At 66.0% G+C, this 57144-nt stretch carries 52 protein-coding genes (1 of these 52 only partly in view); 41 read left to right on the top strand and 11 right to left on the bottom strand.

What is annotated here, in order from left to right; genetic code table 11:
• On the bottom strand, positions 1-2658 hold the 5' portion of the coding sequence (locus QX108_RS12765; protein WP_315785306.1) for a helicase. The gene continues 2295 nt to the left of window position 1, outside the view; 2658 of the gene's 4953 nt are visible here — the first part of the coding sequence; its start codon is at positions 2656-2658; its stop codon lies off the left edge, out of view.
• A 908-nt stretch (positions 2659-3566) separates the two neighbouring features.
• Between QX108_RS12765 and QX108_RS12760 the strand changes: the two genes are divergently transcribed.
• The 13 genes from QX108_RS12760 to QX108_RS12700 all read left to right on the top strand — a co-directional run bounded on the left by QX108_RS12760 (position 3567) and on the right by QX108_RS12700 (position 16750).
• The gene (locus QX108_RS12760; protein WP_409998511.1) at positions 3567-5405 is read left to right on the top strand and encodes a hypothetical protein; all 1839 of its coding nucleotides are present in this window, start codon (positions 3567-3569) and stop codon (positions 5403-5405) included.
• A gap of 122 nt (positions 5406-5527) precedes the next feature.
• Positions 5528-7885 carry a type II secretion system secretin GspD gene (gene gspD, locus QX108_RS12755; protein ID WP_315785303.1) on the top strand — a complete coding sequence of 786 codons (2358 nt, stop codon included), beginning with the start codon at positions 5528-5530 and terminating at the stop codon, positions 7883-7885.
• Positions 7882-8406 (top strand): tetratricopeptide repeat protein, encoded by a 525-nt coding sequence (locus QX108_RS12750; RefSeq protein WP_315785300.1) that lies wholly within the window; start codon positions 7882-7884, stop codon positions 8404-8406. The genes gspD and QX108_RS12750 overlap by 4 nt, the downstream gene beginning before the upstream one ends.
• 221 nt (positions 8407-8627) lie before the next feature.
• Positions 8628-10196, top strand: coding sequence for a GspE/PulE family protein (locus QX108_RS12745; protein ID WP_315785297.1), 1569 nt, complete (start codon positions 8628-8630; stop codon positions 10194-10196).
• 4 nt (positions 10197-10200) lie between these two features.
• Positions 10201-11415: a type II secretion system F family protein gene (locus QX108_RS12740; RefSeq protein WP_315785294.1), complete on the top strand. Its 1215-nt coding sequence runs from the start codon at positions 10201-10203 to the stop codon at positions 11413-11415.
• A gap of 18 nt (positions 11416-11433) precedes the next feature.
• Complete coding sequence (gspG, locus tag QX108_RS12735; protein ID WP_315785291.1) at positions 11434-11913, top strand: type II secretion system major pseudopilin GspG; 480 nt, start codon at positions 11434-11436, stop codon at positions 11911-11913.
• A 2-nt stretch (positions 11914-11915) separates the two neighbouring features.
• Complete coding sequence (locus QX108_RS12730; RefSeq protein ID WP_315718715.1) at positions 11916-12389, top strand: prepilin-type N-terminal cleavage/methylation domain-containing protein; 474 nt, start codon at positions 11916-11918, stop codon at positions 12387-12389.
• Positions 12358-12771, top strand: a complete 414-nt coding sequence (locus QX108_RS12725; protein ID WP_315718716.1) for a type II secretion system protein — start codon at positions 12358-12360, stop codon at positions 12769-12771. Before QX108_RS12730 ends, QX108_RS12725 begins: the two co-directional genes overlap by 32 nt.
• A complete protein-coding gene (locus QX108_RS12720; RefSeq protein ID WP_315785287.1) occupies positions 12771-13469 on the top strand; it encodes a prepilin-type N-terminal cleavage/methylation domain-containing protein in 699 nt (232 codons plus the stop codon). The genes QX108_RS12725 and QX108_RS12720 overlap by 1 nt, the downstream gene beginning before the upstream one ends.
• 5 nt (positions 13470-13474) lie before the next feature.
• On the top strand, positions 13475-14413 hold the full coding sequence (locus QX108_RS12715; RefSeq protein ID WP_315785284.1) for a type II secretion system protein GspK: 939 nt from the start codon (positions 13475-13477) through the stop codon (positions 14411-14413).
• Positions 14410-15513 (top strand): PilN domain-containing protein, encoded by a 1104-nt coding sequence (locus tag QX108_RS12710; protein WP_315785282.1) that lies wholly within the window; start codon positions 14410-14412, stop codon positions 15511-15513. The genes QX108_RS12715 and QX108_RS12710 overlap by 4 nt, the downstream gene beginning before the upstream one ends.
• A complete protein-coding gene (gene gspM / locus QX108_RS12705; protein ID WP_315785279.1) occupies positions 15510-16067 on the top strand; it encodes a type II secretion system protein GspM in 558 nt (185 codons plus the stop codon). The genes QX108_RS12710 and gspM overlap by 4 nt, the downstream gene beginning before the upstream one ends.
• On the top strand, positions 16064-16750 hold the full coding sequence (locus tag QX108_RS12700; protein WP_315785276.1) for a hypothetical protein: 687 nt from the start codon (positions 16064-16066) through the stop codon (positions 16748-16750). The genes gspM and QX108_RS12700 overlap by 4 nt, the downstream gene beginning before the upstream one ends.
• 98 nt (positions 16751-16848) lie before the next feature.
• Here QX108_RS12700 and QX108_RS12695 read toward each other — a convergent pair whose 3' ends face one another.
• Positions 16849-17151: a hypothetical protein gene (locus QX108_RS12695; RefSeq protein WP_315718722.1), complete on the bottom strand. Its 303-nt coding sequence runs from the start codon at positions 17149-17151 to the stop codon at positions 16849-16851.
• Positions 17152-17725: 574 nt separating this feature from the next.
• Between QX108_RS12695 and QX108_RS12690 the strand changes: the two genes are divergently transcribed.
• From QX108_RS12690 to QX108_RS12675, 4 genes are all read left to right on the top strand, one after another.
• Positions 17726-19720, top strand: a complete 1995-nt coding sequence (locus tag QX108_RS12690; RefSeq protein ID WP_315785617.1) for a multicopper oxidase domain-containing protein — start codon at positions 17726-17728, stop codon at positions 19718-19720.
• Positions 19721-20354: 634 nt separating this feature from the next.
• The gene (locus tag QX108_RS12685; RefSeq protein WP_315785273.1) at positions 20355-20813 is read left to right on the top strand and encodes an FMN-binding protein; all 459 of its coding nucleotides are present in this window, start codon (positions 20355-20357) and stop codon (positions 20811-20813) included.
• Entirely contained in the window at positions 20794-21684 is an 891-nt protein-coding gene (locus QX108_RS12680; RefSeq protein WP_315785270.1) for an FAD:protein FMN transferase, read from the top strand. Before QX108_RS12685 ends, QX108_RS12680 begins: the two co-directional genes overlap by 20 nt.
• Positions 21674-22204, top strand: coding sequence for a hypothetical protein (locus tag QX108_RS12675; protein ID WP_315718725.1), 531 nt, complete (start codon positions 21674-21676; stop codon positions 22202-22204). Before QX108_RS12680 ends, QX108_RS12675 begins: the two co-directional genes overlap by 11 nt.
• 381 nt (positions 22205-22585) lie before the next feature.
• Here QX108_RS12675 and QX108_RS12665 read toward each other — a convergent pair whose 3' ends face one another.
• Entirely contained in the window at positions 22586-23488 is a 903-nt protein-coding gene (locus QX108_RS12665; RefSeq protein WP_315785267.1) for a LysR substrate-binding domain-containing protein, read from the bottom strand.
• Positions 23489-23704: 216 nt separating this feature from the next.
• On the opposite strand from QX108_RS12665, the gene QX108_RS12660 reads away from it, so the two are divergent.
• The 11 genes from QX108_RS12660 (at position 23705) to QX108_RS12610 (ending at position 34050) form a co-directional block, all read left to right on the top strand.
• The gene (locus tag QX108_RS12660; RefSeq protein ID WP_315785264.1) at positions 23705-24736 is read left to right on the top strand and encodes an ABC transporter substrate-binding protein; all 1032 of its coding nucleotides are present in this window, start codon (positions 23705-23707) and stop codon (positions 24734-24736) included.
• 274 nt (positions 24737-25010) lie between these two features.
• A complete protein-coding gene (locus QX108_RS12655; RefSeq protein WP_315785261.1) occupies positions 25011-26054 on the top strand; it encodes an ABC transporter ATP-binding protein in 1044 nt (347 codons plus the stop codon).
• Positions 26051-26932 carry an ABC transporter permease gene (locus QX108_RS12650; RefSeq protein WP_315785257.1) on the top strand — a complete coding sequence of 294 codons (882 nt, stop codon included), beginning with the start codon at positions 26051-26053 and terminating at the stop codon, positions 26930-26932. Before QX108_RS12655 ends, QX108_RS12650 begins: the two co-directional genes overlap by 4 nt.
• Positions 26929-27738, top strand: a complete 810-nt coding sequence (locus tag QX108_RS12645; protein WP_172131781.1) for an ABC transporter permease — start codon at positions 26929-26931, stop codon at positions 27736-27738. Before QX108_RS12650 ends, QX108_RS12645 begins: the two co-directional genes overlap by 4 nt.
• An 8-nt stretch (positions 27739-27746) precedes the next feature.
• Complete coding sequence (locus QX108_RS12640) at positions 27747-28886, top strand: FAD-dependent oxidoreductase (protein ID WP_315718730.1); 1140 nt, start codon at positions 27747-27749, stop codon at positions 28884-28886.
• A gap of 31 nt (positions 28887-28917) precedes the next feature.
• Complete coding sequence (locus QX108_RS12635; protein WP_172110898.1) at positions 28918-29214, top strand: (2Fe-2S)-binding protein; 297 nt, start codon at positions 28918-28920, stop codon at positions 29212-29214.
• Positions 29211-30614, top strand: coding sequence for an NAD(P)/FAD-dependent oxidoreductase (locus QX108_RS12630; protein WP_315785252.1), 1404 nt, complete (start codon positions 29211-29213; stop codon positions 30612-30614). The genes QX108_RS12635 and QX108_RS12630 overlap by 4 nt, the downstream gene beginning before the upstream one ends.
• Positions 30611-31744 (top strand): FAD-dependent oxidoreductase, encoded by a 1134-nt coding sequence (locus tag QX108_RS12625; protein WP_315785249.1) that lies wholly within the window; start codon positions 30611-30613, stop codon positions 31742-31744. The genes QX108_RS12630 and QX108_RS12625 overlap by 4 nt, the downstream gene beginning before the upstream one ends.
• 7 nt (positions 31745-31751) lie before the next feature.
• On the top strand, positions 31752-32099 hold the full coding sequence (locus QX108_RS12620; RefSeq protein ID WP_315725999.1) for a RidA family protein: 348 nt from the start codon (positions 31752-31754) through the stop codon (positions 32097-32099).
• Between the two features lie 128 nt (positions 32100-32227).
• Positions 32228-33619 (top strand): M20/M25/M40 family metallo-hydrolase, encoded by a 1392-nt coding sequence (locus QX108_RS12615; RefSeq protein WP_315785246.1) that lies wholly within the window; start codon positions 32228-32230, stop codon positions 33617-33619.
• Positions 33620-33915: 296 nt separating this feature from the next.
• Complete coding sequence (locus QX108_RS12610) at positions 33916-34050, top strand: hypothetical protein (RefSeq protein ID WP_315785243.1); 135 nt, start codon at positions 33916-33918, stop codon at positions 34048-34050.
• Positions 34051-34465: 415 nt separating this feature from the next.
• Here the strand turns inward: QX108_RS12610 and leuD are convergent, their stop codons facing one another.
• From leuD to QX108_RS12595, 3 genes are read right to left on the bottom strand one after another with little or no spacing between them, the layout of a single operon-like run.
• Positions 34466-35086: a 3-isopropylmalate dehydratase small subunit gene (gene leuD, locus QX108_RS12605; protein ID WP_315785240.1), complete on the bottom strand. Its 621-nt coding sequence runs from the start codon at positions 35084-35086 to the stop codon at positions 34466-34468.
• The gene (leuC, locus tag QX108_RS12600) at positions 35083-36504 is read right to left on the bottom strand and encodes a 3-isopropylmalate dehydratase large subunit (RefSeq protein WP_315785237.1); all 1422 of its coding nucleotides are present in this window, start codon (positions 36502-36504) and stop codon (positions 35083-35085) included. Before leuC ends, leuD begins: the two co-directional genes overlap by 4 nt.
• A 36-nt stretch (positions 36505-36540) precedes the next feature.
• Positions 36541-38673 (bottom strand): FAD-dependent oxidoreductase, encoded by a 2133-nt coding sequence (locus QX108_RS12595; RefSeq protein WP_315799408.1) that lies wholly within the window; start codon positions 38671-38673, stop codon positions 36541-36543.
• Positions 38674-38689: 16 nt separating this feature from the next.
• Between QX108_RS12595 and QX108_RS12590 the strand changes: the two genes are divergently transcribed.
• The 11 genes from QX108_RS12590 (at position 38690) to QX108_RS12540 (ending at position 50997) form a co-directional block, all read left to right on the top strand.
• Positions 38690-39514 carry a GntR family transcriptional regulator gene (locus tag QX108_RS12590; RefSeq protein WP_315785232.1) on the top strand — a complete coding sequence of 275 codons (825 nt, stop codon included), beginning with the start codon at positions 38690-38692 and terminating at the stop codon, positions 39512-39514.
• Entirely contained in the window at positions 39511-40734 is a 1224-nt protein-coding gene (locus tag QX108_RS12585) for an ABC transporter substrate-binding protein (protein ID WP_315785229.1), read from the top strand. Before QX108_RS12590 ends, QX108_RS12585 begins: the two co-directional genes overlap by 4 nt.
• Positions 40735-41030: 296 nt before the next feature.
• On the top strand, positions 41031-41903 hold the full coding sequence (locus tag QX108_RS12580) for a branched-chain amino acid ABC transporter permease (protein WP_315718741.1): 873 nt from the start codon (positions 41031-41033) through the stop codon (positions 41901-41903).
• Positions 41900-42868, top strand: a complete 969-nt coding sequence (locus QX108_RS12575; RefSeq protein WP_315785226.1) for a branched-chain amino acid ABC transporter permease — start codon at positions 41900-41902, stop codon at positions 42866-42868. Before QX108_RS12580 ends, QX108_RS12575 begins: the two co-directional genes overlap by 4 nt.
• Positions 42868-43611, top strand: coding sequence for an ABC transporter ATP-binding protein (locus QX108_RS12570; RefSeq protein WP_315785223.1), 744 nt, complete (start codon positions 42868-42870; stop codon positions 43609-43611). The genes QX108_RS12575 and QX108_RS12570 overlap by 1 nt, the downstream gene beginning before the upstream one ends.
• The gene (locus QX108_RS12565) at positions 43604-44305 is read left to right on the top strand and encodes an ABC transporter ATP-binding protein (protein WP_315785219.1); all 702 of its coding nucleotides are present in this window, start codon (positions 43604-43606) and stop codon (positions 44303-44305) included. The genes QX108_RS12570 and QX108_RS12565 overlap by 8 nt, the downstream gene beginning before the upstream one ends.
• Positions 44306-44347: 42 nt before the next feature.
• Positions 44348-45226 (top strand): isocitrate lyase/PEP mutase family protein, encoded by an 879-nt coding sequence (locus QX108_RS12560; protein ID WP_315785217.1) that lies wholly within the window; start codon positions 44348-44350, stop codon positions 45224-45226.
• Entirely contained in the window at positions 45223-46956 is a 1734-nt protein-coding gene (locus QX108_RS12555; RefSeq protein ID WP_315785214.1) for a hydantoinase B/oxoprolinase family protein, read from the top strand. The genes QX108_RS12560 and QX108_RS12555 overlap by 4 nt, the downstream gene beginning before the upstream one ends.
• Positions 46953-49010: a hydantoinase/oxoprolinase family protein gene (locus QX108_RS12550; protein WP_315785211.1), complete on the top strand. Its 2058-nt coding sequence runs from the start codon at positions 46953-46955 to the stop codon at positions 49008-49010. Before QX108_RS12555 ends, QX108_RS12550 begins: the two co-directional genes overlap by 4 nt.
• Positions 49007-49621: a cysteine hydrolase gene (locus QX108_RS12545; protein WP_315785208.1), complete on the top strand. Its 615-nt coding sequence runs from the start codon at positions 49007-49009 to the stop codon at positions 49619-49621. Before QX108_RS12550 ends, QX108_RS12545 begins: the two co-directional genes overlap by 4 nt.
• On the top strand, positions 49618-50997 hold the full coding sequence (locus QX108_RS12540; RefSeq protein WP_315785205.1) for an FAD-dependent oxidoreductase: 1380 nt from the start codon (positions 49618-49620) through the stop codon (positions 50995-50997). Before QX108_RS12545 ends, QX108_RS12540 begins: the two co-directional genes overlap by 4 nt.
• A 1-nt stretch (position 50998) precedes the next feature.
• On the opposite strand, the gene QX108_RS12535 is transcribed toward QX108_RS12540, so the two are convergent.
• The 5 genes from QX108_RS12535 to QX108_RS12515 are packed head-to-tail and all read right to left on the bottom strand — an operon-like array spanning position 50999 to position 54965.
• A complete protein-coding gene (locus tag QX108_RS12535) occupies positions 50999-51766 on the bottom strand; it encodes an ABC transporter permease (protein ID WP_315785202.1) in 768 nt (255 codons plus the stop codon).
• Positions 51763-52530, bottom strand: a complete 768-nt coding sequence (locus QX108_RS12530; protein WP_315785199.1) for an ABC transporter permease — start codon at positions 52528-52530, stop codon at positions 51763-51765. Before QX108_RS12530 ends, QX108_RS12535 begins: the two co-directional genes overlap by 4 nt.
• Positions 52527-53330 carry an ABC transporter ATP-binding protein gene (locus QX108_RS12525; RefSeq protein ID WP_315718752.1) on the bottom strand — a complete coding sequence of 268 codons (804 nt, stop codon included), beginning with the start codon at positions 53328-53330 and terminating at the stop codon, positions 52527-52529. Before QX108_RS12525 ends, QX108_RS12530 begins: the two co-directional genes overlap by 4 nt.
• Position 53331: 1 nt before the next feature.
• Positions 53332-54030: a GntR family transcriptional regulator gene (locus tag QX108_RS12520; protein WP_315785195.1), complete on the bottom strand. Its 699-nt coding sequence runs from the start codon at positions 54028-54030 to the stop codon at positions 53332-53334.
• Positions 54030-54965 (bottom strand): ABC transporter substrate-binding protein, encoded by a 936-nt coding sequence (locus QX108_RS12515; RefSeq protein WP_315785192.1) that lies wholly within the window; start codon positions 54963-54965, stop codon positions 54030-54032. Before QX108_RS12515 ends, QX108_RS12520 begins: the two co-directional genes overlap by 1 nt.
• A 98-nt stretch (positions 54966-55063) precedes the next feature.
• Between QX108_RS12515 and QX108_RS12510 the strand changes: the two genes are divergently transcribed.
• A complete protein-coding gene (locus tag QX108_RS12510; RefSeq protein WP_315785189.1) occupies positions 55064-56053 on the top strand; it encodes a fumarylacetoacetate hydrolase family protein in 990 nt (329 codons plus the stop codon).
• A gap of 50 nt (positions 56054-56103) precedes the next feature.
• Positions 56104-56880 (top strand): cyclase family protein, encoded by a 777-nt coding sequence (locus tag QX108_RS12505; protein ID WP_315785186.1) that lies wholly within the window; start codon positions 56104-56106, stop codon positions 56878-56880.
• Positions 56881-57144: the final 264 nt, after the last annotated feature.

Here is a 57144-nt window from a genome sequence, read left to right as displayed (position 1 = left end):
CCTCACCGCAGCTGCCAGCGCAGAAAGTCGTCGGCCGTCAGCGAGCAATCCGGCGATCGCCTCGTCCGGCATCGACAGCTTCGGTGCGGCGGCGAGAACATTGCGCTTCGCCAGCGCCGCCAGCACGATCGCGGCCTCGACGCTTTTGACGACGCGCTCGTGACCGTGGAACGTGTGAGAGGAGTCCGGCTCGGCCGCAGGCGCACCGATTTCGGCCGCCAGCGATCGCCATCTGGCGTCGAGCGAATGCAGGTGACGACGCCAGGTCAGATAGTCGCGAACATGGCCCCAGTCGGCCGCGCCTTTCGGCGCGAAGCCCGCCACCCTGATCGCCTCCACGGTCTGCTTCAACGCGCGGCCGGACAAGGTGAATGTCGCGAACGGCCTTGCCCCGGCCGACAGTCGCTCGACAACCGTGAGCAGTTCCTGGCTGGCGAAGGCGTCCGCCGGCGTCTCCACCGGCCGAACCAGGAAGCCGGCGCGTTGCGATAGCAGGGACGATGCATCGCGGGCAAAATCGACGAGGATACCGCCGTCAACCGACGTTGCATCGGCCTTGCGGCCGACCGGAGACAGTGCTGCGAGCCAAGGCTCGTCAGCAATGACCCGGTGGGCCGCCGCGAGCGCGTCGAGGTCGTCGGCGAGCAAGTCCGCTCCGTCCGGCCCCAGCTCCGCAACGATCTGCACGGCCAGACGGCCGTCATGGCTTTCGCCATCGATCCGCGCCGGCTGCAGGTCTTGGTGCAGACGCCTCACCGTTGCGGCGTCCGGCAGGGTCGCGATCTCCGGAAGCGCGTCGTCGACATATGCGAGATCGGCACCCAGCCGAACACGCGCCTCACGGGCCTGCTCGACCGCCGCAACCAGAAGATCGCTCTCGCTCACGAACCGTGACGGTTCATCGGTAAACCAGGCATAGGCGTCGCGGTCGGCGATCAGCGTCGTCAACGCATCGAACGGCAGGTCGGGGACACCGGATAACTGCAGCATGCTGCGGCGGGCGACATCTGCGAACGCGTCATCGATACGCGATATCTCGACGCTGGTCGCGATGATGTCACGCTCCAGCCGATTGACCTGTTCAGCCTGCTCGCGCGGGTTCATCGTCTCGAGGATCGACAGCAGCCGGCTGACGACCGTCTCAGCATGCTTCAAGACGTCCTTGTCGGAGCCGGTCAGATCGATCGTCAGATCACGGACAGCGCGCGGCAGCTTCTCGGACAACAGCCCGAGTGCAGCCTCGTTGCGAGATATGACGAGAATGCGCAGGCCCAGCGCGAGATGATGGCAAACCAGATTGAGGAGAGCGGAGGTGCGCTCGGACCCGCGCGCGACTTGCACGACAAGTCCGTCCGATCGCCGGAGCTGTCGCACCATCTCCATCTGGTCGGCGTTCGTCGGCAGCGGAAAGAACAGGTCGCCGTGATCCGCCGCGATCTGCGCATCCGGCCCGTTGTCGATCGGGCCACCGATCACGCCGGACAGCCGCCGGCGTGCGCCCTCATGGGTTTCGTGGTCTGGCGCGCCAAGCAGGAGGTGAGACAGTGCGGCCAGGCAGCATGCGCCGCCTGGCGCGTATTCGATCGCTCGCTTCAGCCGCTCGATGTCGCGCAGCAGCAGCGCGTCCGAGCGAGGCCGCGCAAAGATCACCCAGCGATCGGAGACGACCAGTTGCTCGCCCTCCTCTGGAGGCAGTAACGTCGAGTCGGGCATGGTGGGACAGTAGATGCCATGTGGGTCGAGCTGCGAGCCGATGGCGCTGAGAACTGGTTCGAAGCTGGCTGGCTGGAATGGCGAAAGCTCGTCGCCGCGCTCTATCGTCTCGAGCAACTGTTCGGTCGTTCGACGCGACGATCCGGTCGCTGATGTCAACAGTTCGAATGTCTTGAGATTGACCGTCGAACCGGCCAAGCGGGGGCGGATTCTGATTTCGGCATCTGAGCCGTCGAGGACCTCGATCTCGACCAAGCGCTCGAGCAGCGGCAGATCCAACTCGCGGCCTTGTCGCCGCCAGCGCGAGACGCCAACGCCCCACACGATCTCGCAGCTGCCGTCGCTGCCTCGGGCCCCGGCCACAAGAGCCATCTCGCGCAATCGCTGGTGAACCGCCATGGTCCTTCGACGTGGCCGTTCGGCGCCGGCCCACGTGGCCCACGAGCCGGCGAGATAGCGGTCCAGACGCTCGACGATGTCGGGGCGTTGCTCCAGGTGCAATCGCACGCTCCAGAGCCCCGTGGCCACCTCGGGCTCGTTCGTCGGCGAGCAGTGCTCGGCGCGTGCGTGGCCCGCTGCGACCAGCCGGTCCTTTTCCGCCGCGCTCACAGTGATCGTCACGCGCTGTCGAACCAGCGGGCGACGGTCCGGATCGGCGGACACGTCGATCCACATCGCCAGGTCGTATTCGACGGCGGGAGGATCGATGGCGACCAGGCGTTCGATGGACAGCCACACGGGGCCATCGGCGTCGAAAGTGTCGTAGGTGATGCCGGGCAGCTTCTCCAGTTCATGCTGATGAAGCACGAAGCATCGTCCGTCCGCAAGCCGATGGTCAGCCAGGCGCTCGACCACGCGTGCGTCGCGCATGATCATCTCGGTGAGATATCCGAGAACATTCTGCAACGGTCCGGCGGCCGGCTCCAACCGAGGGACAGCGTTCATAGTGCCTCTCCAATGATAGCGGCGACCAAGTGAAGCAATCGGTTCACTCTCAACTCCCGTCCCGACGTTCGTCCCGCTTTGCGGCAAGCTCTGCCACGAGCAACAAGGCCAAGAAGGACGCGTCTGAATATTCACGATCCTGTTGTGGCTAAGCGACGTCTTTCATCTGCGGCATTCGCGGGAATACTAAAACAAACGTCAGATAGACCACACTAACTGGCGAATAGTTGCACTACGCAATGCGGCGTAATGATGGGAGCGGTGCCGGACTTTCTTATGGTCGAAGAAGTGCACCAACTGATTTGTTATCATTCCGAGAAACGTTGCCGCCAGTTTTCGTAATCCGTTTAGAATCTCTTTAAATAGGCGGGCGTCTTTCCGGTTTGACTGCCTTGATCAGAAGCGGCTGGTATTCGCGTGCCGCCGCTGTGAGTAAGCCATGCGGCGCCTCGCCGCAATCTCAGCCGTGCTCGCTTCCGGTTTGCCGTTGGATTCCATTGCTTCATCCGAACGGCGCCATCGCATGAACGTAATTTATTTCGGAGTGAGGCCGTCGTTGACGAAGTGTGGCGTCGCTTATTACTTCGCGATGAAACGCGTGAATGCAGCTCTACGCTGTGCTGCTCGACGCTCGGCACGCCGGATACGCATCCGGCAGCAATGATCAATGACTGAAAGTACTTAGCCAGATCCCGGCAGGTGTCGGCGCGATTGGTCTGCCCAGGCGTATCTCTGTCGCGCAATGAGCCCCGCCCAAGTGCTGACACGCGAGCATCCCCGACGAGCCCAAGTATCGACATCGCGGGCTTCTAGCGCGAATGGCTCGCAGTCGCGCACGAGTTCTGTGCCTACGGCGGCGCGGGCGAAGGGGATGCACGTCCGCGTATCATCATGGGGAGGTCTGACTGATGGTTTTGATTGACCGCAGCGGAAGACGCGCAAGTTTCTCCGCGTCTTCACACGACGGTGCTTTGAGTATTGGGAAGGGCGGTCGCTCGCTTCGTGGCTACGGCGGACTCCCGTCAACCTTACTCGCCGCCGTATCGATATTGGCGTTGAGCGCCGCGGCAGCCCAGGCGGCCGACGGCGCTGCGTCGCGGCCCGTAGACGGGGCGGCCGTCAAGGCGCTGATGGCGAAGATCGAGTCCATGGAGCAGCGCATCAACACCCTTCAGGTCGAGCTCAAGGACGCCAAGACGAAGAAGCCGACCGGCGTCGGGCAGTCTGCGTCGCTCGCATCTCGCCGTCCGGCCGATCCGGTGTCTCTGACCGGCACCAAGGACGCCCGTGCCGGCGCGGCCAAGGCATCCGACAACACGCAGGCTGCGTCGAAACAGCAGGTCGCCAATGCCATGGCGCTCGCCGACCCCAAAGACATCAAGGCCGGTGGGTCGAAGACGGCCGATGGCGAGCCGTCGTCATCCCCGGCATCGCGAATGGCGGCTGCATTCGCCGATTCGGATCCCAAGCCGCGATTCCAGCACGCAGCGGATCTGAAGGCGCCCGCGCCGCAGCCCGGCAGAGAGCTGTTCGGCGTCGCGCCGTCGCCGGTCCCCGGAATGAAGATCGGCATGTATGGCGAGATCAAGCTCGGCTCGGCGCAAAATCCCGCGGCCAACGGTCAGTGGCAGAACGGCTTCGACATGGCCCGCTTGGTCCTGCTGCCGACCTATCAGGTCAACGACTCCATCACCTTCAATGCCGAGCTGGAGTGGGAGCATGGCGGCGCCGCGTTCGACGCCGACGACAAGCTGCACGGCGCGATCGAGGTCGAGCAAGCCTACTTCGACGTGAAGTTCAACGACCACTTCACCTTGCGCTCGCCGGGCGTCGACCTGATCCCGATCTCCTTCATCAATCTCTATCATGAGCCGACGCTGTTCTACAGCGTGCAGCGGCCCGAACTCTCGAGGGGCCTGGTCCCGTCGACCTGGTATGCCCCATCCGCAGGCTTTTACGGCAAGATCGTCGACGGCTTGAACTATCAGTTCCAGGCCAGTCAGAGCGCGGAGGATTTCGGCGACGACTTCGATCACCGGGGCGACAACGGTCGCATCAATCCGGGAGGTTATGCTGGCGGCATCAGCAGCGGGGAGGCGCTCAAACTCGCACGCGCACCGATCGGCGACTTCAAGCAGCTGAGTAACCAGCTCGCCTATACGCTGCGGCTGAGCTACAGCCCGTCGTTCCTTCCGGGCTTCGCCGGAAGCTCGGCGATCTACTATTCGCCGGACGTCACGCCGCGCGGTGCCTATGCCACGCTGCCCGACGGCAGCGAGGCGCCGCTCGGCAAGAATGCGATGACGATCTTCAATACCGAGGCTCGCTACCGCGTTCCGAACACCGGGCTCGAGCTGCGGGGCGAGTATGTCCACGTGAATTTCTCGAATCCCGAGAACCTCCGTGCCAACAACGATCTCGACGACACCAACAATGTCGGCAAGAACATGTGGGGCTATTCGGGCGAGATCGCCTACCACTTCAGGGCGCCCAACGACTACGACATCGTGCCGTTCTATCGGTATACCCGGCAGAATTTCCAAACGTCGGGCATGCTCGGCTCCGATCTCACCAACGGGTTGAACAACCCCACGGGCAGCGGCGACATGACGTTCCACGACGTTGGCCTCGCCGTGTTTCCCAATCCGAGCCTGGTCTACAAGCTGAACTACACCAAGGTGATCGATCACAGCGCGGCGGGGGCCATGTCCGACCGGGTTCTCGCCGGTGTCGGCTGGCTCTGGTAGCGGACCGACGGGAGCAGGGGCTGCGGCCTGACGGCCGCAGCGTCTCCTCGCAACATCCTGGGCGGGAAGCAGCCGCTCTCCGCCCGGGAATGCTTCAAACGAGAGTGTAAGCGGCAGATCGGGTGGGCGGGCGCGTGGTTGAGATTGCTGAGTTGAGCCCAGGTTGGCTGCGATGTCGCACGCTCGCAACGCTGGTCACGATGTCGATCGCATTGGCGGGCTGCAACCCGGCGACGCTCGGGAGCGATAGCCGCGGCGATGACGTGCTCGACAGGGTCGGCCGGCTCGACCTGTCGCCGCGCTATCCCAGGCAGGTCATGCCGGAGCAGTCGCCGGCCGCGCGGCGTGCCCGCGCCGAAATCTATGGCGGCAACGACGACGCAAGAGGCGCGAGAGACGCGCGCGCAGAAGCGCCGGCTGCGGGCTCGCTTCCGATCCAGGAGGTGGCGGCCCATTCGCAGCCGGTCGGCAACGGGTTCGAGCTGAATTTCGAGAACACGCCGATTGCGACCGTCGCCAAGGTCGTGCTTGGTGACGTCCTTGGTGTCGGCTACACGATCGACCCGAGAATCCAGGGAACGGTCAGCCTGTCTTCGGTGCGCCCGGTCCCCAGATCCGACGTTGCCTATGTGCTCGAGAACGCGCTCCGGCTCGCCGGGACGGCGCTCGTCCGCGACAATTCCGGTTACCGGCTGATTCCGCTCGGCGACGCGGTGGGTGCGGGCAACGTCGATCGCGGCGGAGGTTCGGCAGAACCCGGCTACGGGATCTCCGTGCTGCCGCTGCAATATGTCTCCGCCCCGACACTGCTGAAGCTGCTCGACAGCTTTGCGCTCAAGCCCGGCACGGTGCGCGCCGATCCCGGTCGCAACGTGCTGCTGATCCAGGGGACGGGAGCCGAGCGCCGCACTGCGATCGATGCCGCGCTGAGTTTCGATGCCGACTGGATGCGCGGGCAGTCGGTCGGGATCTTTCCGATCGTCAACGGCAATCCCGAGCCGATCGTGGCCGAGCTCGAGAAGATCATGGACAGCGGCGACAGCGGGCTCGGCCAGAACATGGTCAAGTTCCAGACCGTCAGCCGGATGAATGCGGTCATGGTCATCAGCCGCAAGCCGGCCTTGCTGCGGACCGCGGAGACCTGGATCAAGCGACTCGATGCCGGCAACACGCTTCGTAACAGCGTCCATGTCTATCGCGTCAAGTATGGCGAGGCCCGGCAGATGGCGCGGGTGCTGAACGAGATGTTCACCGGCAACGCGGGCGGTGCGGCCGAGGCGTCGTCCACGGATCTCGCTCCCGGCTCGGCAGCATCGTCGAGCTCGAGCAGCGAGCGTCTGTCGGCCGCCGGCACGACGGCCCAGTCGGGCGGCTTCTCGGGCCAGCAGCAGGGCAACAACGGTCTGGTCGCCAACCGCGGTTTCGGCGGAGCACCACCGCCGACCCAGGCCGGCCTCGATACGGGATCGGACGCGCGCGCATCGGGCCCCGGCGGCAAGCCGCTGATGGAGGGCGTGCGGATCACGCCGGACGTCGTGAACAACACGCTTCTGATCTATGCCGACAGGGAAAACTACCGGTTGATCGAAGCCACCCTGCGCCAGTGCGATCGTCCCCAGCTGCAGGTCGCGATCGACGCCACCATCGCCGAAGTCACGCTCAACGATTCGCTGAACTACGGCGTGCAGGCCTATCTCACCAGCAAGAACCTCGGCCTGAGACCCGATCAGGGGTCGATGCTCAACACGACCTCGACGTCGGCGCCGGCATCGGTCGCTTCGGCCGCGGGGACGATCACCAACGCCTTCCTCAATCGCGCCTTCCCAGGGTTCAATTTCCTGATCGGGTCGGAGTCCCAGCCGAGCGCGATCCTGAGCGCGCTGCATACGGTCACCGATGTCAAGGTTCTCTCCAACCCATCGCTGGTGGTGATCGACAACCAGGCGGCTACATTGCAGGTCGGCGATCAGGTGCCGGTCTCGACCGGCAGCGCCACGGTGCTGACGACCAACAACACGGTCGTCAACACGATCGACTACCGCAACACCGGAATCATCCTGCGGGTCGCTCCGCGGGTCAACGAGAACGGCAATGTACGTCTGGAGATCGAGCAGGAAATCAGCAACGTCTCGCCGCAGACCGCCAACAGCCTCACGCCGACGGTCGCCCAGCGCAAGGTGAAGAGCTCGGTGGCAGTCGCCAGCGGCCAGACCGTGCTGCTGGCGGGTCTCATCAGTGAAACTCATCAGGGCACCCGCAATGGCGTGCCGGGAATCGACCAGATCCCGGTCCTTGGCGACCTCTTCAGCAACAACGATCGCAGCCGCGGACGGACCGAGCTGATCATCTTCATTCGACCCCAGATCATCCGTGACGGCACCGACGCCCACTACGTCGCCGAAGAGCTGCGCTCCAAGCTGCGCGGCACGATCGGGACGGTCTCGACGAGTGCTCTCCAGACGTCGCGGGCCAATCGATGATGCGGCATGCGACGGCCTTCGCTGTTCTGGCGCTCGCCTTCGGCATCGCGACGGCCGACGCCAGGCCGCGCGGAGACGGATGGGCCGCGCTGGCGCGCGGCGATTATGTCCGGGCGGCCGCAGCGTTGGCGCCGATGGCCAGGAGTGGACATCCGCGCGCCATGACCTCGCTCGGCTACATGTATGAAAACGGATACGGCGTCCCGCAGTCCTACGACGCCGCGGTCGAGCTCTATATCGGAGCCGCCGAGCGCGGCGACCCGACGGCGCAGCATCTCCTGGGCCTGAGCTACGACAAGGGGCACGGCGTCTACCAGGACCACGTGCTGGCCTACAAATGGCTCAGTCTCGCGGCGGGCGCAGCGCCCAATCGCCTGCGCGAGCCATACCAGCGAATTCGCGATGCCGTCGCGTTCAAGATGTCGCCCGATCAGGTCGCCGACGGCCAGCGGCTCGCGCTCGAATGGCGGTCGACGCTGCCGGGCAAAGTTCGCGCGACGGCATCGGCCTCGGGCTTGTAGTTGTTCTAATCAGCTGACCGCAGAAGGGTCATCTTTGGCGTCGAGAATGAACAGTTCAACGATCCGGACCTCCGCAATGAGGTGATCGACAACGATCCGTCACGGGACGTGCAATGAGTTCGCCTCCTCCTCTACGTTTGGCCGACGACCTCGGGGATAGCCGAGGGGTGGTCCGGCTCGCCGCTGGACGGGTCGACGCTGCTGCGCAGGACAGCGCGGGGATGGGATCATCGACGGCGCCCCATCTCGCGGGTCTTGACTCCGCCGACGAGATCGCGCGGCAGCTCGGCTTGCCGCGGATCGCACTGTCCGATCTGCTGGCGTCCAAGCCGCTGACGGACCAATTTTCCCGGCGCTTCCTGCGGGAGACGATGGTCTTCCCGTTCCAGTCTGCCGGGCGCGGACCATGCCTCGCAGTAGCGGATCCCCGCGACACCGCGGCGGCACGCGCCGCAGAGCTGGTGTTCGGCAGCGCGGTCGAGCTGGCCGTTGCCTCCGCCGAGGACATTGCCACCGCGCTGAACCGGCTCTCCGGCGAGGATGAGGCGCCGGCACGCAACGAAGCGGCTGAGCCGCAGCTGCGCGACGACGACATCGAAAGCCTGCGCGACCTCGCCACCGGAGCGCCGGTGGTACGCGCGGTCAACGATCTGTTCGAGCTGGCGGTGGAGTTGCGCGCCAGCGACATTCACGTCGAGGCAATGCGGAGCGGGCTGTCGGTCCGGATGCGCGTCGACGGCCTGCTGAAGCCGGTCGCCGAGCCGTCCGGCGTGCTGCCCCAGGCCGTCATCTCGCGCATCAAGATCGTCGCCGGGCTGAACATCGCGGAACGGCGCCTGCCACAGGACGGCGCCGCGCGGCTCCGCATCGGCCGCATCGAGCTCGACGTACGCGTTGCCGTGATGCCGACGCAGTATGGCGAGTCGGCGGTGATCCGGCTGCTGCCGAAGGACCGGGGTCTGCTCGCGATCGAGAAGCTCGGCTTTTCTCCCCACGACGATCGATCGCTCCGCCGCCTGCTGGCGCTGCCGCACGGCATGATCGTGATCTGCGGGCCGACCGGCAGCGGCAAGACCACGACGCTGGCGACTGCGCTGTCGATCCTCAACGAGCCGACGCGCAAGATCCTCACGATCGAGGACCCGGTCGAGTACGAGATTCCAGGCATCAACCAGTCGCAGGTCAAGCCCTCGATCGGGCTGACCTTCGCCTCCGCCCTGCGGTCCTTCGTGCGGCAGGATCCGGATGTCATCATGGTCGGCGAGGTGCGCGACGGCGAAACCGCCCATGTCGCCGTTCATGCGGCGCTGACAGGCCATCTCGTGCTGACCACGCTGCACACCGAAAACGCAGCGGCTGCCGTGCCGCGTCTGCTCGATCTCGGCGTCGAGGACTTTCTGTTGCGCTCGACGCTCCGCGCGGTGATCGCGCAGCGGCTGGTGCGCCGGTTGTGCGAGCGCTGCAGGTCGAAGCGGATGCTGAGCGCCGACGATTTCTGCGCGGACCCGCGCTACGCCGCGGTGGGCTTCGCCGTCGGCGAGACGGTCTTCGAGCCGGCGGGCTGTGAGCGCTGCGGCGGCACCGGCTATCGGGGCCGGCTCGGCATCTTCGAGGTTCTGGAGCTCAATCCGGAGATCCGGTCGCTGATCCAGGGCACGACCGATGCGACCGTGATCGACCGCAGCGCCATTCTGAACGGCATGACCACGATGCTCGACGATGGCGTCGCAAAGTGCCGGGCCGGCGCCACGTCGATCGCGGAAATCCTGCGCGTCACAACGTTAAGGTGAGCCGGTGAGCAAATTCCGCTATCGTGCACTGACCGAGAACGGCGATGTCGTGCATGGCACGATCTCGGCTGCGACGGCCAAGGAGGTGATCGACCGGATCGAGTATCTGCGGCTGCTGCCGATCGAGACGGTGGAGGAAAAGGCCGCAAGCGTCCTTGCCCGCGATGCGCTGGTGCTGTTCGGCGGTCCGACGCCCGGCGATGTCACGACGTTCACGCGTGATCTGGCGCTGTTGTTGAAGGCCGGAGCCCGGCTTGAGGATTCGCTCGAGCTTCTCGCTGGCGATGCCGATATCGGGCGGCTGCGTCCGATCGTCAGCCGGTTGCGATCCAGCGTTCTGGCCGGAGAGAGTTTCGCTGAAGCGCTGGCACATCATGCCGTGCAGTTTCCCGCGATGTATGTCGCGCTGGTGCGGGTCGGGGAGGTCTCGGGCACCCTCGATCACGTGCTCGACGTGCTCGGCACTGAGCGGGCGCGCGCGGAAGCCATGCGTCGCAAGCTCAGCGATGCGATGCAGTACCCGCTGTTCGTCCTGATCGCCGCGTTTCTGGTGATGCTGTTCTTCTTCATCGTCGTACTGCCGCAGTTCTCGGCGGTGCTGCGCGATTTCGGCGCCAGGTCCGACGCGACCATCAACACGTTTCTCGACATCTCCGATTTCGTCCGCGGCAATGGCGCTGCGATCGCGCTGTCGGCGAGTGCGCTGATCGCCGCCGCTCTGCTTCTCCTCGGCCGCGCAAGCGTGCGCGCTGCCGTGATCGCGCGGGTCTGCCGGCTCCCGGGCCTCGCGACGGTGTTCCGGTCGTATCGCACGAGCGTATTCTGCCGCAATCTCGCGATCCTGCTCGGCAGCGGGCTGACCTTGACGGCGACGCTGCGCATCCTGGTCGACATCATGGCGGCCACCGGCAGCGCTGCGGCGTGGAACGCCGCGGCCGACCGCGTTCGTCACGGCGGCAAACTGTCGGAAGCGCTGGCCGCGACCAACATTCTGCCGGCCATGGCCACGCGGATGATCCGGATCGGCGAGGAGACCGGACAGCTGCCGGTTCTCGCCGGCCGCATCGCCGAGTTCTACGAGGCGAAGCTGCAGCGCGGCCTAGATCGCATCGTCGGCATCGTCGGTCCCGCCGCGATCATTCTCATCAGCACCGTCGTCGGCGGCCTCATCGTCTCGGTGATGACCGCACTCCTGTCGGTGACGCAACTCGTTGGGTAGCACAAGATGGACCATCGCATGACACAGGCTGGGATCAGCGGCACCGCGCGGCGGATGAAGATTGCGCGCGATAACCCTCAGAGCGGCTTCACGCTGGTCGAGATGCTGGTCGTCATCGCCATCATCGGAATGATCATGGGTCTGATCGGACCGCGTGTCCTGACCTCCTTGAACGAATCCCGGGTCAAGACCGCCCGGATTCAAATTCAGAGTTTTTCGAGCGCGCTCGATCTCTTCTATCTCGACACCGGGCGCTATCCGACCTCGTCGGAAGGTCTGACCGCGCTGGTCCGGCCCGCCTCGACCATCGCGGGCTGGGCGGGCCCGTATCTCAAGGGTGGAAACGTCCCGAGCGATCCCTGGAGTCACGCCTACGTCTACCGGTCGCCCGGACAGCATGTGCCCTATGAAATCATGTCGTACGGATCGGACGGCCAGGAAGGCGGCGTCGATCTCGCCGCCGACATCTCGTCGTCGCTCACGATCGGAGCCAAATAGCGATGGATGGCCGTGACGGCTGCGAGGCCGGCTTCACTCTGATCGAGGTGGTCTGTGTGCTGGCGATCGTCGCGCTGCTCGCGTCCGTCGCGGTCCCCGCCGTCTCGCGGCAGACCTCGCGGCCGCAGCTCGAAGCCTATGCGCTCGAGGCTGCTGCTCTGTTGAAGGCCGATCGCAACGCTGCGATCAGGCGAGGCCTCGAGGTCGCGACGCGCATCGACGCGCAGGCGCGCTCGTTCAGTTCGGGTGCGAACGGGCAGGTCGTTCGCTTGCCGACGGACGTGCGGGTCGAGACGTTGCTGCCGCGTCGCTGCGACGACCGGCCTTCATTCCAGACCATCAGCTTCTTCGGATCGGGCATGTCGTGCGGCGGCGTCATCAAGCTCGCCCATCTCGATGCAGGCTACCAAATTCGCGTCAACTGGCTGACAGGAGGGATCGAGATTGTCCCGGGCACTGGTCTGCCGAGCCGATAAGGCGACGGCAGGATTTACCCTGATCGAGACGTTGGTCGCGCTTGCGATCATGGCGGTGTCGCTCGTCGCCATCGGCGCGCTGATGGGGTCCTCGGCGCGCGGCAGCAGGAAGCTCGAGCAGCACGTCGCTCTGGTGCAGGTAGCCTACAACGCAATGTGGCTGGCCTTTCCGTCCCGCCTGCCGCCGGCATCGCCGTCGCAGTCCGGAGAGTCGACGGCTCATCTCTGGCGCGCGCAGGCGGAGCCTTTCGCCATCGATGCCGGCGCGCAGGACAGCACGTCGGCCTGGATTCCTAAGAAGATCATGCTCCAGGTGCGATCACCATCGGGCGCGACCATGGAGCTGGAAACCGTCAGGCTGTTTCGGAGGCGGGCCAAGTGATGGCGACGCGGGACAACGATGCGCAAGCCGGTTTTTCCCTCGTGGAAGCACTCGTCGCGATGGTGTTGATGGGGCTGATCGTCTCCGGGCTGCTCGCGATCACGTCGCAATGGCTGCCGAACTGGAATCGTGGTTTGCATCGCATCCAGCGCAGCGAATCCGTGAGCGTGGCGCTCGACCGCATCGGCGCCGATATCGCGGCCTCCGAATTCATCAGGCCCGATGGGCAGACCAAGTCCGTTCTGTTCGACGGGTCGGAGACGTCGATCACGCTCGTCCGATCGGCGCTCGGACCGCATCGGGGCCGGGGACTGGACGTGGTCCGCATCGCCGAAGGCGGCGGCGACGGCGCGGCCCTCACCCGCAGCCGCGCCGCATTCGCGCCCGGCCATGCGTCCGCTCGGGATTTCGGTGATCCGGTGGTGCTGCTGACGGCGCAGTACCGGGTGTCGTTCGCCTATGCGGGAACAGACCGGATCTGGAGTCCCTCGTGGCAGAATGCAGAACGGTTGCCGGCGGCCGTGCGGGTGACGGTGCACGACGGAAGCCGCGCGAGTGCACCATCGCTGTCACGGATCGCCGTCATTCGTGTTTCAGCGCCGCCCGACAGCGTCTGCCGGCCTGCGGATCCTACCTGCGACAGACATGCGCTCTCGGCCGATGCCACGGTCGGGCGAGCCTCCACGGCATCGAAGTAATGCTGATGTGGCGACAGAAGCACCCGCGAGATTCGGATCTCGATGATCGGGAAGGTGGCTTCGTGCTCGTCGCGGTGCTGTGGCTCCTGATCTCGCTGGCAGCGCTGGCAGGAGCCCTGTCCGTCTATCTCGTCAGCACCTCTCAACGCCTGTCGCTCGATGATGCTCGCCTGCGATCAGCGGCGCTAGCTTCTGCAGGCCTGGAGCTTGCAGCCTACAGATTGTCTGCGTCGCCGAAGCCGCAGCGCCCTGCCGCAGGCGCTTTTTCATTCCGGCTCGATCATGCGCAGGTTTCGGTCACGTTCCGGTCGGAAGCCGCCCGAATCGATCTCAATCAGGCGTCCAGGCAGATGCTGGCCAATCTGTTCGAGGTTCTCGGCGCGCGCACTGACAAGGCCGGCGAGTATGCCGAGCGGATCGTCGGCTGGAGGACACTGCCGGCCGACAATCCGGACGCAGAGCGCGATCTCTACCGCACGGCCGGCGCGGACTACATGCCTCGCACCGCGCCATTCGCGAACGTCGAGGAGCTTCGGCTGGTGCTCAACGTGCCGCCGGCACTCGCCGACAAAGCAATGTCCTTCGTCACCGTCTTCAGCGGCCGGCGCGAGATCGACGCGCTGGAGGCTGCCCCTGAGGTGGTGGCAGCGCTTCCCGGGATGACCCAGGATCAGCTCAAGAGCTTCCTCGATCAGCGGGGTGGCCTGCACCGCGACGTCAGGTCGCTCAACGCGGCGCTGGGGCCGGCGCGCGCCGGAGCGACCTTGGAGGTCGCCGATGCCGTGCGCGTGTGGGTCACGATCGGCTTTGACGGCGGTCGCAGGGCGGCAACGGAAGCGGTCATCCTGCTGGGCGATGGTGAGGATCCCTATCAGGTCCTGGCGTGGCGTGATGATCTCGATGCTGCGGGGATACGCAGGCAAACAGGAAAGGCGCCGAGATGACAATGTCGACGCGCGTGCGCCGCGAACTGACGGCCTGGATCGGCTCCGTCGCCGAAGCCGTCGTTGCCACGATGGGCCGGCTCAGGATCAAGCCGCCAGTCCGACTGATCGAGACGGAACGAAACGTCTTCATCATGCGGATGATCGCCCGACCCGGGCGATCCGTCCCGCCCGATTGTCGTATCCTCCTGCCGGACGGCGACGCAAGTCTGCCTGCGGCTCCGGAGAGCTGGAAGGCGGCCCTTCACGGCAGCCGGATCGAAGTCGTGCTGAGGCCGGACCGCTTTCTCTGGCGGCCGCTGGATCTGCCAAAGCGCGCTGTCGAATTTCTCGATGCGATGGTCGGCTCGCAGCTCGATCGCCTGACGCCGTGGTCGGCACATGAGGCCGTGTTTGGCAGCACTGCGCCGGTCGAGATATCGAGTGAACGTATCCAGACAACGGTGATCGCCACGCCAAGGCCGAAGCTGGAGTCTCTCATTCGCCTCGCCGAGTCCTGGCGGGCTGGATCGATCGTCCTGCTTGCTGCGCCCGAAGCAGCACCGATGCCGGTAAACGATCCGCTCATCGAAGCCAGCGCAACGACGCTGACCGAGCAGCGGCTGGGCGGATCGCTCGACGTTGGCCGCGTCAGTCGCGTCCTGGCCGCTCTCCTGATCGTCGCCGCAATCTCCGCGGCGCTGTCTATCGCGGCGGCGAGCCTGATGGGCGAGAAGCTGGACGCGCAGCAGCGTCAGCTCACCCAGAGGATCTCGGAGCGGCGAGCGGCGCTGCGCCTCGATCTGCAAGGTGCCGACAATGCCGCGCTGCGCGGCCTGATGCGACGCAAGCAGGAGAGCCCCGCGGCGGTCTTGCTGATGGAGGCGCTGTCCCGGATCCTGCCCGACACCACCTATGTGACCGAGCTGCGGATCGAGAAGGACAGAATGCAGATCGTCGGAATGACCCAGGATGCGCCGGCGCTCGTCAAGTTGATCGAGCAGTCGGCGCATTTCACGCGCGCGACCTTCTTCGCGCCGACCACGCGTTCGGCTGACGATCCCGGCGAACGATTCCATATCGAAGCGGGCATCAAGCCGCATTTCGGACCTGGCACATGAGCGTCGCAAAACTCGTCACGGGCAATCCCGCATCGCCCTCGGTCGCCGCGGCCGCCTATGCGGGACTGCTGATCGTGCTGATCTCAGTCACGGCGCTGTCGATCAAGAGCATGATCGATCAGCGCAGCGAGGTGACCTCGCTCGCCGATACACTGCATTTGCTGGACGCCCACAGCATGGCGGCCGCGCGTCAGGAGGGCAACGGCGATGCCGGCATGACGGGATCGGCCTTTCTCGAAGGACCGACGGTGACGGTGGCAGGAGCAGCGCTGCTGCAGCGCCTTGGCGACGTGGTGACGCGTCATGGCGGCAGCGTGTCGTCGTCGCAACTCGATGTACAGGGCCCCCGCGCCAAGGACGGTCATATCAGCGGGAGCGCGAGCTTCGAGGCCGGTCAGTCCGACCTTCAGCCGATCCTCTACGATCTGGAGGCCGGCTTGCCCTGTCTGTTCGTCGACGAGCTGGTCGTCGAGGGGAATGCCCCCGCAGCGGCGTCCGGCGGAAAGCTACGCGTGCTGATGACGGTCTCCGGACAGTGGCAGGGCCCGCAATGAGTAGTCTCGCCAGGCTTTGCATGATCGGCTGCTGCTGCGTTGTGACGGTGGTGTCGGCGTTCGGCATCGCGCATTCGGCCGGTCTCGATATCTCGGTTGCGGTCTCCGCCGAACCGCCGAGTGGACTGGTGCAGAGCTCATCCATCGCACCGCGACCGCCATCGCGCACCGGCAACCCATTGTGGGGCATTCCGCTCGAGCAGCTGTCGGCGACGCGCGAGCGCCCGCTGTTCTCGCCGTCGCGCCGCCCTCCGCCGACGGAGCCCCCGCCGCCAGCCGCCGTGGCTGCTCCGGTGGTGCAGGAGCCGCCCGCACCGGAACGGCCGCAGCTCGCACTTGTGGGCACCGTCGTGAACGGGGATCGCGGCCTCGCGGTGTTGGTCGATCTGAGCAGCAAGACGCCGCTGCGCATCAGAACCGGCGCGGACTATCAGGGCTGGACGCTGCGTCATGTCGAGGCGAGATCGGTCACATTGCAGCGGGGCGAGGACGTCACCGTTCTCACGCTGCTGCCGGCGCCGGCGCCGGCCCAGCCGGCGAATACGGCCAACGACAGCTTTGCACAGATGCCATTGACCCCCACCGCGCCTCCGCTGGCTCAAGCTGGGCCGCCTTTTCTGTCGCCCGAGTCGAGGCTGCTCCGGATGCATCAACGCCAGCGTTCGGGGCGCCGTCAATTTTAAGGACGGCTCCGATCCGGAGCACGAGCGCGCCAATGGGCGCCAGAAGGTCGCACCGACAGGCTCCGATCGAAGCCGATGCGGCTGTCAGTCGGTGGCGCTCAGCGCTTGCACAAGCCGCTCGTCAGCACCCACCCCTTGTCGGTCAGAGCCGCGGAGACGATGTCGAAATACAGGCGCTTGTCCGGATCGTCCTCCGACACGAACGAGACCTGGCACAGGAAACGGCCGCCCTCGTTCCCCTTGTCGCAGGTCGCCTCGACGATCTTGAGGCCCTTGTCGTGGCGGACGCCGGATGACGGCGCCTCCTGCTCATAGGCCTTCTGGATGATCTCGGTGGTCGGTGCTCCACAGGCCATGCCGGTCACGTTGCAGGCCCATGCGAGAACAACAGCAAGCAGCATCGTTCAGTCTCCTCGGAGCGGGTCACTCACAAACATGTCCGACCTTGTTCGCGTCCGACACGATCTCATGAGCTTCATGGCGAGCTACGAGAGCTGGTTGTCGTTTTTGTGTCGCTGCTGTCCGCCACGCGCACAACGCAGGCGGCTGGACGTGTAGTTAGATCGATTCTTAAACGCGGGTCGGCAATTCTCACAAAGCGAAAGAAAACGTCACAAAGGAGCCACCCGACATAGCGACGAAGGCCGAGGGGACGATGCGGCAGCTCGGCTGATGAGTTCGGACTGCTCATGCGATGTCCGCGTCCTGGGGACGGCGATCGTTCCTACCGGTGTATCTCGAGCCAGATGGGGATCAGGCATGTTAGTCGGGCGTGTGCGCAAGCCAACTCTGCGATTACTGACATCGGCGGCCGCGATGTTGGCCGGTTTGACCGTTGCGGGTCCTGCGGCGCAGGCCCATGATCTGGCCGAGCCGACGGTGTTCAGGAGCTGGCACGGCGTGCTCGACCTGCTGATGATCGCACGCGCCAAGCCGATCTCGACGATCACCTATGAGCCCCCTGGTGGCTCGCCGATGAACCCGACCGGCTGGGTCTACGAGATCTGTCGGCGGCCCGCCTCCGGCGACAAATGCCCGGCCGGCGCCGCGGTAGCGGACTACGGCGGCGTGCGACTGGCCGTGCAGAAGGGCGATACGCTGAAGATCAGGCTGGTGAACCAGCTGCCGCAGCTCGACCCGGCCAAGGTGAATCACAACACCGATCCCGGCCAGGCCAATCTGTTTCGCAACCCGACCAACCTGCATACCCATGGGCTGATCGTCGAGCCGCGCGCGCCGACGCTGACCGACCAGACCTTCGGGGACTACGTCTTCGTCCAGATTTTCAACTCGGCCAACGGCATGCCGGTGCCGCAGACCACCCACCAGCACGGCTCCAACAAGATGGACTCCGCGGATTTCCGCATCGAGATTCCGCGCAACCACCCGTCGGGCCAGTTCTGGTTTCACCCGCACATCCATGGCATCTCGCTCAATCAGGTCTCGCAGGGTCTGGCGGGCATCATCTCGGTCGGCGAGGTCTCGGACTACGCGCATGGCGATGCCAGGCATTCGCCGTTTCCGGACGCGAGCGTGCGCCATCTGATTCTGAAGGACCTTCAGGTCGCACCCGGCGGCCCGGTGCAGTTCGACAGCGGTCCGGTCGATGTTCAGCCGGGCGAGGTCATCAACCAGCAGGATCCGGGCTTCTGCGCGCAGTTTCCGGCAGACAGCTCCGAAGTACGTGAGGGGTCGTGCCCGGGCGTCGATCTGTCGGCCGACGGCGGCTCGAATTTCTCCGGCGGCAAATGGTTCTTCACGGTCAACGGCCGGACGTTCCCGAAGATCAAGGTCACGGACCCCGATGGCGAGGTCTGGCGGCTCACCAATGCGTCCGGCAGCCTGTCCTACAATCTTCAGCTGACCGACGACGAGACGCAGAAGCCGATGGTCATGCAGCTGATCTCGGTCGACGGCGTGAGCGTGAACCTGCCGCAGGATACGACGATGGACACCATGGTTCGTCTCGGCGGCGCCCGTTTCAGGGTCGTCCCCTGTCCGCCCTCGCCGACGTCGGGCTTCCATTCGAAACCGGTCTGCGTCACCCAGATGGTCATGATGCCGAGCTCGCGGACCGAGGTGTTCGTCACCTATCGCGATCCCCAGACGGGCGCGATCGCCAGCCTCGGGCGGTCCGCTTCCGCGACATTCAAGATGGCCGGACTGACGATGGGCAGCGGCGATGAATGGCCGGCGGTCGATCTCGCCAAGGTGCACTTCCACCAGCGCGGATGGCGCAACCACATCGCCTACGCCATGGACATCAGGGGAGACGCCCTGGCGACCATGCAGCCCTCGGGCATCCTCGATGGCAAGGTGCCCTACGCGAACGCCGCGCCGCTGCGTGCCGGCTGCCGTCCGCTGCCGGCGGGACATCGCCGCCGGATCTTCTTCGGCATCGCCGACCTGACCGACGACGGCACCTTCGGTCTCGGCTATGAGGAGGTCGATCAGAACGGCAACCCGGTGCCGGGCACCCAGCTCCCGGTGAGCCAGTTCGATCCGTCGCAGAACATCGTCTGCCTGCCGCTCGCGCCGGGACAGCGCCCCGTCCACGAGACCTGGGAGCTGGTGCAGCTCTCGACGGAAAATCACAATTTCCACATCCACCAGACGCGCTTCCGGACCGTCAACAGCAAGGCCGGGGAGAACACGCCGCTGGCGATGTCGCTGAACAAGAGCATCGGTGGCGGCATGCTGCAGGACAACGTCCCGCTCGGCGTCGCGACCCCGAACGTCCCGGAGGTGATGGACGCCCAGAGCGGGGTTTGCAGCATCGAGCAGTGGCGAAACGGGCAGTGCACGTCGACGCCCGTCGTGGTCGATATCCCGTTCTCGCAGGTCGGGGAGTTCGTCTATCACTGCCATATTCTCGAACATGAGGACGGGGGCATGATGGCGAAGATCAAGGTGGTGCCCTCGCCCTATGGCGGCAATCCGTCGGAGGCCATGAACCAGATGCCCTGGTAGTCGCGGCGGCGGTCTTCTGCCATGTCGTTCGCGAGGTCGGCGCCGCATCTGCGGCGCCGACCTTCGTTTGTGCGCAGCGCTGCTGTGGCGCAGCCGCCTTGCCGCCGCGAAGCACGATCGCCTGCCCGCCGTGGCGCGCCGTCGGCGTGTCGTTCGAAGGAGGAACCGCGTTTCTTGGGTCGATCTAAACTGCGGTAGGCATCTCTGCATACCGTTGAAATGACGAGCTTGCTTGCCGCAGGCCGCAACAGCGGGGGGCGTTCGATGACGCAGTCTGCGGCAACATTGTTATTCCCCAGCCGCTCCGGCAAATCGCCAACATCGACGCGGCAATCCGCCGCAATCGAAACACTACTATCTCGCCTGTGACATTCGGAGCCATTTGCAAAACGTTTGGTTGCGAACGTCGGAAGGACGGCAGCGGATACTGGTCGCTCGCACCGGGCGACCGACGAGAACGTCATCGATTGCTCGGGCTCATCGTCGAGCTGGAGTGAATGGTCCGGAGTACGGCTGCCGCCGATTTGATGGCTTCGCAGGGAGGCGCTGACGGCGCGCGGTATCCTGAGTAACCAAACAACATGATCGGCAAGGGAGGACGTGACATGGCAACAGGCTCGAGGTGGACGACGAGATGAGCGATTGGTTGAAATGGACGGCGCCCGCTGCGGCCATCATGTCGATCGCCTCACCGGCTCACGCCATCCAGTACATGAGCGTCGAAGAAGCGCAGAAGGCCGCCTTTCCGGGCGCGAGCTTCGCCGAGGTGCAGGCGGGACGGGTCTGGAAGGCGAGCAATGGCGGATACTTCTATTACGACCACGTCGTCGGCAAGCACCTGCTGATCGACTACACCGTCGCCGTCGGCCCCGACGGGCGGGTGCGCCGCGTCGACATTCTGAACTATCGTGAATCCTATGGCGGCGAGGTCCATGATCCGAACTGGCTCGGTCAGTTCGTCGGCAAGAGCAGCAAGAACGAGCTTCGCATCAACTCCGATATCCGCAACATCTCGGGCGCCACCCTGTCTTCGACCCATTTGACCGAGGGCGTGAAGAAGGTGCTGTCGTATCATGCCAGCCACTTCCGCTAGCCTTCGACGAGCACGGGCCCTGCTCGGGACATTCGTCGAGATCGACGTCACGGATGCACACCGCTGCGATGCGGAGAATGCCGTTGAAGCCGCGTTTTCAGCGGTGACCGAAGTGCATCGGCTGATGAGTTTCCACGATCCCGACAGCGACGTGTCGCGGCTGAACCGCGCGGCATCGAGTGGCGTCGTGAAGGTGCATTCCTGGACCTACGCTGTGCTGAAGATGGCACTCGATGTGACCTATCACTCCGACGGCGCATTCGACGTCGCCGTCGCCGGCGCGGGACGGCCGTCGGTGGGCTCGACGGCGCAAGCGGACGTCCCGCAGTCGACTGCGATCGAGTTGCTCGCCGACGACCGCGTCCGTTTCCGCGATTCCGCCGTCAAGATCGATCTCGGCGGCATCGCCAAGGGGTTCGCCGTGGACCGCGCGATCGCGGCGTTGCAGAGGCGCGGCGTGCGCTCCGCAATGGTCAATGCAGGTGGGGATCTTGCCGCCTTCGGGCCGGATGCCCGCATCGTCCACATTCGGGACCCGCGTTTCCCGGACAGGCTTTTGTGCCAGGTCGAAGTAAGCAATGGGGCGCTCGCGTCGTCGGCGCGCCGCTTCGACCCGTTTCGATCGACGGAAACAATGGATACAGCGGTCGTCACGCCTTCGACCCGGCTGCCCACAGGGGCGGCCCACGGCGCCACCGTGAGCGCGCCGACCTGCATGATTGCCGACGCCCTCACCAAGGTCGTGATGGTGGCTGGCCAGCAGGCTGCGGCGCCACTGGCGCGCTTCCAGGCGAGCGCGATGTTGATTGCGGCGAACGGCGACATTCATACGACACCGGACTGGCAAGGAGTTCACCAGCATGCGGCTTAAAGGCTTGTTTCGGTTCGCCCTCTACGGAATTTTCGGACTCTTGTTCGCCAGCGGGGCGCTGTGGATCTATGCCGATCAGATGAAGACCCGCACGGAGCTGGACAGCGAGATGTGGCAGCAGGCCGCCGCATATCTGCTGAGCATGCATGGCGGAACTGCAATGGTGACGCTGATGCTGCTTGGGGCGCTCGGTCCCCTGCACGTCCAGCGCGCGTGGCGTGCCGGGAAGAATCGAGCGACCGGTATCGTCAGCCTCGCGATGTATGGTCTGCTCATCGCGACGGCGTTCGGGCTCTACTACGTCGGATCCGAAGCGCTTAGGCCCTGGATCAGCACGGTCCACATTGCGTTCGGGCTCGGCGTTCCGGCTGTCATCACCGCCCACATCATCGTCGGCCGCTCGAGCGTTGTCGCCACGGCTCAGTCCGTACGGCCACAACGTGCGGCCTCTCCGACTCTGGTTCCTGCCGACGCGCCTGCCAACGCCGATCTGGTCAACGTCATGAGCAAGGTAGGTTGACCGCATCCGGCGTTGGGCTAGCCGAAGCTATTTGCGACGCCGCAACTTCCGGGCAACTGCCGTCGGCATGATCTGGCATTCTTTACGCTCAGGTACACGAAAACCCGTCGAATATGGACGGTCAGCGTTTAAATTCGCGGGTGTCAACGCTTTTCGCGGCTGTTAGATGGAAACCGTGTCCCATGGAATTGGCGTGGCTGACGACCCGTCGGCCTGGCTCGTGACCGAGCCAATCTGCCAAAGGCCCTCCTTCTGCAAGCGACCTACCGATAGCGGAAAAGACCACCGTGCTAGTTGCCTGCTGCTGGCTTCGCAGATGACCTTCAAGTGACTTATGTCTAGTGACGTAGCCCGCGTTCACTCCTGGGATTGAATGATTCATCAGGATTTGTTGAGCTCGTCGAGCGCGCGACGCACGGTTTCGACCAGATCGAGCGCCACCGGCGAGGGGCTGCGCTGCGGCGGGAACACCGCGGCGAATTCGAAATCGATGCGCGGCGTGAACGGCCGCATCACCACGCCGCGGCCGTCGAACTCGCGCGCCGTGAACGGATCGCAGATCGAGACGCCCAGTCCCGACGACACCATCCCGCACATGATCTCCGACAGCGTCGTCTCGACCCGCAGCACGCGCCTGACGTCCTCGCGATGAAAGATCTGGTCGATCAGGTGCCGGCTGGTGGAGCCGGCCGAGAGCGAGATGAAGGTCTCGTCGGTGAAGTCGCGCGGCGTCAGACAGGCCTTGTCTGCGAGCCGGTGGCCTGCCGGGAGCACGGCGACCCGCGGCAACGCCGGCAGCTTGATGCTCGGCAGCCCGGCATGGGCGATCGGCACCTCGGCAAAGCCGACGTCGCATTGCGCGTTCAACACCCAGTCGATCACGATCGGCGAGATCACGCCGAAGAACGCCAGATTGAGGTTCGGCCGCTCCTGCAGGAAGCGGCCGGCCAGCCGCGGCAGATAGCCGTTCGACAGCGCGGGCAGGGCGGCGATGCGCAGCGTGCCGGTGCGCCGGCCGCGAATTTCTTCGGCGGCCGCGGTGATGCGATCGAGCCCGACGAAGGAGCGCTCGACCTCCATGTAGAGCGCGGTCGCCGCCGCCGTCGGCACCAGGCCGGTGCCGCGGCGCTCGAACAGCTCCATCTTCAGCAGCGCCTGGAAGTCGCGCAGCAGCCGGCTGACGGCCGGCTGCGTCACCGCCATCAGCTTCGCCGCCTCGGTGACGCTGCCGGTCAGCATCATCGCCCGGAAGGCTTCGACCTGCCGCGAGTTGATCCGCGCCATCACGTCGTCCCATAACATTTCAGCATGAAGATGGTGCCATTATTCATTGGACGATCAAAGCCCTGACTGCGATCTTTTTTGGCAGGGTGAGGGACGGCTCGTTTTTTAGGCTGTTTGGGCGTCCGCTTTTCGGACAGCCCAATGGCTCGACCGGTCGATCTCCCTGGCGGTTTCAAAATACCGTCTCGCATCCAGGCAAACGGGAGATCGGGTCCAATGAAGCATCTTCACTTTGTGACGGCGGTCAGCATGGCCGTGCTGGTCACCACCGCGCATGTCCAGGCTCAGCAGAAGACGCTCTACGTCGCCGGCTATGGTGGCTCGTTCGAGAAAACCGTCCGCGAGGAGGTGATCCCGCAATTCGAGCAGGCCAACGGGGTCAAGGTCGAATACGTCGCCGGCAACTCCACCGACACGCTCGCCAAGCTGCAGGCGCAGAAGGGCAACCAGCAGATCGACGTCGCCATCGTCGACGACGGCCCGATGTATCAGGCGATCCAACTCGGCTTCTGCGACAAGGTGAGCGGCCTGCCCGGCGATCTGCTCGAGGTCGCGCGCTTCAAGGACGACAAGGCGGTTGCCATCGGCCTCGTCGCGACGGGCCTGATGTACAACAAGAAGGTGTTCGCCGAGAAGGGTTGGGCGGCGCCGACATCGTGGAACGATCTCAAGGATCCGAAATACAAGCAGCTGCTCGTCATCCCGCCGATCAATAACACCTACGGCCTCAACGTGCTCCTGATGATGGCGAAGATGAACGGCGGCAGCGAGAGCAATGTCGATGCCGGTTTCAAGATATTCAAGTCCGACATCAATCCGAACGTGCTCGCCTATGAGCCGTCGCCGGGCAAGATGACCGAGCTGTTTCAATCGGGCCAGGCCGTCATCGCGGTGTGGGGCAGTGGCCGCGTGCAGAGCTTCGCCAACACCGGCTTCCCGGTCGATTTCGTCTACCCGAAGGAAGGCGCCGTCAGCCTTTTGACGACGGCATGCCCGATCGCCAAGGCCTCGGTCTCGCCGCTGGCCTCGAGCTTCATCAAGCTGCTGCTCGACCCGAAGATTCAGCTGACGATGCTGAAGGAATATGGCTATGGGCCGGTGGTCAAGTCCGTCGTCGTCCCCGAGGGCGTCGGCGCCATGGCTCCCATCGGCGAGCGGGCCGCCAAGGTCTACGCGCCGGATTGGACCGTGGTGAACGAGAAGCGCGAGGAATGGACCAAGCGCTGGAATCGCGAGGTCGAGCGCTGATGAGTTGCCACGCTTATTGATTCAGACGGCAGTGAGCTCCCTCTCCCCCGTTCTTCACGGGGAGAGGGCAGGGGTGAGGGGCAGCCGCACGGGTGGTGCAGTCGTTAGACCTGTACCCCCTCACCCGGATTGCAGCTGTCGATGCAATCCGACCTCTCCCTGCAAGCGGGGGCGAGGTGCACCTAGCGCGTTGGTAGACCGAGATGATGTCTACCGGTGCTAACCATCGTCTTGTCCAGCTCATCCAAGTCCTGAGTTAGTTCGGAACCTCTTCATGTCCTTCCTCGAGCTCGATCGCGTCGGAAAGTCCTTCGGCCCCAATACGGCCGTCGAAGAGTTCAGTCTCGCCGTCAGCAAGGGCGAGTTCGTCTCGTTCCTCGGCCCGTCCGGCTGCGGCAAGACCACGACCTTGCAGATGATCGCTGGCTTCCTCGATCCCTCGCACGGCGCGATCCGGCTGGAAGGCAAGGATCTCGTCGCGGTGCCGCCGGCCAGGCGCGGGCTCGGCATCGTCTTCCAGAGCTACGCGCTGTTTCCGCACATGACGGCGGCCGAGAACGTCGCCTTTGGTCTCGAAATGCGCAAAGTCTCACGTCGCGAGCGCGAGGAGCGGGTGCGTTCGGCCCTCGCGCTCGTCGGTCTCGCCGGCTATGAGGACCGTCATCCGCGCCGCATGTCCGGCGGCCAGCAGCAGCGCGTGGCGCTGGCGCGCGCGCTTGTGATCCGTCCCAGCGTGCTGCTGCTCGACGAGCCGCTGTCGAATCTCGACGCGCGGCTGCGCGAGGACATGCAGATCGAGCTGCGCCAGATCCAGCGCAATCTCGGCACCACCACTATCCTCGTCACCCACGACCAGATCGAGGCGATGTCGCTGTCCGACCGCATCGTCGTGATGAGCAAGGGCAGGATCGAGCAGATCGGCACGCCGCAGCAGGTCTATGAGCAGCCGGCGTCGGCTTTCGTCGCACAGTTCCTCGGCAAGACGAACGAGTTTTCCGCGACGGTGGATCGCGTCTCGGGGCAGCCCAGGCTGGTCGCGGGCACGTGGAGCGCGCCGGCGCCGGCCGGCGTGGCCGGTCCCGTCACGGTCAGCGTGCGGCCCGAGCGCATCAGCTTCGGCAATGCAGGCCTCGCCGGCCGCATCACCAGCCGCATCTTCCAGGGCAATCACTGGCTGTTCCAATGCGACACCGAATGCGGGCCCGCGATCGTGATCCGGCAGAATGACGGTCAGAGCCAGCCGGAGCAGGGCGCCGCCGTTCATCTGGTCTGGCAGGCCTCCGACATGAGCCTGCGGGCCGCGCGGGCCGCAGCATGAGCGTCACCGCTGCCACCGACTCGTCCGACGCCCGCGCCGGCCTGTCGCTCGCGCTACCAGCCTTGATGCTGTTCATCGGCGTCGTCGTCATTCCCCTTCTCATGACGGTGATGCTGTCGTTCCACGATTGGGGCCAGTACAAGGGAATCGAGCCGGTCTTCATCCTGAAGAACTGGATCGAGATCTTCGACGACCCTTACTACGCCGAGATGTTCTGGCGCACCTTCCGGGTCGCCGTGCTGGCGACCTTGATCACGGCGGTGTTCGGCGTGCCCGAGGCCTATATCCTCAATCGCATGCAGGGGCCGTGGAAGGGTCTCTTCCTGCTCGTGATCATCGGCCCGCTGCTGATCTCGGTGGTGGCGCGCACGCTCGGCTGGGCGCTGCTGTTCGGCGGCAACAACGGTCTTGCCAACAAGCTGCTGATGACGCTCGGCCTGATCGATTCGCCGGTCCGTTTCATGTTCACCGAGACCGGCATGATCATCGCGCTGGCGCATGCGATGATGCCGTTCATGGTTCTCGCAGTGTGGACCGCGCTGCAGCGGCTCGATCCGCAGGTCGAGAACGCGGCGCTATCGCTCGGCGCCGGCTCGCTCACGGTCGTCCGTCGCATCGTGCTGCCGCAGATCATGCCGGGCGTGCTGTCGGGCGCGATCATCGTGTTCTCGCTGTCGGCCAGCGCGTTCGCGACACCCGCGATCATCGGCGGCCGCCGGCTGAAGGTCGCCGCGACGCTCGCCTATGACGAGTTCCTCAACACGTTGAACTGGCCGCTCGGCGCGGCCGTGGCCGTGCTGCTGCTGATCGCGCTGGTGCTGATCGTCGTCGGCTCCAACGCGCTGATCGAGCGCCGCTACCAGGAGATGTTCCGATGAGCCGGAATGGCCCTGTCGCATTGATCTTCCACACCCTGTTCGTCGTGTTCATGGTGGCGCCGATCCTGGTCGTGTGCTGGGTCGCGTTCACGCCGGAAGGCTTTCTATCGATCCCGCTGACGCATTTTTCGCTGCGCTGGTTCAGGGCGCTCGCCAACTATCCTGAATTCGTCCATGCCTTCGGCGTCAGCCTGTGGCTCGGCGCGCTGTCGTCATGCATCGCGCTCTTGTTCGCCGTGCCGGCGGCTCTGGCGCTCAGCCGCACGCGTTTTCGCGGCCGCGACGCGCTGTCGGCGCTGTTCCTGTCGCCGCTGATGATCCCGCACGTCGTGCTCGGCATCGCCTTCCTGCGCTTCTTCACCTCCGTCGGCATCGGCGGCACCTTCGTCGCGCTGGTGATCGCCCACGTCGTCGTCGTGTTTCCGTTCGCGCTGCGCCTCACGCTGGCTTCCGCCACCGGCATGGACCGCTCGGTCGAGATGGCCGCGATCTCGCTCGGCGCCGACGGCTGGACCATGTTCCGCCGCGTCACGCTGCCCGCAATTCTGCCCGGCATCGTCAGTGGCTGGATGCTCGCCTTCATCCAGTCGTTCGATGATCTGACCATGACCGTATTCCTGGCGACGCCGGGCACCGAGACCCTGCCGGTCCGCATGTTCCTCTACATCCAGGACAACATCGATCCGCTGGTGACATCGGTGTCCGCCAGCGTCATCGCCATCACCATGGCCGTGCTGATCCTGCTCGATCGCGTCTATGGACTCGACCGGGTGCTGACCGCCAAGGGCGGCGACGCAGGGCGATAGGAGACATCATGATGAGAGACTACGACGTCGCCGTCGTCGGCGGCGGGCTGCTCGGCTCCGCGATTGCCTGGGGCCTCGGCCGGCTCGGCCAGCGTGTCGCGGTGCTCGACGAAGGCGACATCGCCAAGCGCGCCTCGCGTGCGAACTTCGCGCTGGTCTGGGTGCAGAGCAAGGGTCTGGGCATGCCGGCCTATACCGGCTGGACGGTGCGTGGCGCCAAGGCATGGCCGAAGCTCGCCGAGGAGCTGAAGGCACAAACGGGTCTCGACGTCGTCCTGCAGCAGAATGGCGGCTTCCATCTCACTTTGGGCGAGCGCGAATACGAGCAGCGGACGCAGCTCGTTGCGCGCATGCACAACCAGGTCGGCGCCGCCGACTATCAGATGGAGATGCTGCCGGCAGCTGAGGTCAGGAAGATGCTGCCGCTGATCGGGCCGGAGGTCTCCGGCGGCAGCTTCTGTCCCTATGACGGTCACGTGAATTCGCTGCGCACCTTCCGAGCGCTGCATGTCGGAATGAAGCAGTTCGGCGTCGACTATCTGCCGGAGCGCGCGGTCGGCGCGATCATGCGTGATGGCCATGAGTTCAAGTTGACGACGGCGCAAGGCGAGATCCGTGCGGCGAAGGTCGTGCTCGCCGCGGGCAATGCCAACCAGACGCTGGCGCCGATGGTCGGCCTGTCGGCGCCGATGGGCCCGACGCGCGGTCAGATCGTCGTGACCGAGCGCACCATGCCGTTCCTGCCGCATCCGCTGACCACGATCCGCCAGACCGACGAGGGCACGGTGATGATCGGCGACAGCAAGGAGGATGAGCTCGACGATCGCGTGCAGAACCACCCGATCAACGCGGTCATGGCCGATCGCGCCCAGCGCACCTTCCCGCATCTGGCGCGGCTCAACGTGGTCAGGAGCTGGACCGGCATTCGCGTGATGCCGAGGGATGGTTTTCCGATCTATGAGCAGTCGGAGACGCATCCGGGCGCCTTCGTCGCCTGCTGCCATTCCGGCGTGACCTTGGCCGCCAACCACGCCTTCGAGATCGCGCGCATGATCCAGCAGGGCGCGCTGGAGCCGGAGCTGGTCGGGGCCTTCACCGCCAGGCGCTTCGACAGCGAGGCCGGAGCTGGCGGAAGTGGCTACTACTGAGATTGCGGCGAAGGCCGCCACGGAGACGATGATGTTCAAACGTGTAGACGGTGATGGCAGGGGATCGGTGACGATCCATGTCGAGGGCCAGGCGATCGCTGCGCGCGAAGGCGACACGGTATCGGCGGCGCTGCTCGCCTCCGGCCTCGATGTCAGGCGCGCGACCGCGGTCAGCGGCGCGAGGCGGTTGCCTTACTGCATGATGGGCGTGTGCTTCGATTGCCTCGTCACCATCGACGGCGTCGGCAACCGCCAGGGCTGCCTCGTGCCCGTTGCCGAGGGCATGCAGATCGAAATCCAGAAGGGCAAGCGGGAGATCGGAAAATGAGCGCCGCGCCGAAGCAGGATCAATACGATGTAGTGGTGATTGGCGCAGGTCCCGCAGGCCTCGCCGCGACGGCGCTGACGGCCGAGGCCGGCCTGTCCACGCTGCTGCTGGACGAGAATGCCGGCCCGGGCGGCCAGGTCTGGCGCGCGATCAATTCCACGCCGGTGACGACCGAAGCGCTGCTTGGCGTGGACTATTGGTCGGGCGCGGAGATCGCGAGGGCCGCGCGGGACAGTGGCGCCGAGATCATCCATCGTGCCACCGTGTGGAGCCTCGACCGTAATCTGGAGATCGGCGTGTCCGTCGGCGGCGGATCCACCTTTGTCAAAGCGAAACGCGTCATCATCGCGACCGGCGCGCAGGAGCGTCCGTTTCCGGTTCCCGGCTGGACCTTGCCCGGCGTGATGACGGCGGGCGCGGCGCAGACGATGCTGAAATCCTCCGGCCTGGTGCCTGACTGCCCGACGGTGCTTGCGGGGCAGGGACCGCTGCTGTGGCTGCTCGCGGCGCAGATCCTGCGCCTCGGCGGCCGCATCGATCGCGTGCTCGACACCACACCGCGCGCCAACTACATCGCCGCGCTGCCTCACGCTTTCGCGTTCCTGACCTCGCCCTATTTCGGCAAGGGGCTGGCGATGATGCGCGAGGTGCGTGCGAAGGTGCGCGTCACGAGCGGCGTGACGGAGTTGTCTGCGGCGGGCGATGGCAAGGTCGAAAGTGTGACCTGTGTTGCCGGCGGCAAGCGTGAGACGCTGCCGGCCGAGCTGCTGCTGCTGCATCAGGGTGTCGTGCCCAATGTCAATCTCGCGATGGCCGCCGGAGTCGAGCATCGCTGGAACGAGCTGCAGCTGTGCTGGACGCCGGTGCTGGATGCGTTCGGCAATAGTTCTGTTGCCGGCATCGCGATTGCCGGCGACGGCGCCGGCATCGGCGGGGCACAGGCAGCCGTGGTGCGCGGCCGACGGGCGGCGGGCGATGCGATCAAGGCGCTGCGGCCGCAGGCGAAGATCGTCGATCTTTCCGCTGAGTTGGCGCGCGCCGAGCGCGGCCGCGCCTTTCTCGATGTTCTGTTCCAGCCGGCAAGACAGTTCCGCATCCCGCAAGGCGACACCATCGTGTGCCGTTGCGAGGAGATCACCGCCAAGGACGTGCTCGACTCCGTGGCGATCGGCGCCACCGGCCCCAATCAGCTCAAGGCCTATCGCCGCACCGGCATGGGTCCGTGCCAGGGGAGGCTGTGCGGCCTCACCGTCACCGAGCTGATGGCGGAGGCCCGAGGCAAGAGTCCGCAGGAGATCGGCTATTATCGTCTGCGCGCGCCGGTGAAGCCGATCATGCTGTCGGAGCTTGCGAGCCTGCCGAAGAGCGAGGAGTCGATCAAGGCCGTGGTGCGCGGATGATCAAGCAAGCGGATGCCATCATTGTCGGTGGCGGCATCCATGGCTGCTCCACCGCGCTGCACCTCTGTCTCGCCGGCTTGAAGCCGTTGCTGATCGAGAAGGACTATGCCGGCCGTCATGCCTCAGGCGTCAATGCCGGGGGCGTGCGCCAGCTCATGCGCGATGTCGCCGAGATCCCGCTCTCGATCCGCTCGATGGCAATCTGGGAGACCATCGTCGATCTCGTCGACGATGATTGCGGCTTCGAGAGCCATGGTCAGGTGTTGGTCGCCGAGAACGACGCGGAGCTCGACGCCTGCCGCGCCCGCGTCGCGGACCTCAACGCGCGCGGCTTCAGCCATGAAGAACTGATCGACGGTGCGGAGCTGCGCCGGCTGGTTCCCGCGGTGGCGGAGAGCTGTCCGGGCGGCGTGGTGTCACGCCGCGACGGCGCGGCGCAACCCGCGCGCACCACCACCGCATTCCGGCGCAAGGCCGAGCAGCTCGGTGCGATCATCCGCGAAGGCATCGCCGCGACCAACATCCGCAGGGCGCACGGCCTGTGGCATGTCGACGTCGGCTCCGAGACGTTCGCTGCCCCGGTGCTGGTCAATGCCGCCGGCGCCTGGGCGGGCAGGATCGCAGCCCAGCTGGGTGAGCCGGTGCCGGTCGAGACCATCGCGCCGATGCTGATGATCACCTCGCCGGTCGCGCATTTCATCGATCCCGTCGTGATCCTGCGTGGCCGCAAGCTGTCGTTCAAGCAGTTTCCGAATGGTACGGTGCTGATCGGCGGCGGGCATCTTGCCGCGCCTGACCAGGACCGCAACGAGACGGTGCTCGACTGGCGCAAGCTCGCCGAGAGCGCGCGCACGGTCTCCGAGCTGTTCGAGGTGATGCGCAGCGCGACCATCACGCGCGCCTGGGCCGGCATCGAGGCCCGCATGCGCGACGACATTCCGGTGTTTGGCCCGAGCGCGCTGCATGAGGGACTGTTTCACCAGTTCGGCTTCTCGGCGCACGGCTTCCAGCTCGGGCCTGGCGCCGGCGCCGTGATGGCCGAGCTGATCGTCCATGGCGGCACCCAGACGCGCATCGGCGGGCTCAGCATCGAGCGCTTCCGCAAACCCACCCCGTCAGCAACAGCATGAGGACATGATGACCATCACCCGCAAGATCCGCTCCGCCATTCACCACCGCATCGTCGAGGCCAACGGCTTCGTGTTCATCGGCGGCACCATCGCCGACGATACCTCGGTATCGATGGGCGAGCAGACCCGGAACATTCTCGGCAAGATTGACGGCTTCCTCAAGGAGGCCGGCACCGATCGATCGCGCGTCGTGTCAGGCCAGATCTTCGTCACGGACCTGTCCAAGAAGAAGGAGATGGATGCGGCCTGGACCGAGTTCTTCGGCGACGACCTGCCGGTGCGTGCCACCGTCGGCATCTCCGATCTCGGCGGTGGCGCGTTGATCGAGATCGTGATCACCGCTGTCAAAGGCTGAGCAGCGCATCAGACCAACGGCCTGTCGATGACGCGCGGGGCTTCGCTCCGCGCGTCATTTGCTTTCTGGATGATTTCGATCGAACATGGTGCGCCTCATCACCGCACTCGCCAGGGAAAGCCGACCTCATGAACGACGCGCGCAGCCTGCCATCTCCGTCCACCGGCCTGGATGCGGTGCTCGCCCATATCGACGCTCACAAGCAGGATTTCCTTGCCCGCGTCATGGACTATGTTCGCCATCCCTCGATCAGCGCCCATAATATCGGTATCGCAGAAGTCGCAGCTCTGCTGGTGAAAATGCTGCGCGAGATCGGGCTGGAGGCCGAGACGGTGCCGACGGCAGGCCATCCGATGGTGCTCGGACGATGGCAGAAGAAGCCGGGCGCGCCCACAGTGCTGCTCTACGGCCACTACGACGTGCAGCCGCCCGATCCGCTCGATCTGTGGCTGAGCCCGCCGTTCGAGCCGACCATCCGTGACGGCCGCATCTATGCGCGGGGCATCGGCGACAACAAGGGCCAGCATTTCGCGCAGCTGATGGCGATCGAGTCCCATCTCGAGGTCCATGGCGAGCTACCCTGCAACGTCATCGTCCTGCTCGAGGGCGAGGAGGAGATCGGCAGCCCGCGGATTGCCGATTTCGTCGCCGCGCATCGCGAGCGGTTGAAAGCGGATTTCGTCGTCACCGCCGATGGTCCGATGCATCCCTCCGGCCGCCCGACCATGACTTACGGCGTGCGCGGCATGTGCTCCTTCGAGCTGCGCGCCCGGCATGCGAATCGTGACGTGCATTCCGGCAACCTCGGCGGCGTCGTGCCGAACCCGATCTGGACCCTGGTGCATCTGCTCGGCACCATGAAGAATACCGCGGGCGAGATCACCATCGACGGCCTGCACGATGCGATCGTGTCGCCGAGCGCGCTGGATGTTGCGGCAGTGAAGCGCCTGCCGCTCGATCTCGATGCCGCCAAGGCGAGCCTGGGTCTCAGCCGCCTCGATGCGCCGGCCGAGCGCGGCTACTACGAAAGGCTGATGTTCCATCCGACGCTCACCATCAACGGCTTTCATGGCGGCTATGGCGGACCTGGCAGCAAGACTGTCCTTCCCTGCGAGGCGTTCGTGAAGTGTGACATCCGCTTGGTCGAGGCGATGACGCCGGACGACGTGCTGGCCAAGGTCGAGGCGCATGTGAAGAGGCATGCGCCGGAGGTCGAGTTCATCCCGCGCGGGGGCATGCTGCCGTCGCGCGTGCCGCTGGATTCGCCGTTCGCCGCGATCATCCGTGATGCGGTTACGCTGGCGCAGGGTATCACCCCGCTCGAATTCCCCTGCACCGGCGGCAGCCTGCCGGACTATGTCTTCACCAAAATCCTGGGCGTGCCCGCCTTCGTCGTTCCCTATGCCAATGCCGACGAGGCCAATCATGCACCGAATGAGAACATGACGATCGACTGCTTCTATAGAGGCATCCGCACGGGGGCGGCGCTGCTCGATCGTGTCGGCGCAAGTCGCAATTAGTGGCGGAACCAGCTCATCACGATTTTTTGCGTCACTGCGGCGGTCATCGCGCGGCCACGAAACGATGGCATTGAGACCGCGCTCGCTCGCCGTGCGGCACGAATCGACCGCACGCGGCGAGATCGCGCATGGATTAACGCAGTTGATATCGCCTATTGTCGATGAGGATTAGTAACCGTCGCATCAGGGCTCGGAGCTGCCACATGCACGACCCCGTTGACCGTCCGAGTGATCAGACGAGTTCCCTTGGAGTCCGCGCGCCGGGTGAGCTCGCAGATGGCGAGTCTCGAGCCGCCATGGGCACGACGACGGCGCCCCTGATCCAGCTCGAGCCGGAACCGACCGCCAGCGTCGCCCCCGATGGTTCTGACCATGACCTGCGGGATGATCGTGAAAAGGCCCAGCTCGTCACCCCGACGATGTGGCGGTGATCAGCCGACATTTCCGCGGAGTTCAGCTGCAGTCAGGACTTGCGCGTCGGAGCCGTGACCGGACCGCCCGTGCCGTGTGGCCTCTTCTGCTCCTGTTGCTCCAACTGCTTGTCGATCGTCTCGCGTCCGCTGGCTCCTTGTCGATTCCAATGTCGAGAAGGTCACGCTGCAGTTCGTTCAGCATGAGGAGCGCTAGGCGGCAGCCTGAGCGCGGAGTGGTATCTCGGGCGGGGCAACGACCCCGTCAACCGGACGGCAACCTCCGGTATCATCCGGATACCCACGACTCACCTGATCTAGTAAATCAATTGCAGCCCTTCTTGGGGCGTTTCCTCCCTGGACTTGGGCCGCCTGCACCGATCGTGTAGGCGGCTTCTTTCTTTTGGGAGCCTCATCGTCTGCCTGGAACCTCACATCACGCGGGCCGGTCCGCCAGTCGAACCCACGGGCGGGCGCCTCCGTCGCGCTCCTCGAAGCCGACGATGTCGTCCTTGAGCGACAGCGTGAGGTCGAGGTCGTCCCAGCCATTGAGCAGCTTGAGCTGCCAGATGGGATCTATGGTGAATGAATAGTTGCGGTTGCCGAGCCTGATCAGGCAGTCGTTGAGATCGACGGTGATTGCTGTGCTCACCGTTTGGAGCTGGGCGAGAATCTCCTCCGCGTCGGCCTCGCTCACCTTGGCCGGCAGCAATCCGTTGTTGACGGCATTGGAGGCGAAGATGTCGCCGAAGCTCGGCGCGATCACGCAGCGGAAGCCGAAATCGACCAGCGCGTAGACCGCAGCCTCGCGCGAGGAGCCGGCGCCGAAATTGCGCCGGGTCACCAGCACCTCGGCGCCTTGCGATGCCATGGCATGGAGCGGGAAGTCGGGGCGCGGCTTGCCGGACTCGTCGTAGCGCATGTCGTAGAGCAGAAATTGTCCATAGCCGTCGGCACGTGAGCGCTTCATGAAGCGCGCCGGAATCAGCTGATCGGTGTCGATGCTGGCGAGCGGCAGCGCGCAGGCTGATGTCGTGAGGATATCGAACGGCTTCATGCGTTGCTCCTCATCAAGACTCGGACGTCGGTCAGATGACCCGTCACCGCGGCCGCCGCGACCATCGCCGGCGACATCAGATGGGTGCGCGCACCGGGACCTTGGCGACCCTTGAAATTGCGGTTGGTGGTCGAGGCGCAGCGCTCGCCCGGCGGCACGAGGTCGCCGTTCATGCCGACGCACATCGAGCAGCCCGAACCGACCCAGTCGAGGCCGGCGGCGATGAAGATGCGGTCGAGACCTTCCTGCTCGGCCTGCTGCTTGACGAGGTGCGAGCCGGGCGACACCAGCCCGGGCACGCGCGCCGTGCGGCCGGAGAGAATGCCGGCGGCGGCGCGCAGATCCTCGATGCGGCTGTTGGTGCATGAGCCGATGAAGACGCGGTCGATCGGGATCGTGTCGAGCGCCTGGCCCGGCGTGAGCCTCATGTAGTCGAGCGCCTCCCGGACGTGGCTCGCGCGCGAGGGGTCGTCGAGATTTGCAGGGTCGGGCACGCATGCGCCGATCGGCAGCGCATCCTCGGGACTGATGCCCCACGTCACCGTCGGTGCGATATCCATTCCACGCAGCATGATCTCGCGATCAAACGTCGCGTCGGCATCCGTCGGGAGGTCGCGCCACGCGGCGATGGCTCGATCGAGCATGTCGGCCTCAGGGGCGAACGGCCGTCCCCTGACATAGGCGAACGTCGTCTCGTCCGGGGCAATCATGCCGCAGCGGGCGCCGCTCTCGATCGAGAGGTTGCACAGCGTCAGCCGTCCTTCCATCGACAGCGCGCGGATTGCGCTGCCCGCATATTCGATCGCGTGCCCCTGCGCGCCGTCGGCGCCGATCGTGGCGATGATCGACAGTGCAATGTCCTTGGCGGTGATGCCGGGCGCCGTGACGCCGTCGACCGTGATGCGCATCCGCTTCGGCCGCTTCTGCCACAGGCACTGGGTCAGCAGCACATGCGCGACCTCGGACGCGCCGATGCCGAAAGCGAGCGCGCCGAACGCGCCATGCGTCGACGTGTGGCTGTCGCCGCAGACCATGGTGAGGCCGGGGAGGGTGAGGCCCTGCTCGGGCCCGACGACATGCACGATGCCCTGGCGCGGATCATCAAAGCCGAACAGACGGATGTCGTTGGCGCGGCAATTGTCCTCCAACTGCTTGATCATCCCGGCAATATCAGGCGCAATCTCGCCCCATGCGCGCGTCCGCGTCGGCACATAGTGATCGGCCACACCGATCGTGAGGTCGGGGCGGCCTACCCGTGCTCCCTTGTCCTTCAGCTTGTTGAAGGCGTGGAACGAGCCTTCGTGCACGAGGTGGCGGTCGATATACAGCAGAACGGCGCCATCCTCGCGTTCGGTGACGACGTGAAGATCCCAGACCTTGTCGAACAGCGTCCGCGGCTGCCGCGCTGCCTTCGTCATGCCCGAACGTCCTCAGTTGATCTCACCACGCGATCCTCATGTCGTGATTCCCGGCGCCGGGGGGAAGGGGGCGCGTGCCGCCATGTGGCCCTGATAGACGGCCTCCAGCGCCGTGCGCGGCGCGTTGTTGTCGCCGACCTGCATCACGGGCGTGCCGGCGCGCCGCAAGGCGAGATAGAGCGACTGATCCGTGCGGTTGTGATCGACGGCAACCAGCGCCGAAAAGCCGGTGAGGCGCTCGATGTGTCCGGTCGAGAGATCTTCGATCTCCAGCGTCGCGCCGTCATACGAGCGCACGGCGCGCAAGGTGGCAATCCTCACCTTGCGCTCGCGCAGACGGCGGCTGTTGGCGAGCGTCGAGTAGACCGTCGTGCGCCACGCGTAGCTCGCCGCTGGCACGAACAGGGTCACGGCCTTGCCGAGGTCGGCGAAATGCTCAAGCGCCGACAACGTGCCCCACTCGCCGGTGCGGTCGAACACCGCGACCGACGCGCCGAGCTGGTCCGGCGAGCGCAACGCGTCGGGCAGGGTGAACACTGGGCCATTCCCCGCAACGGGCAAGGCGCTGGTCGTCGAGCCCGTCGCCAGCACGATCCGGTCGGCGCCGAAGGCCTCGATCGCGGCGGCGTCCGCATCCCTGTTGAAAACGATGGTGGCGCCGAGGCGCATCAAGGCCGCGATCTGGTGCTCCACGAACGTCTTGAAGTTCGCGCGCTTCGGCATCAGCCACGCCGTGCGCAGCTGACCACCGAGCTGATCGCTGCGCTCCCACAGCGTCACCTCGTGGCCAAGCGCCGCTGCCACGCGCGCCGCCTCCAGCCCCGCCGGACCGCCGCCGACCACGAGGATGCGACGGGCCGCCTTCCGCGGCAGCGCCTCCGGTTCCTCGAACTGTCCTTCCAGTCCGGCGATGGGGTTGATCAGGCAGCGGATCGGCAGGTTCCGCTCGAGCATGCCGGCGCAACCCTGGTTGCAGCCGATGCAGCGGCGGATTTCATTGAGGCGGCCTTCGACCGATTTGCGCACGATCGCAGGCTCGGCGAGATGAGCGCGGGCCATGCCCACAGCGTCCGCACCGCCTCCGGCGATCATCGCGTCGGCTTCGTCCAGTCCGGTAAAACGGCACACCGCGAACACGGGCGTTTCGAAGCCATCCGCGCGCAGCGAATGGCGAATGCGTGCGGGCAGGGTGCGGAATGGAGCCGGATCGAACGCCATGTCGGCCATCTGCGTCGCCAGCGAGTAGCTCGCGACATAGGCCGAATGCGAGACGTTGACGAAATCGACCCGCACCTGCCTGGTGAGCATCGGCACGATGCGTTCGGCCTCCTCGATGCCGAGCCCGCCGTCGGCATATTCCTCACCGCTGAAGCGGATGCCCAGGCAGAAACCGTCGCCAAGCTCCGCCCGCAATGCCGCGAGCACGCGCGCCGGAAAGCGCAGCCGGTTCTCCAGCGAACCTCCGTAATCATCGTCGCGCTTGTTCGACAGCGGCGACATGAACTGCTGCAGCAGGTGACCATGCGCCATCTGCAGCTCGATGCCGTCGAAGCCGGCCGCCACCAGATTGCGCGCGGTGACGAGATGGCCCTCGATCACCTGCTCCATGTCGAATTCGTCCATCGGCCGCGGCGGCAGGGCTGAGATCGACCACGGGATGGGCGAGGCGCCCCACGAGACCGTGCGCTCGAAATCGCCCTCGACCTGGCGTCCGAGATGGATGATCTGGCCGAGCATCAAAGCGCCTTCCGCCTTCACCGCATCGGTGATGCGGCGGAACGGATCGATGCAGGCGGGATCGAAGCCGCACACGGCCTGCGGCCGGCCCAGCGAATTGGCGTGCACACGGATGGATTCGAAGATGATGGCGCCGACCCCGCCGCGCGCACGGGCGCGATGATAGGCGAGGTGCTGGGCGCTCGGCAGATGGTGCTCGCCGAAATTGGTGGTGTGCGCGGGGACGAAGATGCGGTTCCGGAAGCGCAGATGGCCGACGTCGAGCGGGCTCAAGGCCTGTGCATATGGCTGATGCTGCGACAAATCGCGTGATCCTCCGAAGAAGCCGCCCATGGCTTGATCCTTGCTCCGCGGACGGTCGTGGGGCCGGTTGACCGAAGCTGTCATATTTTCTATACACCTACTGTATTGGAAGCAAGATAGCTCTGTCACCACGGGACTTCCCGCCTTGCGCACCGCGTCCGAGCCACTGAAGGCACGACGGATTTACCTGCTGCTGAAGGACAAGATCGCATCCGGCGAGCTTGCGGATGGCGAGCGGCTGCCCGGCGAATTCGCGCTGGCCGAAGAGCATAACGTCTCCCGTGTGACCATCCGTCAGGCGCTCGATCTGCTCGCTGGCGAGAACCTCATCCAGAAGAAGAGCGGACTCGGCACCTTCGTGCATCGCCCGGCGTCCAAGGTTCGCACGGTTCTTGCCGACGTCTCCAACGTGTTCGCGCATCTGATCGAGATGGGGCGCACGACCGACGTGCGCTTGCTGTCTTTCGACTATGTCGCGCCGCCGGATCAGATTCGCGAGGCCCTGCAGCTTGCGCCCGATGAGCGCTCGCAGCGCTCGGTGCGCGTCCGCCTGGTCGACGGCGTGCCGTTCTCCTATCTCATCGCCAACGTGCCTGAGCGCATCGGCCGCAACTATTCGCGCGAGGATCTCGCGCGCATGCCGCTGCTGGAGCTGATCGAGCGCTCGGGGCTGACGAGCGCCTCGGCGCGGCAGGAGATCAGCGCCGTGCTGTCGAGCCCCGATGTGGCCGAGGCGCTCGACATCGACGTCGGCATGCCGCTCGTGGCCCTGCGCCGCACGGTCTACGGCAAGGACGGTCAGCCGATGGAGCACCTGCAGGCGCTCTACCGGCCGGACCGCTATACATTGCAGATGAACCTCGAACGGACGGGCGACGAAGGGCACCGGCACTGGAGCCCGACCGCCGAGGTGTACCGCAGGGAGCGCCCGCGCCGGCGGCCGCCAGTCAGGAAAGTGGGGAAGTCATGACGTTGAGCTCGAAGTCGCTGTCACGCCGCACCGTGCTCAAGAGCGGTGTCGCGCTCACCTCGATGCTGGCCGCGCCGGGCCTGCTGCGCGCGGAGCCGGCGCCGGTCAAGGTCGGCCTGCTGCAGCCGATCTCCGGCGCGTTCGCGCTCGACGGCGACCTCGCCAAGATCGGCGCCGAGTTCGCGATCAAGGAGATCAACGATGCCGGCGGCATCAAGGCGCTCGGCGGCGCCAAGCTCGAACTGGTGATCGGCGACAGCCGCTCCAATGCTGAAGCCGGCGCGCAGGCGACCGAGGAGCTGCAGTCGGCCGGCGTCGCTGCCGTGCTCGGCGGTTTTGCCTCCGGCATCGCGCTGACGGCGACGCAGACTGCGTCGCGCTATGACCTGCCGTTCGTCGTCGACTGCGCCGTGGCCGATACCATCACCGAGCGTGGCCTGAAGAACACCTTCCGTTTCAATCCCAACTTCAGCATGGCAACTTCGGTGGCGCTGAAGAACCTGGTCAAGCTCAACGACGACGCCGGCAAGCCGATCAAGACGGTGGCGATCGTGCACGAGGACGGCCTGTTCGGCTCGGGCCTCGCCAAGATCATGCAGGAGAAGCTGCCGCCGCTCGGCTTCCAGATCGTCGAGACCATCGCGCATCCGACCCCGGCGCGCGACATGACCAACGTCGTGCTGCGGCTGCGCGCGCTCAATCCCGACCTGATCGTGCCCTCGCACTACTTCAACGAGTTCGTGCTGATGGCCCGCACCCTGCAGCAGCAGCGCGTGCGCCCGAAGGGCATCTACGCCGTGTTCGGCGGCGCGGCCTCCAGCTATCGCTTCGTCAACGAATTCCCCGAGGCCGCGCAGGGCGTGATGGACTGCAATCATTGGGGCGATCCGAAGAGCCCGATCACCGCCAAGCTGCGCGAGACGGTGACCGCCGCCGGCAAGTTCTACGCCTACAACACGCCGATCAACTACTCGCTGGTGAAGGTGTTCGCCCAGGCCGTCGAGAAGGCCGGCAGCGCCGATCGCGCCAAGATCATCGAGGCCCTGGCAGCGAACGAGTTCGACAGCGGCATCATGCCCTACGGCAAGACCAAGTTCGACGCCAAGGGCCAGAACACCAGCGCGCTGCCGCTGAACACCCAGGTCCAGGGCAAGGACATCAAGGTGATCTACCCGGCCGAGTACGCCGACGCCAAGCCGGTGTTCCCGATCAACGGGTGATCGGGCAGGACAGGCGAGGGCGGTCTGCACTTGCGCGATTGCAGTCGTCCTTCGCCGCTGAGGCCAAGCTTTCTCACCACGAGCGGTGCGCCCCCTCTCCCCGTTCTTACGGGGAGAGGGTCGGGGTGAGGGGCAGCCCCACCCACCGACGGTGCGGAGAGCCCCCTCACCCGGATTGCATCTTCGATGCGATCCGGCCTCTCCCCGCAGGCGGGGAGAGGCGAGCAGCGAGCAAGCGGCGAATCGGTCGCGTACCAAGCAGATCGCTCTTGGCGTCTGCTGAGATAGAGGATGCAATGTACTCGCCCCAGATCGTCGTGGAGGCGCTGTTGAACGGGCTGATGCTGGGCGCGATCTATGCCTTGATCGCACTCGGTCTCACGCTGATCTATGGCGTGCTGCACATCGTGAATTTCGCCCACGGCGCGCTGCTGACAGTGGCGATGTTCATGGTGTGGCTCGCCTGCGCCCGCTACGGGATGGATCCCTATCTCGCGATCTTGTTCGTTGCGCCCTTCATGTTCGCGCTCGGCTACGCCCTGCAGCGCTTCATCATCGGCCCGGCGAGCCACGGCAAGGACAACGGCATCCTCCTGGTCACCCTGGGCCTGTCCATCATCATCGAGAACGCGCTGCTCGCCGCGTTCCAGTCCGACACCCGCACGATCACCACGGACTATTCGTTCCGCGTCGTCGAGCTCGGCCCGCTCTTGCTGTCGTTCCCCCGTGTCATCGGCTTCGGCGTCACCATCGCCACCACGTTGCTGCTCTGGCTGGTGCTGCACCAGACCGACATCGGCAAGGCCATCCGCGCGGTGGCGAAGGAGAAGCTCGGCGCCGCTCTGGTCGGCATCAGCGTGCCGCATGTCTACGCCATGACCTTTGCGATCGGCTGCGCCTGTCTCGCCGTCGCCGCGGGCCTGCTGATGCCGTCGTTCTACGTCAGCCCGAAGACCGGCGCGGCCTTCGTGCTGGTCGCCTTCACCATCGTCGTGCTCGGCGGCATGGGCTCGATCCCCGGCGCGCTGATCGGAGGGCTCCTGATCGGCGTCGTCGAAGCCGCGTCCAGTCTCTTTCTCGGCGACAGCCTCGGCCAGATCGGCATCTTCCTGATCTTCATCGTCACGCTGCTGGTGCGTCCGACCGGCCTGTTCGGAGCGCGCGCATGACCAGGCCGCGTCTCACCACTCTCGCCGTGATCGTCGTGGCGCTCGCCGTGGTCCCGTTCCTTGGCCTGTCCGGTGCGCTCTTGAACCTGATGATCTTCATGATGATCATCGCGCTGGCGGCGCAGGGCTGGAACATCCTCGGCGGCTATGCCGGGCTGTCGTCGTTCGGCCACGCCGCCTTTTTCGGCGCGGGCGCCTACGCGATGGCCGTTCTGCAGACCCGCTTCGGCGTCAACGCCTGGATCGCGCTCGTCATCGGCATCGCGCTCGGCGCGCTGGTCGGCGCCGCCATCGGCTTCCTCAGCTTCCGCTCCGGCCTGAAGGGCTCGTATTTCGCGCTGATCACCTTGGCCTTCGCCGAGGTCGCCCGCATCCTCGCCAACAGCACCAATTTCACCGGCGGCGCCGCCGGCATCCTGCTGAAGCTGCAGACGGGCCTGCCTTACCTGCAGTTCGCCGACCGCCGCTATTTCCTGCTGATCGCGCTCGGCTTCGTTGCGATCGGCCTGCTCGTGAGCTGGTGGCTGGAGCATTCGCGTTTCGGCGCCTATCTCGTCGCGCTGCGCGAGAACGAGCAGGCGGCGCAGGCGCTCGGCGTCGACGTGTTCGTGGTCAAGATGAAGGCGATCGCGATCTCCGGCGCGCTGACGGCCGCCGCCGGCTGCCTCTATGCGCAGAACTACCTGTTCATCGACGCCAATGTCGCGTTCGGCTCGTGGATCTCGATCGAGGCACTGTTCGCAGCCATCGTCGGCGGCTCCGGCACCGTGCTCGGGCCGCTGGTCGGCGCGATCGTGCTGCTGGGACTGGGTGAGCTCACCAAGAGCGTGTCCGGCGGCATTCCCGGCATGGATCTCCTGGTGTTCGGCGTCATCCTGGTGCTGTCGGTGGCGTTCTCGCCGAACGGCCTGGTCATGCTGATGAAGAGCCTCGGCCTGCGTGCGCCGACGGCGAAGGAGGCGTGATGCTCGAGGTCAAGTCCCTCACCAAGCGCTTCTCCGGTCTCGTCGCGGTCGACCAGGCCTCGCTGTCGGTTGCCAAGGGCTCGATCACTGGCCTGATCGGCCCGAACGGCGCCGGCAAGACGACGCTGTTCGCGATGGTCGCCGGCTTCCTGCAGCCCGATGGCGGCTCAGTCAGTTATGACGGCCGCGACATCACGGCGCTTGCCCCGCATGTCCGGGCGCGCGCGGGCATCGCGCGGACCTTCCAGATCGTGCAGCCGTTCGAAGGGCTGAACGTGCAGGAGAACATCGCGGTCGGCGCCTATCTGCACACGCCCGATGCCAGGGAGGCGATGAAGGAAGCGGCTGAGATCGCGAAGCGCGTCGGCCTCGGCGCCGACCTCGCCAAGGCGTCGTCCGATCTCACCGTCGCCGGCCGCAAACGTCTCGAAGTGGCGCGCGCGCTCGCGACCAGGCCGAAGCTGTTGTTGCTCGACGAGGTGCTGGCCGGACTCAACCCCTCGGAAATCCGCGACGTGCTGCCGCTGGTGCGCGACATCCGCGACCAGGGCGTCACCATCCTGATGATCGAGCACATCATGCAGGCCGTGATGAATCTCTGCGACAAGGTCTATGTGCTGTCGCAGGGTCGCATGATCGCCGAGGGCGAGCCGAGGGCCGTCTGCGAGGACCCGCAGGTGATCGAAGCCTATCTCGGCCATGGTGCGGCCGAACGTCTGCGCGCGGAGCAGGCCCATGCTTGAGGTCCGCGATCTCCGCGCCGGCTACGGCGGAACCGAAGTGCTGCGCGGCGTCAGCTTTGACGTCAACGCCGGCGAAGTCGTCGCCGTGCTCGGCTCCAACGGCGTCGGCAAGACGACCTTGAACAAGGTGCTCTCGGGCGTCGTGCCTGCCACCGCCGGCACCATCCGCTTCAACGGCGCGGCGCTGGAGCAAGCCGCTGCGCCCGACATCGTCACCGCGGGCCTGATCCACGTGCCCGAGGGCCGCAAGATCTTCCCGAATCTGTCGGTGCGCGAGAACCTCGAGCTCGGTGCCTATCGCCGGCCGCGGCGTGGGCGCGGCGAGCGCATCGAGCAGATCTACGCGACCTTCCCGAAGCTGAAGCAGCGCGCGCGGCAATATGCCGGCACGCTGTCCGGCGGCGAGCAGCAGATGCTGGCGATCGGCCGCGGCCTGATGGGCGAGCCGAAGCTGCTCATCCTCGACGAGCCGTCGCTCGGCCTGTCGCCGCTGATGGTGGAAGAAATGTTCGCGCTGATCGCACGGCTCGCGGCCTCCGGCCTCGCGATCATGCTGGTCGAGCAGAACGTCGTGCAGTCGCTGGAACTCGCCGGCCGCGCCTACATCATGGAGAACGGCATCATCACGCTCTCCGGCCAGGCCTCCGAGCTGAAATCCAATGCCGAGCTGAAGCGCGCCTATCTCGGTCTCTGACCACGGCTTCAGCGATTAGTTGAGACAAACAAGGAAACGACAATGAGCCTGAGATCCACTCTGGCATCAGCCGAGCCGACGATCGCGCCCGGCGTGTACGACGCGCTGACCGCAAGCATCGCCGCCGAGGCCGGCTTCAAGGCGCTGTATCTGACCGGCGCCGGCATCGCCTATACCAAGCTCGGCCGTCCCGACATCGGCCTGGTGTCGATGATGGAGGTCGCCGACACCATCGCCATGATCCGCGACCGCGTCGAGACCCCTCTCGTCGTCGATGGCGACACCGGCTTCGGCAATGCGCTCAACGTGCAGCGCACGATCCGGCTGTTCGAGCGCATGGGCGCCTCCGCGATCCAGCTCGAAGACCAGACCACGCCGAAGCGCTGCGGCCATCTGACCGACAAGACCGTGATCAGCGCCGGCGAGATGGTCGGCAAGATCAAGGCCGCGCTCGATGCGCGCCAGTCGGCCGAGACGCTGATCGTCGCGCGCACCGATGCGCTGGCGATCGAAGGCATGGAGGCCGCGATCGAACGCGCCGAGCGCTATGCCGAGGCCGGCGCCGACGTGCTGTTCGTCGAGGCGCCGAAGAGCAGCGAGCAATTGTCGGCCATCGCCGGCCGGCTCGCCTCGAAGCGGCCGCTGCTCGCCAACATGGTCGAGGGCGGCTCGACGCCGATCCATGCGGCGTCAGAACTCGGCGCGCTCGGCTTCAAGCTCGTGATCTTCCCCGGCGGCATCGTGCGCGCGCTCGCCTTCTCGGCGCGGGCCTACTATCAGTCGCTGGCGCAGGCCGGCTCGACCAAACCGTTCGCCGACCGCATGCTGGATTTCGCCGGACTCAACGCGATGCTCGGCACGGCCGACATCCTGGCGAATGGCGCCCGCTACGCCGCTGAAGACGAAGGGACGCGGGCATGACCACGCTGGATCCAATCACGCTCGCGGTGCTGAAGGGGCGGCTGGAGCAGATCGCCGACGAGATGGACGCGACCTTGTATCGCTCGGCGTTCAACCCGACGATTGCCGAGGCTCGCGATGCCTGCCACGGCATCTATCACGCCACGACGGGCGATACGCTGGTGCAGGGCCAGGGCGGCCTGCCGATCTTCGTCGGCGCGATGGCCTTCGCCGTGCGCGCCGTCATCGCCAAGGTCGAGAAGGAGGGCGGGCTCGAGGAGGGCGACACCTTCATCTTCAACGACCCGTATGACGGCGGCACCCATCTCAACGACTTCCGCCTGGTGCGTCCGGTGTTCCGCGACAACAGTGTGTTCTGCTGGATCGCGTCGGTCGGCCACTGGCTCGACATCGGCGGCAACGTCGCCGGCGGCTACAATCCGAAGGCGGTCGAAAGCTTCCAGGAAGGCATGCGCATTCCCCCCGTGAAGCTGATCGCCGCGGGACGCATGAACCACGACATCCTCGGCATCATCGAAGCGAATTCGCGCGTGCCGATGTCGAACTGGGGCGATCTCAACGGTCAGCTCAACGCGCTCGATCTCGGCGAACGCCGCCTGCGCACGCTGCTCGACGATTACGGCGACAAGACCGTCTCCGATGCGTTCGAGGCGTTCTCCGACCGTGCCGAAACGCTGATGCGCGCCGCGATCGCGTCGCTGCCGGACGGCGTCTATTCGTTCGAGGACGTGCTCGACAATGACGGCATCGTCGATCTGCCGCTGACGGTCGCGCTCGACGTCACCATCGCCGGCGAGACGATGACGCTCGACTTCACCCGCTCGTCGGCGGCGTGCAAGGGCCCGATCAACATCTCGCGCTCGACCACGATCGCGGCCTGCTACGTGGCGCTGAAGCACGTGTTCACCGACGTGCCCGCCAATGCCGGCTGCCTGCGGCCGATCTCGTTCGCGATCACCGATGGCTCGCTGCTGGCGGCAGGTCCGCCGAAGCCGGTCGCCGGCTACACCGAGACCATCCTGCGCCTGATCGGCGTCGTGCTCGGCGCGCTCGCCAAGGCCGATCCGTCGCGCGCGACCGCCGCGCCATTCGGCACCATCAACGCGCTGTCGATCGCGGGCCATCGCAAGGACAACAGCCGTTTCGTGATGTTCTCGTTCTTCGGCGGTGGCCTTGGCGGCAATCCCGCGACCGACGGCCTCAACCACGCCAACAACCCGATCTCGACCGCGACCATTCCGCCCGTGGAAATTCTCGAAGCAGCCTATCCCGTCATGTTCACGCAATGGGCGCTCCGCCCGGATTCCGCCGGCGCCGGCACGCATCGCGGCGGCGTCGGTGCGGTCTACGAAGTCGAGTTGCTGGCCGATGCCGACGTCGCGCTGCTCGGCGAGCGCGGCAAGGCGGCGCCGTTCGGCGTCGCCGGCGGCGGCAGTGCTGCGCTCAATCATTTCGCCTGGCAGACGGAGCAGGGCGAGGCGAGCCCGCCGATGGTGTCCAAGATCACCGATCTGCATCTGAAGGCAGGCAAGCGCGTGCGGCTTGAAACGCCTGGAGGTGGCGGATGGGGACCGCCGGAGGCGCGGCCCGTCGTTGATGTTGCACATGACGTCGCGCTCGGCTTCGTCTCGCCGACGCAGGCGCGCGAGGTCTACAAGGTCGCTGTAAAGGCGGACGGCGCGGTCGATGAAGCCGCCACGCGCACGCTTCGCGCGGGAGGTGCGGCATGAGCAAGCTCGGGACCATCGTCGGCGTCGATGTAGGCGGCACCTTCACCGATCTGTTCTATTTCGACGAGGCGAAGCGCAGCTTCCGCACCAACAAGGTGCCGTCGAACCGCGGCGACGAGGCCGTCGGCTTCCTCGAAGGCCTGCAAGGGTTTGGCGCGGTCTCGCATCTCACCTCGATCGTGCACGGCACGACGGTCGGCACCAATGCGCTGCTGGAACGCAAGGGTGCGCGCATCGGCCTGATCACCACGCGGGGCTTCCGCGACGTGCTGGAGATGCGCCGCCGCGACCGCCGCAACACCTGGGGCCTGTGGGGCGACTTCGTGCCTGTGGTCGAGCGCGACATGCGCGCCGAGGTCGACGAGCGCGTGCTGTCGGACGGCACCATCCGCACCGCCGTCGATGTCGCGCAGGTCGAGGCGACCGCGCGCGAGCTCTTGGCCAAGGGCGCGCAGGCGCTAGCGATCGTGTTCGTCAACGCCTTCGCCAATCCGGACAATGAGCGCCGCGCGCTCGAAGCCGTGCAGGCGATCTGGCCGAACGACAATGTCGCCTGCTCCAGCCAGATCCTGCCGGAGATTCGCGAGTTCGAGCGGACCTCGACAACGGCGCTCAACGCCTATCTGCAGCCGGTGGTCGGCTCCTATTTGCAGAAGCTGCAGAATGCGCTCGCCGGCGAGGCGTTCGACGGCCGCTTCCACATCGTGCAGTCCAATGGCGGCGTGATGTCGACGGATGCGGCGCGGCGCTTCCCGATCCGCACTGCATTGTCCGGCCCCGCGGCCGGCGTCATCGCCGCGGCGGAGATCGCCAAGGCGGCGGGATTCCCCAACGTCATCACCGGCGATCTCGGCGGCACCTCGTTCGACGTCTCGCTGGTGGTCGATGGCGCGACCTCGCTGGCGGCGCAGACCACGATCGATTTCGGCCTCGTCGTGCGCACGCCGATGATCGAGATCACCACCATCGGCGCCGGCGGCGGCTCGATCGCCCATGTCGATGCAGGCGGCCTGTTGCAGGTCGGCCCGGAGAGCGCCGGCTCGCGACCCGGTCCGGTGTGCTATGGCGGCGGCAACGACCGGCCGACGCTCACCGACGCCAACGTCGTGCTCGGCCGCATCAATGCGGACAGGCCGATCGGCGGCAAGCTGAAGGCGCTCGATGTCGAGGCCGCCAAGCGCGCCATCGCCAGGCATGTCGGCGAGCCGCTCGGCCTTGGCGTCATGGAAGCGGCGGAAGCAATCGTGCGCATTGCCGACAGCAAGATGGCGGGCGCGATCAGGCTGATGTCGATCGAGCGCGGCCATGATCCGGCGCGCTTCGCGGCGGTGCCGTTCGGCGGCGGCGGCGCGCTGCACGTCTCGGCGCTGATCAAGGATGTTGGACTCAAGGCGGCGCTGGTGCCGCGCTATCCCGGCGTCACCTCGGCGCTCGGCTGCGTCATCGCCGACATCCGCCACGACCAGGTGCAGACGCTCAACATGTTCGTCGACGGCCTCGACATCGCGGCGCTGACGCGCTGGATGCTGTCCGAGGCCGAGCATGCGCAGGGCGTCGTCAAGGACGCGCGGCTCGCGGTCGAGCGCATCGACACGCTGTTCGAGCTCGACATGCACTATGTCGGCCAGACCCACACCATCCGCGCGACCTTGCCGGCCGAGATCCGCGACGGCGCCATCGCGTTGACGGTCGATGACGTGCGCAAGGCGTTCGAGACGGCCTATCAGAAGAGCTTCAGCCGGCTGCTGCCGGGCGTGCCGATCAAGATCGTCAACCTGCGCACGGCGGCGATCGGCGTGCGTCCGCGCTTCGACCTCGCAACGCTCGCGCCTGACAGTAGCTCCGATCTCGGCAGGGCGAAGCTCGGCAGCCGGAACGCTTGGTTCGATGGCCAATGGTGGGACACGGCGATCTACGCCCGGCTCGATCTGCCTGTCGGCACCGAGGTCGCGGGCCCCGCGATCCTCGAGCAGCCGGATGCGACGACGGTGATCGCGCCCGGCTTCAAGGCGCGGGTGGACCAGTTCGGCAACGTCATCGTGGAGCGGACATGAGCGATCACAACATCCCGGCCGCGCAGAGCGCGCTGCTGATCGTCGATCTGCAGAACGACTTCCTCGATCCCAAGGGCGCCTATGGCCGCGCCGGCCAGACGGCGGCGGACATCGCCGCGCTGCCGCCACGGCTGAAGCCGTTCGCGGATCTGATGCGGTCCAAGGGCGGCTTCGTGATCTCGACGCAGTTCACCTTGGTGCCCGGCAAGGGCGGCGAGCCGATGATCTCGCCGCATCTGAAGCAGCTGCGGCCGTTCCTGGCCAAGGGCGATTTCCTGCCGGGCGCCTGGGGCCATCAGCTCGTCGACCTGCTGCAGCCCACCGACGTCACGATCGAGAAGATCGCGTACTCGGCCTTCTACATGACGCGACTCGAATGGGTGCTGCGCAAATGCGGCATCGAAAAGCTGTATGTCGCCGGCATCGTCACCAATGGCGGCGTCGCCTCGACGGTGCGCGATGCGCATATCCGCGACTTCGAGACGGTGGTTCTGGAAGACGGCTGCGCGGCGTTCACCGCGGAGACGCATGCGACCGCAATCGCGGCGCTGAAGCCGGTCTGCCGTGTTGCCTCGATCGCGGAGGCGATGACGGAACTGGCGGCGTCATGAGCTCGGTCGAGACGATCGACCGCACGCTCGAGTTCTCGGTCGATTGCCTGATCATCGGCGCCGGCGCGGCGGGACTCGTCGCGGCGCTGTCGGCGATCGAGAACGGCGAGAGCGTGCTGGTGCTGGAGCGCGATGCCGTGCCGCAGGGCTCGACGGCGCTGTCGGCCGGACTCATTCCAGCGGCAAGCACGCGCTGGCAGACGGCGCTCGGTATCGACGACAGCCCCGCGCGCTTCGCCGCGGACATCATGCACAAGGCGCATGATGAACCGGATGCTGTGCTGGTGAAGCTGGTCACGACGACGATCGGTCCGACGCTCGAATGGCTTGCCGACCGGCATCAACTACCGTTCTCGTTGGTCGATAACTTCACCTATCCCGGCCATTCGCGCTATCGCATGCACGGCCTGCCGAGCCGCGCCGGGCGTGAACTGATCGACCGGCTGCGCACCGCCGCCGAGGCGGCGAGCATTGATATCCTCTGCGATGCACATGCGACGACCTTGCTGGTCGATCGCGCGCAGCGCATCGTCGGGATGCGCTTCACGCGGCCCGATGGCAGCAGCGACGAGATCGGCTGCCGCCGCCTGATCCTCGCTTGCAGCGGCTATGGCGGCAATCCGGTGCTGGTCGCCCGGCACATCCCCGACCTGGCGAGCGCCACCTATTTCGGCCACGTCGGCAACCAGGGCGATGCGCTTGTTTGGGGCGAGCAGCTCGGCGCGGCGACGCGCCATCTCGGCGGTCATCAGGGCCACGGTTCTGTCGCGCATCCCGCCGGCATTCTCATCAGTTGGGCCACCATCACCGAGGGCGGCTTCCAGGTGAACGCCAACGGCGAGCGTTTCTCCAACGAGGCCTCGGGCTATTCCGAACAGGCGGCCAACGTGCTCGCGCAGCCGAACGGAATCGCCTGGACCATTTTCGACGCGCGCATCGCCGGCATCGCCGCGCAGTTCGAGGATTTTCGCAACGCCGTCGCGCATGGCACGGTGCTCGAAGCTGAGGACATCGCGAGCCTCGCGGCGGCCATGCGTGTGCCGGTCGACGCGCTCGAAGCAACCATCGCGGAGGTCGCGGCCGCGAAGTCGGAGCAGCGCACCGACCGCTTCGGCCGCAGGTTCGCCGGCGTGCCGCAACTCGCGTCGCCCTATCGCGCCGTGAAGGTCACCGGCGCGCTGTTCCACACCCAAGGCGGCCTCGTCATCGACGACCACGCGCGCGTGCTGCGCGAGGACGGCACCGCGATCGACAATCTGTTCGCGGCCGGCGGCGCCGCCTGCGGCGTGTCCGGCGCCGATGCCTCCGGCTATCTCTCGGGCAACGGCCTGCTCACGGCCGTCGCGCTCGGCCGCGTGGCAGGGCTGGCGCGCTGAGCTATCGCCGCGCGGCCTGCCAGCGCAGCAGCCGGCTTTCGGCGGCGCCCATCGCGAGCGCGGTGACGTAGCCGATCACGCCGAGCAGCATGACGCCGGCGAACAGGTCGGCGGAGCGGAACGCGCGGGCCGAGAGCAGCACCCATTGGCCGAGGCCGTCGAGGCCGGCCAGCATCTCGCAGACGACGGCAAGGATCAGCGCCACCGTGAGGCTCAGCCGCATGCCGGCGAGGATGTCGGGCGCCGCCGACGGCAGCGCAATCTTGACGATGACCGCGAGTCGCGACATGTGCAGCACCCGCGCGACCTCATAGAGCCGCGGCTCGACCGCGGCGAAGCCGTGGATGGTGCCGAGCAGCAGCGGCCACAGCGAGCCGAACGCGATCACGAACAGCGCCATGCCCTGCGACAGGCCGAGCGCCGCGATCGCGACCGGAATGATCGCCGACACCGGCAGCGGCCGCAGCAGCTCCAGCGTCGGCGCAACGTAGAGGCGCATCGCCCTGGACGAGCCGATCATCGCGCCGAGCGCGATGCCGGCGATCGAGGCAAGCAGCCAGCCATAGGCCATGTGCGCCAGCGTTCCCACGAGCTTGGCCAGCAGATCTCCGCTCGTGAATCCGCGCATCAGCGAGGCCCAGGCGCGATCCGGGCCCGGCAGGAACACGGGCGACACCCAACGCTGGTCGGCCGCGACTTGCCAAAGCGCGATGACACAAGCCGCGACGACGAAGCTGGCGAAGCGCCAGCCGAGGACCGACCATCTCATCCGCCGTCTCCGATCAGGGCCGCGCGGCCGAACAGCGTCGTCTGCGCGGCCATCAGCGCGGTGTTGAGCACGAAGCCGGTGATGCCGATCCACACCAGATAGGCCAGCATCAGGTCCGGCCGCAGCGCCTGCTGCGCGGTCATGATGCCGGCGCCAAGGCCGAGCGGGTTGATCGCGATCTCCACCGTGACGGCGACGATCAGCGCGATGCCGGCGGCGAGCCGGAAGGCGAGGAAGATGCGGGGCAGGGCGGCGGGAATGACAATCTTCCTGACACGGTCGAGCTGCGTCAGCCGCAGCACGCGGGCCACCTCGATCAGCCGCGGCTCGATGCCGCCGACCGCGGCGCGCGTCATGATCAGCACCGGCCAGACGCAGGCGAAGGCGACGATCGCGATCTCCATGCGATAGCCGAAGCCGAGCGCGATCAGCGCGATCGGCAGCAGTGCCACCGACGGGATCGGCCTGATGGCCTCGATCGTCACCTCCATCAGCCGGTTGAGGATGTGCGAGAGGCCGAGCGCAAGGCCGAGCACGAGGCCGATGGCGCCGCCGATGATGAGGCCGGCGAACGCCGACGCGAGCGTGTCACGTGTCGCGATCAGCAGCGAGCCGTCGGTCAGCGCGCCCGCAAGCGCGAGCGCGATCGCGCTCGGCGGCGCCAGCGAGTCGCTCTGCACGGCCGCAAGCCGCATCCCCGCCTCGAATGCGAGCAAGGCCGCGAGCGGCAGCAGCACCGGCTTGATGCGCTCCGGCATGCTCATTCGCTCGCCTTGATGAAGTCGAACAGCGCACGGCGCAGCCGCAGGAATTCCGGATGCTCCCGCGTCGCCAGCTGGTCGCGCGGCCGCGGCAGGTCGACCGTCAATTCCAGGCCGACGCGGCCGGGATGCGGCAGCAGGCCGACGACGCGGTCGCCAAGATAGATCGCCTCTTCCAGATCATGCGTGACGAACACCACGGTGGCGCCGGTCGAGGCGACCAGCGCCAGCATCTCGTCCTGCAGGCCCTGCCGCGTCATCGCATCGAGCGCGCCGAACGGTTCGTCCATCAGCAGCACTTTCGGATCCTGGGCGAGGCAGCGCGCGATCTGCAGCCGCTGCTGCATGCCGCCCGACATCTCCGTCGGATACTTCGCCGCATGGCCGGCGAGCCCGACCTTGGCCAGCAGCTCGGTGATGCGCGCCTCGCGCTGCTGCGCGCGCATGCCGATCGTCTCCAGCGCCAGCGAGATGTTGCCGGCTGCGGTGCGCCACGGCAGCAGCGCCTTGCCGTAGTCCTGGAACACGACCGCGATCTCGCGGCGGGGCGCGCGCATCGGCTCGCCCTCGAAGCGCACGCTGCCGCCCGTCGGCTGATACAGCCCGGCCGCGAGCCGCAGCGCCGTGGTCTTGCCGCAGCCGGAGGCGCCGACCACGCACAGGATCTCGCCGGCCGCGACCTCCAGGCTGATCGTGTCGATGATCGCCTTGCCGCCGAGGGTCAGCGCGACATTGTCGAACGCGATCTGCGCGCGCGCAGGCGAGGGAGACGATTGCACCAAAGCGAGGGCAGGCTCTGCCATCTCATGCTCCCTTCGATTGCGGATAGACGATCTCGACGGTGGAGCGCAGGTGCGCCTCGAGCCTCGCCTGGGCGGCCGCGGCGTCGCGGGCGAGTATCAGCTCCGCCAGCGCCTCGTGCTCCCTGATGAAGCCGCTGCCGTCGTCGAAGCTGCGCATCATGACGCGGCGATAGCGATAGGCCTGGTCGTAGAGATCGGAATGCGCGGCGAGCAGGCGGGGTGATCCGCAGGCCTCCAGCAGGGCTGTATGGAACGCCTTGTGCAGCCGGTCGAACTCCGGCGCGCCCTCGCGAAACTCGTTCTGCATGCGCTGGATGTAACGGCGCATCTGATGCAGCGCGGCGATGATGCCGGCCTCCCAGGCATCGCCGCCGTTCTGCATCGCGAGCCGCAGCGCCTCCTTCTCCACCACGGTGCGCATCCGCGTGATGTCGACGAGATCGTCGCGACTGACCTCGGCGACACGAAAGCCGCGCTGGCCGGTGCTGTTGATCAGGCCGCGCGACACCAGCCGCGACAGCCCCTCGCGCAGCGGCGTCGGCCCGATCTCGTAGCGCTTGGCGAGCTCGACGATGCCGAGCCGCGAGCCGGGGGCGAGCGTGCCCGCGACGATGTCGCGCTCGATCAGCGCGGCGGCGCGCTCGCTCAGCGTGTCGCCGCTCGTCGTCTCCGTCTGCAGGATCGGGGTCGGTGCCGTCATCAGTTGAGGATCAGCTTCTTGAGGTCGAGCTTGCCCTGTAGCATCTTCTGCGCCGCCATGATGTCGATCCACCAGGCGAGCTGCTCCGGCTTCAGCACCGGCTCCGCGTAGTTCGGCGTCGTCAGCTTGACCAGGTCGAGTGGCTGCTTGGTGAACTTGGCGATCGCTGCCGAGGCCTTCTCGCGATCGTTGTTGACGATCTGGGCTGCCTCGGCGATGGCCGCGCGGAATTTCTTCACCGTCTCGGGATTCTTGTCCGCCCATTCGCGCGACGCCGCATAGAAGATGATCGGCTCGGTACGGGCGAGCTCGGCGGCATAGCGCGCGCCGACGGTGCCGAGATTGGCGTTGGTCATGCGCATCACGAACGGCTCGGCGGTCAGCACCGCGTCGACGCCGCCGGATTTGATGGTGTCGGCCATGGTCGGGAACGTCACCTCGACGAAGTTCACGCTTTTCGGGTCGACGCCCTTCTCGACCAGCCATTTCACGAACAGCACGTGCAGGAAGGCGCCGATGCCGGGCGCACCGATTTTCTTGCCCTTGAAGTCCTGCGGACTGGTGATGGTGACGCCGTTGCGCACGAAGGCGGCGATGGCGTCGTTCGATGTCTTGTTCATGATCGAGGCGCCGGAGACCGCGACGAGGTCGAGCCCGCCATCAGCCGCCTGCAGGAACACCGTCGAGGTCGGCCCGCCGATCTGGATCGAGTGGGACAGGATGGCGGCGGGAATGTTCGAGTTGATTCCGATCAGCACCATCTCGGCGTCGAGGCCGTGCTTCTTGAACAGGCCCTCATCGACCGCGATCATCGCGGAGGCGCAGTCGGATGTCGCGGTGCAGCCGATCTGGATCTTCTCCGCCTGAGCCGCAGTGGATGTCAGCGCAAACGTCAGCACCGCGCCGACAACAGCATCCATGAGCCGATGACGCATCGTTGACCCCTCCCTGGGCGCCCCGTCCCGGACGCCTCTTGTTTATCGATATTTTGTATGTTTGTATATTTTCAGACAGAACACAAGGGGAGGACGGCGTGAAGCTTGCGACATTTCGAGCCGAGGGCGGAGAGCGGATCGGCATCGTGCACGCCGGCGATTCCAAGCTTTTCGACCTCGCCGGGGCGGCCGATCGTGCCGGCAAGAGCAATCTGGCATTCGCTTCGATGCTGTCGCTGATCGACGCCGGCGATGCCGCGCTCGATGCGGCGCGCGGGCTGTTCGAGCGCTATGGCAGCGATGCGGACCTGTCGCGCGACGTCGCCGGCACGGAGCTGCTCGCGCCGGTGCCGGAGCCACGGCAGATGCGCGACGGCATGTCGTTTCCGCTGCACATCCTGCAGGCGCCGCGGGGGCAGCGGAAGCTTGCAGCACGCCAGCGCGGCGATACCGACGAGCTCGCGCGCATCGATGCCGAGCCGCTCGGCGACTTGCCCGAGGTCTACCGCAAGGTCCCGATCTTCTACATCACCAACCGCTTCAGCGTGCGCGGCCCCAACACGACCGTGAAATGGCCGCGCTACAGCAAGGTGATGGACTACGAGCTGGAGTTCGGCATCATCACCAAGGGGCGGGGCAAGGACATTCCGGCGGCAAAGGCGCGCGACCACATCTTCGGCTTCACCATCTTCAACGACTTCTCCGCGCGCGACACCCAGCGCATCGAGATGGACGGCCGCCTCGGCCCGTCCAAGGGCAAGAGCTTCGACGGCGGCAACGTCATGGGTCCGTGGATCGTGACGCCGGACGAGATCGGCGATCCCTATCGCCTGAAGATGGAGGCGCGCGTCAATGGCGAGGTCCGCTCGCGCGGCGTCAGCGAGGGCATGCTGTTCCCGTTCGAGGAGCTGATCGCCTATATCAGCAAGGACGAGACCTTGATGCCCGGCGAGTTCATCGGCTCCGGCACGGTCGGCAATGGCTGCGGCCTCGAACTCGGCTGGTATCTCGAGCATGGCGACGTGATCGAGCTCGAGGTCGAGAAGATCGGCATCCTGAAGAACAAGGTCGAGCGGCAGGACGTCTGATTCTGCGGCCGACGATAACAACCAAGAAAGATGCAAGAGAGAGGACCCCCATGGCCCGCAAGCTGATCGACATCTCCGTGCCGCTGCAGAACGACGTGCCGGCCGACCCGCCGGGAGCGCACCCGACGATCCAATATATCGACCACCAGCAGGGGCTGCCGCGCATGCTGCAGTTCTTCGACGGGCTGAAGGCCGAGGACCTGCCGGACGGGCAGGGCTGGGCGGTCGAGCAGGTCAATCTCTCGACCCATAACGGCACGCATCTCGACGCGCCCTGGCACTTCCACCCGACGATGAACCGCGGCGAGCGCGCCTGGACCATCGACGAGGTGCCGCTGGAGTGGTGCATGCAGCCAGGTGTGAAGCTCGACTTCCGGCATTTCCCGGACGGCTATGTCGCGACCGCCGCGGACGTCGAGGCCGAATTGAAGCGCATCGGCCACACGCTGTCGCCGCTCGAAATCGTCGTGGTCAATACCGCGGCCGGCGCCCGCTACGGCCAGGCGGACTACGTCAACACAGGCTGCGGCATGGGCTACGAGGCCACCATGTATCTGCTCGAGCGCGGCGTGCGTCTGACCGGCACCGATGCCTGGAGCTGGGACGCGCCGTTCGTGTTCACGGCAAAGAAATACGCCGAGACTCATGATGCCAGCCTGATCTGGGAAGGCCACAAGGCGGGCCGCCACATCGGCTATTGCCATATCGAGAAGCTGCACAATCTGGAGCAGCTGCCGTCCACAGGCTTCACCGTGTCGTGCTTCCCGGTGAAGATCGAGCGGGCGTCCGCGGGATGGACGCGCGCGGTGGCGATCATCGACGGGTGAGCCATCCCGGCTCAGCCCGGACGCTGCAACCTCTCCCCGCCCTTCGCGGGGAGAGGTCGGATGGCGCAGCCATCCGGGTGAGGGGCATGGCACGTGCGAGGCCCCGCTTCCAGGTCCATCGGACGGGTATGCTCGCTCCAAGACGGATGCAAGATTTCTGGACCGAAAAAGCAACACCACCCGCGCCTGTCCGACCGGGCTGATCCCTGACATTTTAGACCGGGCTGATGCCTGACAATATTCCATCATTGGTGGGTTGTCTCC

It is taken from the genome of Bradyrhizobium sp. SZCCHNR1002 (assembly GCF_032381435.1).
Taxonomy (GTDB): Bacteria; Pseudomonadota; Alphaproteobacteria; order Rhizobiales; family Xanthobacteraceae; genus Bradyrhizobium; species Bradyrhizobium aeschynomenes.
Note: the sequence above shows the minus strand (reverse complement) of the source record. Positions and strands in the feature narration are given on the sequence as shown.

Bases quoted from the DNA above. Each gene is read 5' to 3' on its own strand.
- QX108_RS12760 (WP_409998511.1), top strand. From the start codon at position 3,567: ATGGTTTTGATTGACCGCAGCGGAAGACGCGCAAGTTTCTCCGCGTCT.
- QX108_RS12750 (WP_315785300.1), top strand. From the start codon at position 7,882: ATGATGCGGCATGCGACGGCCTTCGCTGTTCTGGCGCTCGCCTTCGGC.
- QX108_RS12745 (WP_315785297.1), top strand. From the start codon at position 8,628: ATGGGATCATCGACGGCGCCCCATCTCGCGGGTCTTGACTCCGCCGAC.
- gspG (WP_315785291.1), top strand. From the start codon at position 11,434: ATGACACAGGCTGGGATCAGCGGCACCGCGCGGCGGATGAAGATTGCG.
- QX108_RS12730 (WP_315718715.1), top strand. From the start codon at position 11,916: ATGGATGGCCGTGACGGCTGCGAGGCCGGCTTCACTCTGATCGAGGTG.
- QX108_RS12720 (WP_315785287.1), top strand. From the start codon at position 12,771: ATGGCGACGCGGGACAACGATGCGCAAGCCGGTTTTTCCCTCGTGGAA.
- QX108_RS12715 (WP_315785284.1), top strand. From the start codon at position 13,475: ATGTGGCGACAGAAGCACCCGCGAGATTCGGATCTCGATGATCGGGAA.
- QX108_RS12710 (WP_315785282.1), top strand. From the start codon at position 14,410: ATGACAATGTCGACGCGCGTGCGCCGCGAACTGACGGCCTGGATCGGC.
- gspM (WP_315785279.1), top strand. From the start codon at position 15,510: ATGAGCGTCGCAAAACTCGTCACGGGCAATCCCGCATCGCCCTCGGTC.
- QX108_RS12700 (WP_315785276.1), top strand. From the start codon at position 16,064: ATGAGTAGTCTCGCCAGGCTTTGCATGATCGGCTGCTGCTGCGTTGTG.
- QX108_RS12695 (WP_315718722.1), bottom strand. From the start codon at position 17,151: ATGCTGCTTGCTGTTGTTCTCGCATGGGCCTGCAACGTGACCGGCATG.
- QX108_RS12690 (WP_315785617.1), top strand. From the start codon at position 17,726: ATGAACCCGACCGGCTGGGTCTACGAGATCTGTCGGCGGCCCGCCTCC.
- QX108_RS12685 (WP_315785273.1), top strand. From the start codon at position 20,355: ATGAGCGATTGGTTGAAATGGACGGCGCCCGCTGCGGCCATCATGTCG.
- QX108_RS12680 (WP_315785270.1), top strand. From the start codon at position 20,794: ATGCCAGCCACTTCCGCTAGCCTTCGACGAGCACGGGCCCTGCTCGGG.
- QX108_RS12675 (WP_315718725.1), top strand. From the start codon at position 21,674: ATGCGGCTTAAAGGCTTGTTTCGGTTCGCCCTCTACGGAATTTTCGGA.
- QX108_RS12665 (WP_315785267.1), bottom strand. From the start codon at position 23,488: ATGGCGCGGATCAACTCGCGGCAGGTCGAAGCCTTCCGGGCGATGATG.
- QX108_RS12660 (WP_315785264.1), top strand. From the start codon at position 23,705: ATGAAGCATCTTCACTTTGTGACGGCGGTCAGCATGGCCGTGCTGGTC.
- QX108_RS12655 (WP_315785261.1), top strand. From the start codon at position 25,011: ATGTCCTTCCTCGAGCTCGATCGCGTCGGAAAGTCCTTCGGCCCCAAT.
- QX108_RS12650 (WP_315785257.1), top strand. From the start codon at position 26,051: ATGAGCGTCACCGCTGCCACCGACTCGTCCGACGCCCGCGCCGGCCTG.
- QX108_RS12645 (WP_172131781.1), top strand. From the start codon at position 26,929: ATGAGCCGGAATGGCCCTGTCGCATTGATCTTCCACACCCTGTTCGTC.
- QX108_RS12640 (WP_315718730.1), top strand. From the start codon at position 27,747: ATGATGAGAGACTACGACGTCGCCGTCGTCGGCGGCGGGCTGCTCGGC.
- QX108_RS12635 (WP_172110898.1), top strand. From the start codon at position 28,918: ATGTTCAAACGTGTAGACGGTGATGGCAGGGGATCGGTGACGATCCAT.
- QX108_RS12630 (WP_315785252.1), top strand. From the start codon at position 29,211: ATGAGCGCCGCGCCGAAGCAGGATCAATACGATGTAGTGGTGATTGGC.
- QX108_RS12625 (WP_315785249.1), top strand. From the start codon at position 30,611: ATGATCAAGCAAGCGGATGCCATCATTGTCGGTGGCGGCATCCATGGC.
- QX108_RS12620 (WP_315725999.1), top strand. From the start codon at position 31,752: ATGACCATCACCCGCAAGATCCGCTCCGCCATTCACCACCGCATCGTC.
- QX108_RS12615 (WP_315785246.1), top strand. From the start codon at position 32,228: ATGAACGACGCGCGCAGCCTGCCATCTCCGTCCACCGGCCTGGATGCG.
- QX108_RS12610 (WP_315785243.1), top strand. From the start codon at position 33,916: ATGGGCACGACGACGGCGCCCCTGATCCAGCTCGAGCCGGAACCGACC.
- leuD (WP_315785240.1), bottom strand. From the start codon at position 35,086: ATGAAGCCGTTCGATATCCTCACGACATCAGCCTGCGCGCTGCCGCTC.
- leuC (WP_315785237.1), bottom strand. From the start codon at position 36,504: ATGACGAAGGCAGCGCGGCAGCCGCGGACGCTGTTCGACAAGGTCTGG.
- QX108_RS12585 (WP_315785229.1), top strand. From the start codon at position 39,511: ATGACGTTGAGCTCGAAGTCGCTGTCACGCCGCACCGTGCTCAAGAGC.
- QX108_RS12580 (WP_315718741.1), top strand. From the start codon at position 41,031: ATGTACTCGCCCCAGATCGTCGTGGAGGCGCTGTTGAACGGGCTGATG.
- QX108_RS12575 (WP_315785226.1), top strand. From the start codon at position 41,900: ATGACCAGGCCGCGTCTCACCACTCTCGCCGTGATCGTCGTGGCGCTC.
- QX108_RS12570 (WP_315785223.1), top strand. From the start codon at position 42,868: ATGCTCGAGGTCAAGTCCCTCACCAAGCGCTTCTCCGGTCTCGTCGCG.
- QX108_RS12565 (WP_315785219.1), top strand. From the start codon at position 43,604: ATGCTTGAGGTCCGCGATCTCCGCGCCGGCTACGGCGGAACCGAAGTG.
- QX108_RS12560 (WP_315785217.1), top strand. From the start codon at position 44,348: ATGAGCCTGAGATCCACTCTGGCATCAGCCGAGCCGACGATCGCGCCC.
- QX108_RS12555 (WP_315785214.1), top strand. From the start codon at position 45,223: ATGACCACGCTGGATCCAATCACGCTCGCGGTGCTGAAGGGGCGGCTG.
- QX108_RS12550 (WP_315785211.1), top strand. From the start codon at position 46,953: ATGAGCAAGCTCGGGACCATCGTCGGCGTCGATGTAGGCGGCACCTTC.
- QX108_RS12545 (WP_315785208.1), top strand. From the start codon at position 49,007: ATGAGCGATCACAACATCCCGGCCGCGCAGAGCGCGCTGCTGATCGTC.
- QX108_RS12540 (WP_315785205.1), top strand. From the start codon at position 49,618: ATGAGCTCGGTCGAGACGATCGACCGCACGCTCGAGTTCTCGGTCGAT.
- QX108_RS12535 (WP_315785202.1), bottom strand. From the start codon at position 51,766: ATGAGATGGTCGGTCCTCGGCTGGCGCTTCGCCAGCTTCGTCGTCGCG.
- QX108_RS12530 (WP_315785199.1), bottom strand. From the start codon at position 52,530: ATGAGCATGCCGGAGCGCATCAAGCCGGTGCTGCTGCCGCTCGCGGCC.
- QX108_RS12525 (WP_315718752.1), bottom strand. From the start codon at position 53,330: ATGGCAGAGCCTGCCCTCGCTTTGGTGCAATCGTCTCCCTCGCCTGCG.
- QX108_RS12520 (WP_315785195.1), bottom strand. From the start codon at position 54,030: ATGACGGCACCGACCCCGATCCTGCAGACGGAGACGACGAGCGGCGAC.
- QX108_RS12515 (WP_315785192.1), bottom strand. From the start codon at position 54,965: ATGCGTCATCGGCTCATGGATGCTGTTGTCGGCGCGGTGCTGACGTTT.
- QX108_RS12505 (WP_315785186.1), top strand. From the start codon at position 56,104: ATGGCCCGCAAGCTGATCGACATCTCCGTGCCGCTGCAGAACGACGTG.